We start from the raw sequence: 57,671 nt of genomic DNA, 5'->3' as shown, positions 1-57,671 counted from the left end.
ACGCACCCTATTGTTGATTTTTGTTGTCGGTTTTCTATCTATTGTGGCCATTGCGGTATACCTCTGGCAAAACCGACGTAAGATACATTCGGAAGCAAAACTACAGCGGGATGCTGCTAAACAGGTTTTGCATGCGGAAGAACGTGAACGAAGGCGAATTGCCACCGATTTACACGATGGTGTCGGCCAGATGCTATCTGCCGCATTGCTCAATCTTAACCAATCTATGGACGTCATACCTGCCGATTCGGAAATACGCTTATCGGTCGAAAAGGCACAGACCTTACTCAGTGAAAGTTACGACGAGATGCGCAGTATCTCCCATCAGATGATGCCCAATGCATTATTGAAAACGGGGCTTGCATCGTCTATACGGGAATTTGTCGAGAAGATAAACGGACCGAAAATTAAAATACAATTGGATGTAATCGGTCTTCATCACCGGCTGGATGAACAAACAGAAACCGTATTATACCGTTCGATCCAAGAGGCGGTAAACAATGTAGTGAAGCATGCAGCGGCTTCTCAGCTCTTCCTACAGCTCATTAAGGATGAGGATGGTGTAACCGTCACCATCGAAGACAATGGAAAGGGATTTGATATGAAAAAGCTGAAGGCCCCAGGTATCGGCTTACGCAATATCTATTCCCGCATTGCACTTATTAATGGGACGGTGGACATTGACTCTGCCCCCGGGAGAGGAACCTTATTTGTTATTCATATCCCGGGAAAGGAACTGTAGAAATTTTTGTATTTTTGCCTTTCGTGAAGATACAAGACATTCTACATCGCTATACGGAGCTCGAACAGGTACGGGCATTTGTCAAAACGTTGCAGGCTAAAAATCCAAAAATACAACTTCAAGGTCTGATAGGGTCATCTGATGCGATGATTGCTACAGCTGCCTATCAGTTGCAGGTACGCCCTTATATCTTTATCCTCCCGACTCACGAAGAAGCCTCCTATTTTTTAAGCGATATGGAAAGCTTGTTTGACAAGCAGATCTTGTTTTTTCCGGCATCTTATCGTAAGGCCTTTGAATTTACGCAATTAGATAGTGCCCACGTGTTGCAACGTGCAGAGACGTTGAGTGTTTTAAACCACACGACGGAGCTGCCCAAGATTGTTGTCACCTATCCGGAAGCGATCGCCGAAAAGGTTATTAATCGCTCGGATCTGGAAAAAAACACACTTGAAATTACACAAAACACGCGGGTAGACATCGAATTTATCAACGAGTTCTTGTACGAATATGATTTCGAACGCGTCGACTTCGTCTACGAACCGGGGCAGTTTGCTATCCGTGGCGGTATTGTGGATATCTTTTCTTTTTCCAACGATCTGCCTTACCGTATTGAGTTTTTTGGGGATGAGATAGAAAGTATCCGTACTTTTGATATCGAAAATCAGTTGTCCGTCAACAAGATACACACGGTCACCATTGTCCCGAATGTACAGGCCAAATTTTTGAGCGACAATCCGATTTCATTATTGGAATACATCGACCAAGATGCTGTCGTATGGCTCAAAGATACCCAATACACGCTGGACATCATCCGGGATGGCTATAAGAAAGCTTCTCAGTTTTGGAAAGCGCTATCTGAAAAGGATGTAAAGAATAACCCCGAATGGATAGACCCTCGTCTTGTTTTTTCCGACGATAAAAACTTCAACGCACTGCTTTTTGAATTTCCCATCGTGGAGTTCGGCAAACAGTTTTTTTATCGTGCGGAACAGACATTCGTATTCGACACGCATCCACAACCTTCTTTCAATAAGGATTTCAGCCTCCTGATACATAATTTCAAACAAAATGAAAGCCAGCGGATCACCAATCTGATCTTCTCGGATTCGACCAAGCAAATTGAACGTATCTACGCCATATTGGAAGATCTGGATAAGTCGGTCACCTTCACTCCCGTATATAAACCGTTGCGTGAGGGTTTTCGGGACGATAAGCTGCAACTGGCTTGTTATACCGATCACCAGATTTTTGACCGATATTACAAATATCGGCGTAAGAAAGGTTATGAGCGTTCACAGGCTATTACGCTGAAAGATCTGCGTGAATTAAAACCGGGAGATTATATTACCCATATCGATCATGGTATCGGTAAATACGCGGGGTTAGAGAAAGTGGACGTCAACGGTAAACCTCAGGAGATGATACGGTTGATATATGCCGATAATGATCTGCTATATGTCAACATCAACTCTCTCAACCGTATATCCAAATATTCCGGCAAAGAAGGTGCGATCCCTAAAATGAATAAGCTGGGAACGGATGCCTGGGATAAACTAAAAAAGACGACCAAGAAAAAGGTCAAAGATATTGCACGTGACTTAATCAAGCTTTACGCCCAGCGTAAAACGCAGTCGGGTTTTGCCTTTCATCCGGACACTTACCTGCAAAAGGAGCTGGAAGCTTCCTTTATCTATGAAGATACACCCGATCAGGAAAAAGCGACCAACGATGTGAAACGTGATATGGAGGCCCCTCATCCCATGGACCGGCTCATCTGCGGGGATGTGGGATTTGGAAAGACTGAAGTCGCTATACGGGCTGCCTTCAAGGCTGTTGCAGATAGCAAGCAAGTGGCGGTATTGGTGCCAACGACCATATTGGCCTTACAACATTACCGCACGTTCAAGGAAAGACTGAAGGGACTCCCTGCAAATATCGACTATATCAACCGCTTTAAAACGAGCAAACAGATAAAAGACACCTTAAAAAAGCTTGCGGAAGGTCAGATTGATATTATTATCGGTACCCACCGTCTGGTGAGCAAAGATGTGAAGTTCAAGGATCTCGGTCTGATGATTATCGACGAAGAACAGAAGTTCGGCGTCTCCGTCAAAGAAAAACTGAAGGTCATGCGGGCAAATGTCGATTCATTAACATTGACCGCAACACCCATTCCCCGAACCTTGCATTTTTCTTTAATGGGTGCGCGGGACCTGAGTATTATCTCCACACCTCCTCCTAATAGACAGCCCGTACAGACAGAACTCCATGTCTTCAACGAGACATTAATACAAGAAGCTGTAGCCTTCGAACTGGACCGTAGCGGGCAGGTATTTTTCATCCACAACCGGGTCGCCGACCTTCCACAATTAGGCGCGATGATACAAAAGCTTGTCCCGAGAGCACGCGTGGGCGTAGCACACGGCCAACTGGAAGGTGACGATCTGGAAGATGTGATGCTCAAGTTCATCGATCACAAATACGACGTCCTTATAGCCACGACCATTATCGAAGCAGGTCTGGATATTCCAAATGCAAATACGATTATCATTAACCATGCACATATGTTTGGCTTAAGTGACTTGCACCAGATGCGTGGTCGCGTCGGGCGGTCGAATAAAAAAGCCTTTTGTTATCTATTGAGTCCACCGCTATCGACATTGACCAACGAAGCCTATAAAAGACTGTCGGCCATCGAAGAATTCTCCGAACTGGGATCAGGATTTAATGTAGCGATGCGTGATCTGGATATACGGGGATCGGGCAATCTATTGGGCGCCGAACAATCGGGCTTTATTGCCGAAATCGGTTTTGAGATGTACAATAAAATACTCGAAGAGGCTGTACAAGAATTGAAAGAGGATGAATTCGGTGATCTGTTTGCCGAGGATCAACACCGGCAGTATGTCTCTTTCACCCAGATTGATACGGATCTGGAAGTATTAATTCCAGACGAATATGTGACGAATATCGGGGAGCGCTACAACCTCTATAATGAAATTGCCAAACTGAACAACGAAGAAGAATTGCAGGTCTTTGCGCAGTCGCTTGAAGATCGATTTGGCCCTGTTCCACATGCGGTACTTGAGCTATTCAATACCTTGCGCCTGCAATGGCTGGGAAAACAAATCGGCTTTGAGAAAATTTCATTTAAGAAAAATACACTCAAAGGTTACTTTATCAATAATCCCAAATCCAGCTATTATGAATCGGATCAATTCGGTAAGGTGTTGGCATTTGTACAAACCCATCCGAGCATCAGCAATCTGAAAGAGGTCAAAGGACAGTTACGTTTAGCCATCAGCAACGTCACTACTATCACATATGCGTTGAATCTGTTGCACGAAATGACCTGATATTTTTTCCAAAAAAGCATACCAATTCAATAGACTATTGCTAACTTTGGAAAAACATTGATCATGTCAAAGCTAGAAACCTCGTTAATTCATGAAGGAGAACATTTCAATACGACGAACTCCGTTGTAAGCCCTATTTATCAGACTTCAACGTATTTTGCAGATGAAGATATTGCATCTTTTGCCCATGCGGCGACAGCACCCAAATATCCGGAGTTCTACCACCGGCATGGCAACCCCACCAATAGCCAGGTTGCTGCAGTAATCGCAAAACTGGAAAAAACGGAAGATGCATTGGTCTTAGCCACCGGCATGGCTGCAATCAGCACGGCCATATTGGCTGTGGTACAAGCCGGAGATCATGTGGTGGTGCAAAACGCACATTACTCCGCCGCATTAATATTCATGCGAGACTTTCTGCAACAATATGGTGTCGAAGTGACGCCCGTCGATCAGACGGACAATGCAGCTTTTGAAAAGGCTATACGATCAAACACCAAATTGATCTATATTGAGACCCCTTCCAATCCCAACCTGGATATTACCGACCTCGAATTTATTGGCAAACTGGGGAAAGAAAGAGGGATTACCACCATGATCGACAATACCTTTGCTTCTCCTATTAATCAGGTTCCGGCTACTTATGGCATTGATGTTATCGTGCATAGTGCAACCAAATATCTTGGCGGACATAGTGATCTAACCGCCGGCGCGATTTGCGGAACAAAAGAGTTTATTGATAAAGCGTGGCGTCGTTCGTTAGTGTTAGGTGCTTCCTTAAGCCCTTTTGATTCGTGGTTATTGCTACGAGGGCTGAAAACCTTGTCTTTGCGCGTACGGCAGATTAATGAAAACACGCTGTCACTCGCACAATGGCTGTCCGGACATCCTTTGATACAAAAAGTCATCTATGTAGGGCTACCTTCCCATCCACAGCATACGCTGGCAAAAAAACAAATGCAGGGATTTACCGGTATGCTGTGCATCGAAGTAGCAGGAGCGGATGAGCAGGCACAATTTGCTCGAGCGCAAGCGTTACTTAATGGCCTAAAACTATTCAGCAATGCAGTAAGCCTTGGTGGTGTGGAATCACTTATTGCACACCCCGCCAGTATGTGGGGAGCGAGCCATACAGCTGAACAGCGCAAAAAATCGGGCATTACAGCAGGTTTACTGCGTATATCCGTTGGGATCGAACATATAGACGACCTGATAGCCGATTTTGAGCAGGCTTTATCTTAGAGGTGCAATAGTAATTGCACCTCTACCATTTATTTCAATAGTTCTGCAAGTTTCTCTTCCAATGCTGCCCCGCGAAGGTTGGACGCAATGATACGCCCCTCTTTATCTAATAAATAATTCTGCGGTATACTTCGGATGGCATATAAGGGAACAACCTGGGATTCCCAACCCTTTAGCTCCGAGACATGTGGCCATTGCCCCAGCTGATCGTCTTCGATAGCTTTTAACCAAGCTGCTTTACCATTTGGACGATCCAATGATACACCAAAGATGGTAAACCCTTTGTCTTTAAACTTATTGAACGCGGCCACAACATACGGGTTTTCATGACGACAGGGTCCACACCAAGAGGCCCAAAAGTCAACAAGTACATATTGACCACGGAGGGAAGAAAGCGCTATCTCTTTGCCTTCCGGATCTGGCAAGCTGAAGTCCGGCGCTACAGCTCCTACACCAAGCTTTATACGCGAGGCGATCTGTTCCTGCAAAAACTTCCCTTTTTGAGTATTCTTATACTCCTGAGGAAGTTTGTCGTATGCCTTTGAGAGTGCACTGACATTTTCTGAGCTCAAGAGCTCACCCATTAAATTCAAGGAAATATAGCTTTTTGGATGATCAACTATATATTGCTCGTGAATCGCATGTTGCTGTTCATAAATGCCTGCCATCCGGTTTTGAAGACTCTCTATAAAAGCCGGATCCTTCTTCTTCTCATCGGGCGCTACCTGATATTCTGCATCTAAGGCTCTCATTTGCTCATGAATTCCCACTGTTTTCTCCTTATATGTAGAGAATTCTTGATTCAGTGCTGTACCTCCGACTTTGGCATCTTTTAAATTTGCTCCGTTGATCGTCACCACACCTTTGGAAAGGTAGATGACATTCATATCTTCCGGATTGGTCAACTCCCGAAACGATGTACCGTCTGCCGACAGTACCAAGTAAGCTTGGGACGGTTCCTGAACAATGCCCTGAAACTTAAATTCGCCGTTGACAACAGACGCCGAATCAATCATCCGTTGTCCCTGATCTTCGTACTGCATATACACCTTTGCAGGGGCATTGAGCGAGCCAATTTTCCCTTTTACCGTATATTCTTCTTGTGCTGACAGTATAACTGGGCATACTAATGCACTTACTAATATAATTTTTTTCATCCCTAACATTCTTCTTTGACTACTTATCCCCTATTACGTTTAATTCTTACCATCTTCCACTTGCTCCGCCGCCACCGAAACCACCTCCACCGAAGCCACCAAATCCCCCACCGCCGCCGAAGCCGCCTCCACCACCAAAGCCTCCCGACCTGTCAGAGCGCCCACCGCCACCGAGACCACCAAGCAACATCCACCAAAATAAATCGGAAGATCCCTTACCGCTCATGACCCTTCTTCCCCTATTATTATTTCCTCCGCCTCCTTTGGATATGAGGGAGATGATAACAAAAATAATAATAAGCACAATCAGTCCGCTCAATCTTCCACCCTTTTCGGTTTTTTCTTTCGGATCCGCTTTATATTCACCTTTCGTATATTTTATCAGTGAATTTGTCGCTGCATCGAGGCCGGCGTAATAATTACCCTGCCTAAAAGCGGGTTTAATATCATTTTCGATAATGCGGTATGCAATGACGTCCGGCACAGCACCTTCTATCCCGTAACCTGTCTGTATGGTTACTGCACGATCGCCTATGGCGGCCAATACAACTATTCCATTATTATATTTTGCCTGTCCTACACCCCATTTCTGGGCCAAGCGAACAGCATAATCTGCAACATCATAATCTCCGGTCGTCTGGACTAAAACGACAGCTATCTGCGTCGACGTACTATCATCAAATGCGACCAGCTTACGCTCCAGTGCGTCGATTTCTTGTGGGCGCAATGTGTTTGTAAAATCGCTTACTAACCTGTTTGGTGCCGCCGGGAAATCCTGTGCCAGCGCAGGCAATAAACTTCCTATCCATACGATGGATATTAAGACGTACCGAAACAGTTCTTTTCTATTATTTCTAATGTTTTCCAAAATAAATATCGTTTGGTAGTTCATTCACGTCATCCTCTTCTCGGGGAAAGTATTGGCGAAGCTGTATTCCGGCATTTTTTATCCCTGCAACCAGTCCGCCCGCATAATCGCCCATCTTAAAAAAAGACAGCATTTCATTTTTAGTACTTTCCCAAAAATCTTTTCCTACTTTTCGATCAATACCGACATCGCCAATGATAGCAAACTGATGGTCGGCTATTGCCAGATAGATTAAAACTCCATTTCGTAACGCCGTAGTATGCATTTCTAATTCATCAAAATAGTTTGCCGCCTTTCCCAATACGTCTTCCTGTCCAACCGAATTTTCGACAACAACACGAATCTCACCTGACGTCACATTTTCAGCGAGACTGATCGCGTGGACTACTTTCTCCTGATCTTCCGTACTCAATAAAGCCATAGGAATAAATTAAAAAGATGAATAATGACAGCTGCACTATTCATCTTTGTATATCATGATATTAAATAGTTAAAATGAAACAGTTGGTGCTTTATCAGCTCCTTCCTGCGCCTGGAAAGTTCCCTTTGCTTTGAAACCAAAGATACTTGCCATAATATTATTAGGGAAACTTCTCACGGTGGTATTATAGTCTTGTACAGCTTCGTTATACGCCCTGCGCTCTACTGTAATTCGGTTTTCCGTACCCTCCAGCTGGGCCTGAAGTTCCTGAAAATTAGTATTTGCTTTCAAATCAGGATAAGCTTCTACAGACACCAACAGACGGCCTATCGATTGCGATAATGCATCTTGTGTTTTTTGATACTCCGCAATAGCTTCTTCGGAAAGGTTAGACGGGTCAACGGTTACGGACGTGGCTTTTGCACGTGCCTCTACCACAGCAGTCAGCGTACCCTGTTCGTGTTCTGCAGCTCCTTTCACCGTAGCGACCAAGTTCGGAATAAGGTCTGCACGACGTTGATACGTGTTTTCAACCTGCGCCCATTTTGCCTTTACATTTTCGTCTTTTGACACCATGGTGTTGTATCCACAAGAACTAAAAGAAAGGGCTGTAAACAATCCCACTAAAGCAATTAATACTCTTTTCATATAATTATTTTTGTTTGTTTTATGCTGTAAGCTATAGGCTATATGCTGTAGGCTCATTGCCGATAGCTTATAGCTTATTGCCTAAAGCCTATAGCTTAAAGCCCTAAAAATACAAATAAATTTTTAATTTCTGCATCATATTATAAGTAATCTCAGGGCCATCGGGTCTTATCGCTATACTATCCTTTGTCTTTCTTAAAATGCCGCCTTAGCCAGATGCGGGTTGCAGAATGAAGCACTAACTTTGTAGCATCTGGGTACAGCGGCGAGTTTTTTGCCTATCTTTTTTGCGGAAAAAAAGTAGGGCCATGTCGCGGCGAGCGACAGTAAAATAATATTAGTAATCATTACATTTGTATACTTTTTGGGATAAATACCCAAACACGATCACATATGCAGCACGAAATTGAATTAGCAATCGCTCCGGACTTCATCGACGACGAGGTCTATATCAAAGAGCAGGGGGCAAAAATATTAAAAGCTCCCATCGCACGCATCCAAGGCTATCATATCCAAAAAAGATCCATCGATGCCCGTAGCCGGCAGGTTGTCTACCGCATTAAAGTGCTGTTTTTTATCGATGAAGATCCTATCCCACATACATTCACTTCGGTATTAAAAAAAGTGCACGATGCACCAGCCGTGATTATTATAGGAGCGGGACCGGCAGGACTTTTTGCGGCATACCGCTGCGTGGAATTGGGATTAAAACCTATTGTCGTCGAGCGCGGCAAAGAAGTCCGCGAGCGAAGGCGGGATTTAGCGAAGATCAATAAAGAAGGTGTGGTCAATCCCGAATCCAACTACTGTTTTGGGGAAGGCGGAGCAGGCACTTATTCCGACGGAAAACTGTACACCCGATCCAACAAAAGAGGCGACGTCAATAAAGTACTTTCTATCTTTGTGGAACATGGAGCTGATCCCGATATCCTGGTGGACGCCCGCCCGCATATCGGAACAAATAAGCTTCCTCATGTTATTGAAAGCATCCGGCAACGCATCTTGGAAATGGGCGGTGAAATTCTTTTTGACACGAAGGTTGTCGATATTCATACCGCTTTCGGGCAGGTGACAGGTGTAGAAACGGACACCGGAAATATATTGGAAGCAAAACATATTGTCTTGGCAACAGGGCACTCCGCACGCGACATCTTCGAACTATTCCGTCGCAAGAACTGGCTATTGGAGGCTAAACCCTTTGCTTTGGGTGTACGTGTCGAACATCCACAGCATATCATCGATCAAGCACAATACCATTGCAGTACCCGACATGAAAATTTACCTCCTGCCTATTACAGTCTTGTCGAGCAAGTCGATAACCGGGGTGCTTTTTCCTTTTGCATGTGTCCGGGAGGTATTATTGCGCCCTGCGCCACTGATGCAGACGAAATTGTCGTCAACGGCTGGTCGCCATCTAAACGGAATAATCCCCACGCCAACTCGGGCACTGTAGTTCAAATCAACCTGGAGGACGTACCGCATAGTCTGACAGATGCCTTTGCTATGCTGGATTTTCAGACACAGATCGAGCGGAAGGCTTTTCAGCTCGGCGGAGGACATCTCGTCGCGCCGGCACAACGCATGGTGGACTTCGTCGAACAGCGTGTTTCCAATGATCTTCCGGTCAATTCGTATAAACCTGGAACCCGATCGGTCGACTTGAATGAGGTATTACCTACTTTTATACATCATACCTTGCGTCGTGCACTACCTCTCTTTGGGAAAAAGATGCGAGGCTACTATACTAATGAAGCGATATTAGTAGGTGTCGAATCGAGAACATCATCGCCGATACGTATTCCCCGCCACAAGGATACGCTGCAGCACGTACAAATCGAAGGGTTATATCCTTGTGCGGAGGGAGCCGGATATGCGGGCGGAATTGTATCCGCGGCCATTGATGGAATAAATTGTATAGATGCAATAAGTGGTAGGTTATAAAAAAACACGATTCCTCTTGACAAGAATAGGATTAAGTTATATTTTTGTACCACGCAAAACGCGAAAGTAGCTCAGTTGGTAGAGCACAACCTTGCCAAGGTTGGGGTCGCGAGTTCGAATCTCGTCTTTCGCTCCATAAAAAAACCGCCTCACGATTAAACGTTGAGGCGGTTTTGTGTTAAGTGGATTTTAATATTCTATCGGCACATTAATTTCCAACGTACTTCCTCTTTCCGGCACACCTTTAATCCGCACGATATTTCGTTTTGTATTTGCCAAAGCCGATTCGATATCGTCGACATTATTGACCGGTTTACCATTTACTTCCACAATAACCAGTCCTCTTTCTATACCAAAGTATTCAAATACACCACCACGGTGAACCTGTGTCACGATCACACCGGAATTAATTCCCAATTCTTTTTTACGAGCATCCGTAGCTGGTATAAAGCTGGCCCCTAATTTATTAAAGATTTCGGTTGCACTCGCACTGGTTTCATCATCTTTATACTGCGACTTGGTTTCTTCTTCACCCTTTAAAGTAACTGTCACTTCTTTCTCTTTGCCCTCACGCTCGTAAGTCAATTTCACCTTATCACCTGGACGAAGTCGCGCCACACGCTCTTGCAGATCTGGAGAGGAATATATCGTCCTTCCGTCTATTTTCTTAATAATATCTCCACTCTTGATACCCGCAGCTTCCGCACCACCGTTTTTCATTACTTCCTGCACATACAATCCTCTGATATCATCGATACCTTTTTCTTTACGCAAGGCTTCATTGATCTCTGTAAATGTTATTCCCACAAATCCTCGTTTTACACTTCCGAATTTCTTGAAATCATCTAAAATCTTTTTCGCTAAGTTAATCGGAATAGCAAAACCATATCCGGCATATACGCCTGTGGGCGAAGCGATAGCCGAATTGATACCGATCAATTCACCTCGCGCATTCACCAATGCACCACCACTGTTACCTTTATTAATAACCGCATCGGTTTGAATAAAAGACTCAATAGCGGTATTTACAATAGCTGGAGCCTCATCACCGTAGCCATAGCCTCTTGGTTGTTGCTGTGTCTCTCCCAGAATACCGATCTGACGGCCTTTCGCACTCACGATCCCTGCAGTAACCGTCGACTGTAGACTAAGCGGATACCCTACGGCCAATACCCATTCACCAATCTGAACCGCATCGGAATCGCCCATCTTGACAATAGGCAGATTCGAAGCTGTCACTTTTATCAAAGCCAAATCCGTATTTGGATCCCGACCAATAATCTTCGCTTCAAACGTCCGCTTATCGGTCAATTGGACTTCGATTTTATCGGCATCTTCCACGACGTGGTTATTCGTTACGATATACCCGTCAGGTGTCAAGATAACGCCCGATCCGGAAGCCTGGGCCTGCCGTGGCTGTGCGCGTCGTTGTTGCGGCATACCAAAAAATTCTTCAAACATATCAAACGGCGAACCACCACCACGTTGAGAGCCACGCGTCGTCATGGTAACTTTAATATGTACCACGCCGGGCGAAACCGCTGCCGCCGCCTGTGTAAAATCCGGATTCCCCGTCGAAGACATCACTTCGTTGCCCGGGTTATTTGCATAATATACTTCTTGCCTTTCTTCAAAAGACATATTGTCCAGCTGCTTATCTTCAAATAATTTGTAGCCGCCGACAGCTATTGCTCCACCTAAAACAGCCGTCAATAATGTTATACCTATTTTCTTCATTTTTTATTTTTTGCTATTCTAATATACTACCTTTGTTCCTAATAATCGGTGCTTGTAAGTCAAATGTAATACCATCAGGCAGGTTGTCACAACTTTTGTCAGTTAAAATTTGTTAATTTCTACTACTCGGCGCCTGTTTTTAACATGATTTAACAAAAGGCATGACAATTGTAACAAGAATATTAAATTTCAGCTAATTTTTCAACTCGATGCAGGAAAAAATAAAGTTTTATAAATATCAAGGAGCTGGGAACGATTTTATCTTAATCGACAATAGAACCGGTTTTTTTGACGGGAACAACATCGATTTAATCCATCGGCTGTGTGATCGGCGGTTTGGTATAGGTGCAGACGGACTGATGCTCCTTCAAGATAAGAAAAATTTTGATTTTGAAATGCTTTATTATAATGCAGACGGCCGGGAAGGTTCGATGTGCGGCAACGGCGGGCGATGTATCGTCGCTTTTGCACGCGACCTCGGAATCATCGCACATAAAGCTGACTTTTTGGCAGTAGACGGTACTCACCGGGCGACCATTGCCGACAATCAAGTCAATCTGGGCATGGTTGATGTCCATGAAATCCATAGGGACGGCGATGCTTACGTGTTAAATACAGGTTCGCCACACTATGTGAAAATGGTCGAAGACCTCCGCCATTATCCGGTATACAATGAGGGTTACGCTATACGTAACAACGAAACGTATCAAGAAAAAGGCATCAATGTGAACTTCGTAGAGAAAGAAAACGACGGCTATTTTGTGCGGACCTTCGAGCGAGGTGTAGAGAACGAAACTCTGGCGTGCGGAACAGGTGCTACCGCTGCTGCAATAGCGATGGCTTTGCAAGAAAACCGAACAGGTGCGCTTGAAGTTCCTATCCGTGTGTTGGGTGGACAGCTTTCCATTTCATTCACCCAGGAAGGCGATCATTTTAGGAATGTCTTTCTTAAGGGCCCGGCTGACTTGGTTTTCGAAGGTAAATTTTAACTTCTTACTTATTCAAGGTATCTTAGATGTCTTTTTAAAGACAGTACACACTTTTGATGCAACAAGTAGATAGCAACAGCCCGTTCCAACTCATATATTCTTTAGGTGAACATCCGTATCTCGGTTATCTGATCGAGCCTCATATTGTTCAGCTAAACAGCAACGGTAGCCTATCGCTTTCCTATAAACGGGTATTTTCCAATACGGTCGGCGAGTTTGCGAAGAATCTGGACGACACAGACTTCAAGATCATCAAACTGCTGGACGAAATTGAACAAACCCATGTTATTAAAAAGTATCACAAAAAAGCGATACGGCCTGCGGACTTCTTCAGTAAAATATTCGACAGTAAGATTTTTGATTATATCCGACCCAAATTAGAACAAAAGTTATTAAAAGTATTGGATTTACTGGGGAATAAACCACTATTTCTCATGAGCAAAAAGGACGGCTATCCGGCCGACCGACCCCTTAAGATCGCTGAAGAGCCGGCCTCTATCCTTTTTCATTTTCGCAGAAATGACAGCGAAACGCGTTATTTTCCAACACTTAAATTTAAAGGCAGTCGGTTGGAGTTTATGTACAAAGAGGCAGAAGTCGTCATCAATCAACAAGCCTGGTTGTTGTTAGAAGACACCTTATACCATTTTGGCGAGCCCCTGGAAGGGAAAAAATTAACGCCTTTTCTCCATAAAAGATACATTTCGGTGAGCCGAAATACCGAGCGAAAATATTTTGAAACTTTTGTAAGCGGACTTATCGAAAAACATCATGTCTATGCAGAAGGTTTCGATATCATCACGATACAGGAGCAGGCTACACCACAGTTGACGCTGCGCCCTATTGCCGATGGAGATGCACAGTTTCAACTTTCTTTTACCTATGGCAACTACAACTTCCCCGCTGGGGCAGAACAAAAAATATCGGTCAAACTGCAGTATGATGAGGCAAACGATAAGTACACCTTCTATCGTATCAAACGCTCCAGAATCTGGGAAGAAAAGCAGCACAATTTTCTGACAAATTTAGGGCTCGTTCGGCAGGATACGCTTTATGGCAGTTATACGCCGCAAAACACTTCCGTTGCCAGCCATGTCAGCTGGCTGAACGGGCATCAGGAGCAACTGCTCGAACAGGGTTTTCAAATCGAACAGGCGGTCAAAGACAAGCGGTTTTACATCGGACAGACCTCTTTAGACATCGAAGTAGTCGAAGAAAGTGACTGGTTCGATGTGCGTGCTTTTGCCATTTTTGGGACTTTTAAAGTTCCTTTTATTCAACTTCGCGATCATATCCTCAACCATATTCAGGAATTTGTACTGCCCAACGGCGACATCGCTCTTATCCCCGAGGAATGGTTTGCACAATATGAACACTTGTTCCATTTTTCTATTCGAAAAAATGAACTGCAACTGCACAAAGCACATATAGGTGTACTCCATGAAATCAGCGAACATACGGCGTTGACAATGAGCCGTAAACTGGCGCGCCTGAATGATTTCGAAGGCATAGAAAACATCGATTTACCACAGGACTTTCGGGGTTCTTTACGCCCGTATCAACAAGCGGGATACAACTGGTTTCATTTTCTACAGCAGTATCATTTCGGCGGTGTTCTGGCCGATGATATGGGCTTGGGAAAAACAGTGCAGACCTTAGCGTTATTACAAAAACAAAAAGAAACACTAAAGGGTACGGATCAAAGCAAGACTTCCTTGCTCATACTTCCCACTTCTCTGGTCTACAATTGGATCAAAGAAGCTGAAAAATTTACACCGGCTTTACGTATTTTGCCCCATATTGGCTATAACCGCCCCAAAGATGCCTACGCCTTTACCCATTTTGATCTGGTGATTACTACATATGGTACATTACGAAGTGATACGGCCGTATTGAGTGCTTTCTATTTCAACTATATTATACTGGATGAAAGCCAGCACATTAAAAACCCGGCTTCGAAATCGTTTAAAGCCATCAAACTTTTAAAGAGCAAGCATAAGCTGGCATTGAGTGGTACACCTATAGAAAACTCGGTATCCGACATCTGGTCGCAGATGCACTTTACCAACGCAGGCCTCTTAGGTAGTTATTCTTTTTTCCAGAAGGAATTTGTACACGGTATTGAGAAGAAAAAGGACGAATCGGTTGCCCATCGTCTTCAGGCGATCATTAAACCTTTCGTGCTTCGCCGCACAAAAAATCAGGTCGCTACGGAGCTACCGCCGAAGACCGAGCAAGTGGTTTACTGCGCAATGACCGAAAAACAGGGGGAAACCTATGAGAAGGTGAAATCGGAATACCGTAATGCTTTGTTGGACAATGCGCTGCAACAAAACAGCGGGAAGGGCCAGATCGCTTTACTACAGGGCTTGACAAAACTACGGCAGCTCGCTAACCACCCCCAGATGATCCAGGCCGACTATCAGGATGGCTCCGGCAAATTCGATACCGTTATAGAGATGCTACAATCCGTCTCCGCTGAAGGCAACAAAGTTTTACTGTTTTCACAGTTCGTCAAACATTTGGAGATTTTCAAAACCTACTTCGAGCAGGAAAATATACCTTATGCTTATCTCGATGGGGCAACGAAAAACCGGGCAGAGGCAGTCAATCACTTTAAGGAAAACAAAGATGTGAAGGTTTTTCTGATCTCTATCAAGGCCGGGGGAGTGGGATTGAACCTTACCGAAGCGGACTACGTGTTTCTGCTCGACCCTTGGTGGAACCCTGCCGTAGAGCAACAGGCCATAGACCGGAGCCACCGCATCGGCCAGCAACGTAATGTCTTTATCTACAAATTCATCAGCAAGGACACGGTAGAAGAAAAGATTGTGGCATTACAGAACCGCAAGAAATCTATCGCTAATTCATTAATCACTACCGAAGAAAGTTTTGTCAAATCGCTGTCGTCAGAAGATGTGAAAGAGCTTTTGCGTTAATATTTTTGTCCTTTTGCCGGACGGGCAGGCACTTGGTATCGGCCAAGTGCCCAAGCCTCGTCGCTGTACCCAGATGCTACTAAGCTACTGCTTCCTCTTACAGACCGCATCTGGCTAAGGCGACATTTTTAAGTCTTTGTACGGATCCTGATTTTTTCTCAAATCTCAATACGCATAAGCCTCTAAATTCAGCAATTGCTCTACCGTTACGGACCGCATATCACGCTGCTTCATATACTCCAATACCCGACGGACAACACGCAGTGTTTTGACCGATGTATCATGAAACAGGACAATATCGCCGGACTTCAGCCGTCTCGTGATGCGCTCGACAATTTTATCTTCATTCTTGAGCAACATGACCAGCGACCTGTGGTTCCACCCGATAACCTGATGTTTGGTTTGTTTGACGGCCTTGGCTACGGCAGGGTTCGTTACCCCGAACGGAGGCCGAAAGAAACGGGTTTTATGGGGAATAATATCCTGAATAATGGCATCACAGCTATCAATCTCCTGGACCACCTGGTCTTCATTCAGAAAACCAAAAGCCCGGCTGTGGTTCATGGTATGATTACCGACAACATGCCCCTCTTCGATTATTCTTTTAAAAATATCGGTATGCTTGTTGATCTGCTTGCCGATACAGAAAAAAGTAGCCTTGGCATCGTATTCACGCAACAAATCCAATAAATCATGGGTAACCGGCGTGGGACCATCATCAAATGTCAACGCCAATGTTTGCCCATCGGCATATCGCTTACGATAAAAAATCTCGGTAAAATAGCTTAATCGTATATCTAACGACCCCCATGTCGACAATCCCATCCACACGAGAACAATCACAAAACACCAACTCCAGGATATCACGGAGAAGAGCGCCAGAATGGCACACAGGATACCCAAAGACAAAAGTACCGGTACGATATTTTTATGTTTCCACACGACGATTACTCCTTGTTAGATTAATACATATACTAAGATAACGAATTTCCGCTTTCTTTGTTTGGAATAGTTTATTTTGAGCGTATGTCAAATTTCCACTATTTTGGAAAACTTCATCTTAAACTATACCGTCATCTCGACGAGGAGCGAGGAGAGATCTATGGTTAGGGAGGAGATATATCCTTAGATTTCTCCTCCTGAGCGTCGTCGAAATGACGAAAGCGTGCACCAGTTATTTCAGCAACGGCAAAGCTTTGCTGATACGTGCAATCACCTCTTCCTTACCCAGCAGTTCTGTAATCAGAAACACATCAGGCCCAAATTTGCCACCAACGAGCATAATCCGATAGGGAAGCATCAGCTCACCTATTTTCATACCCGATTGCACAATTTTGTCTTTAAAAAGCGGTTCTATGGCCGATGCGCTCCATGTCGCCTGTTGCTCAAATTCGCCTGCTAACTCTTGGAAGAAAGCAGTTTTCTGCTCATTCCATTTCACCTTAACCGCTTCAATATCGTATTCCTCGGGCCGAACAAAGAAGAAGGAAGCTTGTGGCCAAAAATCCGACACAAAGGTCATCCTTTCTTTTACTGTCGATAAAACGGTATCCAATAAAACCGTATCTATCGCCGACACTCCATGAGTCCGGATGATTTCTTCGATCTGCGGCAGTAAAAGGCTATTGTCCATTCCTTTTATCCACTCGTGGTTGAACCACTTTGCTTTCTCATAATCAAACTTCGCTCCGCTCTTACTGATACGCTCCACCGAAAACTTAGCCACCAATTCTGCCAGTCCGAACAACTCTTGATCCGTACCGTCGTTCCACCCCAACAGAGCCAACATATTGACAAAGGCTTCCGGCAGGAATCCCAGTTCTCTAAATCCTTCGGTCAATACGCCCGATTTGGGATCCATCCAATTCATCGCATAGACGGGGAACCCAAGCCGATCGCCATCCCGCTTGCTCAGTTTGCCATTACCATCCGGCTTCAATATCAACGGTAAATGTGCCCATGCCGGCATTTCGTTTTTCCAACCCAAATATTCCCATAAAAGCAGGTGTACCGGAGCAGAAGGAAGCCATTCTTCACCTCGGAAAATATGCGATATCTGCATCGCATGGTCATCCACGACGACTGCCAAGTGATAGGTAGGCATCCCATCCGCTTTCAGCAAAACCTTATCGTCCACCAACTTGGTTTCAAAAGACACACGGCCCCGGATCATATCTTCAAAACCGATCGTTTCGTCTTCCGGCATCTTGATCCGAATGGTATGCGGATGGTCTTTGGATAAAAGCGCTTGCGTCTCTTCTTCCGAGAGACTTAACGAATTTCGAAGGCTCAACCTATTCTCGTGGCTATATCGAAAGTTAGGATGTATCTTCCGTTGCTCATCCAACTCCTCGGCCGTGTCAAAGGCATAGTAGGCATAGCCCGCGTTAACGAGCTGTTCGGCATATTGGCGATACGTCGCTTTCCGTTCGCTTTGACGGTACGGCCCATAGGCCCCCGGTTTATCCGGGCTTTCGTCCGGTATGATTCCGCACCATGCCAGACATTCATTGATATATTCTTCCGCTCCGGCGACAAACCGGGTTTGATCGGTATCTTCAATCCGTAAAATAAAGTCACCTCCGTGCTGCTTCGCAAAAAGGTAATTGAACAAAGCTGTCCGTACCCCACCCAAATGTAATCCACCCGTGGGGCTCGGGGCGAATCTTACGCGTACTTTTTTCTGAGAACTCATACGACAAAATTACATATTACAAACGATTTCTTATTAAATTCGTTATTTTGCAGGTATAAAAAGACACACATGGATCCCTATAAATATAACAAGCAGCTCTGGAAGGTACTTTTGCTCGTGCTGGCCGCCGTGCTTGCTGCGGGATCCCTATTTTACACCAACTATCTGGTAAAGAGCCTTTCCCAATCGGAACGGACCAAAGCCGAAGTCTGGGCGATGAGTACTCGGAGTATCGTCACCATGCCCGATATCGATGACGAATTTATCAGTTTTATCTATGCTGTACGCGATAGTCTATCCCTTCCGGCCATCATTACGGACGAAAAAGGAAATATTATCTTCTGGCGGGACCTCGATCCGACGAAAACCAATATTGCCGAGGAAGACAGTACGCATAATAACCTGACATACGATCCAGTGTATTTTCAACGGCAGCTGGACGATATGGAACGTCGCCATGAACCTATCGTCATCCGGCTGGACACCGGCGAAAAATGGCATGTCTACTACCAGGAATCGGCTGCGCTGCGCCAACTTCGGATATTTCCCTATATCCAATGGTTGACTATTGCCATTTTCCTTATTATCGCCTACAGTATATTCAATGCCATAAAGCGCTCCGAGCAGAACCTCGTATGGGTCGGTATGGCGAAAGAGGCGGCGCATCAGCTCGGCACACCGATTTCGTCTCTTATGGGCTGGATTGAAATCATCCGTCTTAAACACGACGAAGCGGAGAAAGCAAGCATTCTGGATGAAATGGAAAAGGATGTACAGCGCTTAGAGATCGTTGCCGACCGCTTCTCCAAAATAGGCTCTACACCGTCTTTAACCAACCACAACATCTACAATACGGTGGAATATTTTGTAAACTATTTTAAGAAACGAACGAGCGATAAAATCCAATTTGAACTACGGGGCGATAAACATGTAGAAGCTAAGATTAACATCCCCTTGTTTGACTGGATTATCGAAAACCTCTTAAAAAATGCCGTCAATGCCATCGAAAAAGAGGGCAAGATACAGGTGAACATTTCCGAAAACATTGCAAAAGAGGAAATTTTTATTGACATTAGCGATACGGGCAAGGGGATACACCGTGCGAATTTTGATCGTATCTTCCAGCCTGGGTTTACTACGCGTAAAAGAGGCTGGGGATTGGGCTTAAGCCTGACAAAACGTATCGTACGTTATCACCAGGGCCAGATTTTTGTTAAAGATTCGGAAATCGGCAAAGGCACGACTTTTAGGATTATATTAAAAAGTAATTTACATTATGAACCCACTCAAGTCTGATGAATATCCATCTATTTTTAGCGATTATGTCGATACGGTAACGCGGGATATCCGCGAAGAGTTAATCGATCAGCTGACATCATTTCCCGAGTTTATCCGATCTATACCGCCCGAGAAGGGGAACTACCAATATGCAGAAGATAAATGGACGGTCAAAGAAACACTGTGCCATATTCTGGATGCGGAACGTATTTTTGCATATAGGGCCTTGCGGTTTGCCCGCAATGATATGACCGCCCTGTCACCTTTCGAACAAGATGAGTTCGTAATTTATGGGCGGCATAACGAACGTTCGTTTGACAGCATTACGGAGGAGTTTATCCATCTTCGAAAAGCCAATCTGATTTTGTTTGACACGTTTAATGAAGTCGAGCTTAATAGAAAAGGGATGGCTTCGGAGCGTCTTATCAGTGTGCGTGCCTTAATATACATCATTGCGGGGCATTTAAACCACCATCGGTCCATTTTAAAGGAAAGGTATCTTGTCACATCATGATCTGGTTCAGAACATTTACTTTAGCGGAAGTCAATGCGGTATTTGCCCGCTATATGACGCAATTTCTCGGTATCGAAGCGGTAGAAATACAGGAGAATGCCATCGTGGCAACCATGCCCATTACAGATAAGGTCAGGCAGCCCTTCGGCATCCTGCATGGCGGAGCATCCGTCGTCCTTGCCGAATCAGTGGGCAGTGTTGCTTCCAATCTTATTATCGATAGCACAACACATGTGGGGGTCGGATTGGAAATCAACGCCAATCACGTACGGTCCGCCCGTGATGGAATGGTCAAGGCCATCTGTACGGCTGTACATATTGGCCGGACGACCCATGTCTGGGACATCAAAATCTTCGATGATCAGAAACGCCTGCTTTGTATATCAAGACATACCGTGGCGATTGTGGAGAAGAAAGTCTTTGGAGGAAAAGACTAGGAAATAAACAATAGCAAGGCACAATATATACTGAAGTCCTTCTCCTTGAAAATAACACGTAAGGCTGAAATGGCCTTTGAGCGTGCAAAGTATACGCTGCTTGCCGTAGTCCCTAAAGTTTCGCATATTTCCTGCGTATCCATACCCTCCAGATACGATAAGCGAAATACCTCTGCTTGTTGTTTCGGAAGTTTCTCTAATTCTGCAACAATCTGACCAATCAGTTCCGTATATATGATATGGGTGAGTATGTCTTTTCCTCCTTCGACCGTATCCCATAACAACTCATCTCCTAGATCTACCGTTTTATGATAAGAAGAACCGATATGATCATAACAGGCATTGCGGGTTATCAAGTAAAGAAATGATTTTACGGCTCCGACAGACTTTGCCTTTTCCCGTCCCTGCCATAGCTTATAGAAAGATTCGGAAACAATTTCTTCAGATACCTCTTTATTTTTAGTGATTTTGTATGCAAAAAACCGTAGATGCTCACCATGCCAAGACATAAAGTACCGGAGCCCTATCTCGTCTCCAGCATGTAACATCTGAAGGTATTTTATCGCGTCTACTGACTGCATTTTAGACTTTTTAATAGCGTAATAAAAAACAATTAAAAATAGACAAAGTATCAGAATATACAGGCGATATCATATTATGTTTTTGTTAAAACATAACGTCGAGTGTCCATCATAACTTAATCCTCTAAATCGGCGAATTCAATATACGAAATATTTTACAAAGTCTTTATAAGATTTTTTAATCTATTATTTTACCATCTCTCCAGATCAACCTCTCTCCCCAAAACGGAAGAATGGTATGGTCACATTTTACATTCGGAAGATGTTCTAAGGTCTTCGTAATAGAAGCTTGACCATGCGGGTAAGGTTTATGTCTCAATTCAATCAGGTGAGACAACACGACATACTTCGGCTGTATCTTTCCCTCACCAACACCCAATACATCATTTTCTCGAGGAGCCCCCCACCGGAATACAGCCATGTCTACCGGGCCTTGCACTTTTTTAAATCTGTCCGGTAGGAACCCCGAATCACCACAATGTAATATCGAAAAGTTGCCTGCAGCCTCGCCACAATCAATCCGAAATAAGGTTACAAAGTTAGGAAGCTTGGGACTTCTCAGGTGATCAGAAATATCCGTGTCGATTGTAAAATCGCCTATTTTATAATGTGCGGGTGATGTAGAGTAATAATTTTCACTGGCTTTGTAAAAGTTGGAGAGTACAGGTTTACCTTTCTTATGCATTGCTTCTATAAGTTTGACATTGGCATGGTCGCCGTGATTGTGTGTGACGATAAGAAAATCCAAATAAGGCTCCAGCTTTTCAGCGTAACGATGGTCAACATCGATCCCAAAGGTTCCCGAAGGGGTTTTCACGACAAAGCCCATATTATACAGTAGCCACACCACTGTGCTTCCTTTTTTTACTTTTGTATTTTTCACCTCACGGAGCACTTTGTCAAAAGCTTCTCTGTACGCATACAGGATAGGCACGGTATGCTCCAGCTCCGCCGCGATCTCGTCTGTTTTAGTCAGGTACTCTTTAAATGGCGTACTCGAATAAGGATCGGAATAGGTTTCGAAAGTTTTCAGTAGCGACAATCGCTCTTCATTTAAAAGAAGAGGAGTCGTTTTCCTAAACTTATTTACCGTTGCTATAGCTTCATTGGAGAATTTATTTTGATCGCTGATTTGACCACAACTTGGTTGAAAAAAAAAGACTATCAGCAAGAATGGCGTTAAAATGTTTAAAATCGTATTTTTCATCTGTTTTTTTTGCTAATTGGATTTCACCGTAAATACCGTGGCCACACTTCTTTCACCTTGATGGTCAAATATACCATTATCCGTCGGATGGTTGACAATACCTTCGCTTTTGACCCAAGCCGTAGACGATCCTCCGCCATCCATATTCACCGCTGATCTGCACCCCAGGGCAAGCATCAATTCTAATAATTCGGTTGTTGTCATGCCTAATGATTCGGAAGAGCGCCCATCGATGACCGCCACAATAAGCCGATTGTCTCCCGTGATTCCCATGACGGTGCGTGGATGCCGAGTCGTATTAAACTCATTATTTAACTGAGACACCTTTTGTCCACCCTCGAGTAACAAAGGTCCCCCTGCTAGTACGTTCTCCGCAGCGACAGCACTCCATCCACCCAATGGCTTCTGAACAATCGCAGCCTTACCGGTACTAGTCAGGGTAAAAGCTCCGTTTTCACGATAAGAATCAAAGCCCGCCACAGTCGGTGCGATTAGTGTACTATTCGATTTAAAATATACCGTCGATTTGCCTGTATTCGTATTAAAATAACTGCCATTAAAAGCAATGTCAGCATTTCCCTGCACCGCAGTTGTACTTGTACTGATAAAACCTGATGTAGCGTACGGAATATCGATTTGAATATTCTCATTATTCAGATCCACATCAAATACGGTCACATACTGTTTTGAATCGAAGATATCTGGAAAATGATAATATTTCCAGGTTACCCCCGGTGCAACTTGTGTAGTTACCCAATTTGTACTCTCCAGCAAATCTTGCAATAAAGGATCGATATCATCATCTTCGATTACCGTTTCTAAGTATGCGGTGGTCTCCAGCGTATCAATATCTGTCTCCGTCATCAGATACAGGGTCTTACTCCGTATTATTCCACCAACTTTTGCATCCACCAAAGGATAGTAGTCTTCATTGACAATAATATCGGGTGTAAACTGTCCATTATTCTGCTCATAGCTGATGAGGTGACCAACCACACCTATACGATTTTCAAAAAGGACATCCCCCGCATCAGAAAAGTGCACGGGTAAATTCATCAAGGTCGAAACATAGCTCGAACCATACACAAACGCTCCCTCACTATGAATGAGAGATCGATTGCCAAATACATCTACATTTTGAGATTCGATAAGCAGATTGCCTTCAATAGCGGGCAGCGATATAAATGTATAATAACATTCCAGTTCCTCATCATAATTATCTGCTGTATATTCGACCTTGACAGAATCCCGTACACCACCGCTTACCTGCCAACTCAACACACAATGCGAGCGGTTTACATCTTCAGCGGGATACATATTGACCCTGAGCCTATGGTACCCCGACTGTATATCAAGTTCTTCTATTTTACCGGCGTAGACAATAGGACCATCCTTGATGTATTGATCCAATAACTCGTTCGCATCATCACAGCTGATAGAAAGAAAAGCCAGCAGAACCGTTACTATATATTTATATGTATTCATCAGTCACTTCGATTTAAAGATTAATAATATTGCTCCACATTCCCGAACATTTTAAATTCATTGATGGTATAGAATGATTCATTTGGATTATAGGACTCCATCAGTTGAAGCCGCATATACCGAAAACTTGCGGAAGGATCTGCTTCAGGATTCACATTGTCTTCCAAAATTGAATATTCCTGGTTATTGTTGAACCAATCTATTTCTTCACCCGTCAGATTAAGGATATCCACCGGATCGCGTCCTACATATTCACCGACTAATGTCCATCCTTCTGGGAATTTTGCCCATCTTTCATTATTAGCATCATTTGTACCCCATATCCGAAAGCGTCTCGGGCTACTTCTATTGTACGTATACGCTGAGCCGGTACGAGGATATACGATAATACGGCTTAACCGCAAATCCATATTCAGGTCAAAAGTAGTATATACATCCTGTACAGTAATCTGCTTTGCAGGATCCGGATCTGAAAGGTTTTTTACAAACTTGTATATCAAGGTTTCAGAACCGGTTCTCACGCCGTTAAACATTTTTTGCCCATTAAAAGTAGCCGAATGTGCATTTCCATCGTTTTGGATACCGGTGGTCGCATTAACACCCCAAATATCCCAGTCCCGCCGTCCATTAAATAAAGTAGGATTAAAAAAAGAAACTTCTTTTACAAGTGCGTAATCAATCTCGTCTTCCTTATAGGGTGTCAGCGAAGTTTTCAATGTGTCTGTCCGGTTTCCCCATTTGTCCGATATCACGAAACCAAATATTTGTTCCTCCGATGGATACTGACGCACATAGGCAAATGTATTGACCGAGTCACGATTATAAATTGTTTTCGTCGGATCTTCCACCAGCGACTCCACCCCTACCTGTAGGATATCCTCTGTCAGGACATGGATCGCAAAAGATTGTGCATCTTTATTTTCCCATTCGATTCTGACACCACCAAATGCAGGCTCTACAATCATCGTATGGATAGCCCGTTCGACAGGTGAGAGTAACGGTGCAGCTTTTACTTGTGTGACTTCGGAAGCATTCCCACTCGCATCTATACATACCAGATCCACGATCTTTTCATCCGTTCCGGTAAATCCTTCGACCAAAATGGATGAACTATAACGCGAAACCTTAAATTCGACAAGCTCTCCCCTGCTATTGGTATAGGTTCCTACTACCTGAGCAACATCCGTATGACCGGAAGGCAGATTAAAGTGGATTTCCAAGGCACCGGATTTTGGGACAACCTCTTTTATGGTTACCTTATCGGGTGGTGTAGAATCGGTGACAACCTGCTCTATGCCCAAATAAGGAGAGGTACAAGATACGACGAGCAGCGAACTCATCATAACGGACAGAAGGGATTTTATATATTTTTTCATCGATTTATTTCTTTTTTCTGAAAAATCATTTACAACAAATTACCATCCTGGATTTTGAACCAGATTTCTATTCTGTAGTAATGTATTGGTACGGATCGGCATCAGGTAATCTTTCATCGAAAACCTCGGTTGCAGTAATACCCGTATGTTATAAAAATCCTGTTTATTTTCTCCATCCTTATTCCAGCCCAAAATAGGCTTGTTAAACATATTTTCCGCAATTAACCACCGCCGCACATCGTAATAAAAATGCCCTTCAAAAGCCAATTCATTCATGCGCTCACGACGGATGATATCCCGCAGTCCGTTGATGTCATTGGGCTTGGATTTATAGGCCGGTAGTGCATATTTGTTCCAACTGTCCACGACACCTTCCATTCCTACTCTTGCCCGGATCTGATCAAGGTAAAAATAAGCATCATGCCCTTGCGAATCTGTCTTCCCGGGGCCACCAACCTCATTTAGACATTCAGCCAATAAAAGGTGTATATCGGCCAGCCGGATAATCGGAAAAGAATAAGGTTGTGTCACTAAGGTAATACGGGTGTCCGTGTAGGTTGCGCCGAGAGGACTTAGCTTTTTGGTCAGATAACCCGAGTAGGGGTATCCCGTATAATCTTCCGAAAGCTTGAATCCACTTCCAAAATTCTTCATCATATTGGGAAATGAGGCTTCTGACAGCGCCTTTTGCCTTCCTTCCCAGATCCCACCGTCAAAGCCTACCGAGGCGTAAAAACGCAAGGAACGATTAAAATGAAGAATCGCCGTTTCCTCACCGGTTTTAATAAAGTACTCCGTATGTCCAGCATCCGGCAACTGCGTTTTATATCGGTTTTGATACCATCCGTTGCTTTCCCAGTCCATATCTTCTTCAATAGGCACGCCATGCGATGAATAAAACATTTCAACCACGTTAATGGTAGGCGATTGACGCTGTCCTAAATGTGTGGGAACGACGGCACCAAAATTGAACCACTCTGCGTTACTCAGCATCGAACTCCATTGTTGAAGCGTGGTAGTACTTTCGTTGGTCGCCCATATGACTTCCGGATTCCATGATTCGGTTACAGCTTGCCGAAGGCTGACCATAGCTTTGGTGATATCGCTGATATTGGTACTATTAACCCCCTGGATAGCCCCATTTCCTCCGTCAGTACTAATCAATATATGTGCCCCATCCAGTTCTGCCGAGCGAACAGCCTCATCACATGCAGTCAGAGCGCGCTCCCATCGGGCTTGGCTGTCCCCTACAGGAAAGAGGTCTACCCCTCTTTTATCCTTATACCCGTTATAATAATTGTTATTATTAAAGATTGGACTGGCAGCCAATACCAATGTTTTGGCTTTGATACACCGAGCAATAGTTTTCGTAAATCGCCCCCATTCACTGACGACATCCAATTGGTTTAAATCTGGAAGACCTTCAATAGCTTCATCTAATGTATGAACAATATAATCGACCACCTGATCCACAGGTTCGCGATAGACATCAATCTCTTCGTCCTTGGCGGAAATTGGTATAACCTTGTCGACAATCGGAATAGGACCATAAAGTTGCAGCAAACAAAAGTGAAGATACGCTTTTATTGCCGTGACCTCGGCAATCCATTGTGTCCTAAGCATTTCATCCAAATCTCGCGGTCCACCATCTTCTAACCGGATATGTTCCAAAAACACATTACAATGACGGATTCCTTGCCAATAATTCCGAATCGCACCGTTCGTTCCATCCCAAAAATTAGCATAAGGATTGACCGCATTGTTACCTTTTAGAAAAATCATCATCGGAGCAGGAGGCCCTGCTGAGAGGCCGGCTCCCCTATTTCGCTCATTGTAAATAATATCTCCTCCTCCACTCAGTCCCAATGTATAATGGGGATTCGCAAACACCGGAAGGAACCGGTAACAGGTAAACAGGTACTTCTCTGCATTATACTTGTCTTTGAATGCATCCTCCAAGACAGGCTTATCATCGGGCAGGATATCTAGAAATTTATTACAACCTGAGAGTGATAATAGAAAGATGCAGGTCAATAGATACTGTATATTTTTCATTGTCATCTAATTTTACTGTTAAAAATTGATCTGAACCCCTATATTGAATACCTTTTGCAAAGGGTAAGCTAATCCATTACCGCGCATCTCCGGATCCCATAACTTGAAATCCGACAGGGTAAGTAAATTCGTCCCACTCGCATAGACCCGGGCCGACACGCCCCTGATATCCGGGATTTTATAACCGGCTTCCACGGATTTGAGTCGTATATAACCAGCTGTTCGCATCCAATAGTTACTTTGGACAAAATTATTATTGTTTCCTTCCGCAGCGGCACCGACATCAGGTGACAAGCGAGGCCATTTGGCATAAACATCTCGATTGGTTTCTGTCCACAGGCTTTCCGCAATAAAATTTAACATCGCTCTATTACCTTTTCGACCACCCGATGTGACTTCAACGAAGGGTGCCATCCTAGCGGCGTCCAGAAAAAACGAATAGCGGGATTCGCCTTGTACAAAGGCAGAGATATCAAAGTTCTTATAACCGAAAGAACCTCCCACCCCATACTGGATTTCGGGATTGGTCGGATAGCCCATAGGAACGATATCAAACTCATTGACCAGTCCGTCACCGTTGATATCCCGATATTTGATGTCACCCGCCTGATAATTTCCTCCGTCGGAATCGACTTGTTGCAGGGGAGAGTTGCTCACTTCATTGTCGTCAATAAACAGGCGCTCAGCCACATATCCCCGTGACTGACCGACTTTTTGTCCAATGACAGACTTCCATGGTGCGATACCCGAATAATCCAACTCATCATAGACGGTGATTTTGGAGGTACCGTACGTGAAATTTCCCCGCAGGATATACCACATCGAGTTGGCCAATGCTTTATTATAGTTCAATGTCAGATCCACTCCTTTCCCAATAGCTTCGCCATAATTCGTTCGAATGTCTGTGGTCAATCCTACTATCGAAGAAATATCTTGGCGCACTTGTACAATATTTGTACGGTTTTCATGATAGACCTCCGCGATAAAAGAAAGTGCATTATTCAAAAGTCCTAATTCCAAAGCTAAGTTTGTTTTATAGGAAACCTCCCAGGTAATAAGCGGATTTGCATACCTGTCTACGACTATTGTAGGAAGAGTAGTCACTTGCGTGGGATCATTCCCAAATCGACCTGCTTCCGGTCCATCTAAATTAATATTGGAAGTAAAAAAGAAACGATCCTGATTTGATACAATGACATCATTACCCACCAAACCATACGTTCCCCGTAGTTTTAATTTAGGAATAACCTGTTTCAATCCCTCCCAAAATGGCTCTTCGGAAACCTGCCATCCAGCTCCGATCGAAGGGAAAAATCCCCAACGGTAACGCGAGTCAAAACGCTCCGAGCCATTCACACCGAAATTGAATTCCACAAAGTATTTCTGAGAAAGTCCGTAGGTGAAACGCCCGGCGAGCGCCACATTCCGGGAAGGTAAGGAAGAATCCAGATTGCTGGCGCTGCCGTCCAACGTTTCTTTAACCGAGCCGACCAATAATCCTCCTACATCATGTTTGAGACCAAATTTTCGGTTGTATAAAACGGCTCCTTCCGCATAGAAACGGGCTTGTACAAACTTCCCCCCGCCCGTATAGTCAATGTGATCCGAGCCATCTTCGGGATTCAATGCCGCTAATTCATACGGAAAACTAGCATCATCCGGATTGTACGTACCTTTAATATACTGATAGAAATAAGGCTTATAGCTCCGTGTCAGGTTGAAGCCAGAATAACGTGTTATACTACCGATAAAGCGTGCCTTGAGCCCTTCCGTCAGCGAGCCCAGATCTTGATGCAATTCCAGTTGAGACAAGAATGTACTATTCCGCACATCTTCATAACCCCGCATAATATCTGCATACGGATTGATGTATTGTGAAGTTCCTTCTCCGTAAGGATCATCTGAGTAATTCCCGAAAAGAATACGATCCACATATTGCGTCGCGCGATCTGGTTCGTAATAAGCAGGAAAAAGCACCGGATTGGCCATCAAAGCCTTTCCATACGTATTTGCACCGCCGCTCCCTGATTCACCGATCGGGCCGTTATAATCGTCAAAATTAGCACTTAACCGTACCTTGGCTTCCAATGTTTTGGTCAGATTGAGGTTGACATTGGAACGGACGGTATATTTTTTCAAATCGATATTGGTATTAAACGGATTCGTGTTGTCCACTTTCAGAATACCGTTGTCCTGTGAAAATGACCCCGCTAAGTAATAGGTTGCCGCATTACCTCCGCCTGTCAGATTAATATTAGCCCTGTGATTCATCGAATGGTCCCGGGTCAGCATATCTTTCCAATCGACGGCGGGGTATACATAGGGATTGCGGTTGGGATCCTTGGTCGCATTGATCTTGCCCTGATCATACGTCAAGATATCGTGCCGGGTCAGGCTGGCAATATTGGAATACTCCATAAATGCGATGGGGTCTGCCAGATCCACCTTTGTGGTCGGCGTAGACATCGACGTTTCTGCACGAAACGATACTTTGACCGTACCCTTTTCCCCCTCTTTGGTGGTGACCAACACCACTCCATTTGCTCCTCTCGCCCCATATAATGCCGTTGCTGACGCATCTTTCAAAATCGAAAAACTCGCGATATCATCCGGATTAAGACGGGCCAGGTCTCTCGATGTGACTTCAATGTTATCGATCAATATAAGCGGAGAAGTCAACCCACTACCAAAAGATGTCACACTACGCACAAAGAACTGCGCATCTTCTTCGCCGGGCGCACCTGTAGATTGGTAGGCGACCAAACCAGCCATCCGTCCTGCCAAAGCCGTTGTCAAATTACTCGACGGTGTCCTCAAGTCTTTGACGTTGACGGTTGTGATCGACGAGACCACACTTTCTTTCTTCTGCGTGCCAAAAGCAACAACAACAGCCTCATCCAAGGACTCTGTATCTTTCGAAAGTCTTATATTAATTATTTTAACTTTACCTACTGCTACTTTCTGAGTTGCATATCCGACGAAAGAGAACGCCAGTGAATCTCCTTCATTTGCTTGCAGCTCATACACACCATCACCGTCTGTCTTTGTGCCGAGATGTGTGCCCGCTATCACGACGCTTACACCAGGAACAGGGCTGTCATCAAATGCATCCGTAACAGTCCCTGTAATCGTTATTTGTTGGATAAGCGGCAAGGTCACACGCGCCGCATTTTCAGGAATACGGATATTGGGTTTAATAGCTTTAATAGGTTGCGGCTTGATGACAATAGTTTCGTTTTCTATCATCCATTCTGCTGGACTTCCGCTCAGCAGTTTATCCATAGCTTTATCTATTTGCAAATTCCGTATATCTGCATTCACCTTGATGTTTGCCAATTGCTTCCCTTTCAAAAAGAATCGGTATCCACTCTGTTTCTGAATGCTTTTCAAGGCCTGTACTAACGATATATTTGTTGCATGAAGTGTTATGTTTTGCGCAAAACCATTGGCAAAAACACCTGTTATATTAAGCAGAATAAGAACAATACCTAGTTTCATAATCCGGAATAAGCAGTGTGTTGAAAACCCTTTGAGGTTATCAGGTTTTGTTATTAAAGTCATATATTTGTACTGTTTAGGTCATATTATAATTTATCAGATATTAAGTTAATTTCTTCTCTACCCCTTAGAGATTTTAAGTTATAATGGACATCAAAACAATATCGGGCAGTGTTGCAACACTGTCCGTTTTTGTTGTCCCATGATGCTATGTTTTCCCTTTTTCCGGCATAATAATTTGATTTATGTTAACGTAATACTTTCAGTATATTTCTATTTTCAAAACGTTCTATCTTAAACTTCAGCCCACTGCTCTCCATGATTTCTAATACTTCTGCCAGATTTTTGCTTCGGCTTATGCTTCCATAAAGATGGGTTGTCGGAAGATGGCCTTCGGCACTTATATCAAAATCATACCAACGGCTGAGCATCTTCAATGCTTCGCCGAGTTCTGTTTCGTCAAAAATAAATTCATTATTTTTCCAGGCGATATATGGACTGACATCAACTTTCTTTTTGTCGAGCCCCTGTTTATTACACACGCCTTGCTCTCCGGGCTGCAAGAGTAGCATCCTCTCCGCCATGCGTAGCCGTACTGAGCCTTCGACCAAAGTAGTTCGGGTGTCTGCACTGTCATCAGCATAAGCATTGACATTAAATTGCGTACCAAGCACCTCTACTTCCTGTTGTGCTGTCTTGACAATAAAAGGGATTCGATGTCCATGTGCGCTGTTAGACGCTACGTCAAAATAGGCCTCTCCATCCAGTTCCACGACCCTTGCTTTCCCGGTAAACCGTGAAGGATAGGTTAATTTCGTTTCTGCATTCAACCATACTTTTGTACCATCAGACAGCGTAATCTGATATTGCCCTCCTCTCGGAGTTGCTATTGTTGAATACACAGGCTCTTTATTGTCTAAGTCTGTAATGAGAGTACCATCTTCATAGGCCAGGTCCTCTCCCAAAATAACCCCTGTTTGATCCTCGCGCAATTCAATGACACGTCCGTCCGAAAGTGTAATCAGAGCTTTGTTGGTGCCCGGCACAAGATCCTGAACCTCCATAATATGTTCACTGGATGTGTAGTTTTGGTAGATGATAAATGTTATGGTAGAAATGAGGAATAATACCGCAGCATACAATAATATACGACGAATACCGCGTCTCCTTGGCAAAGAAGACTGCGCATCGCCTGTGTGTATTTTGCTGAGCGTATTGGATTGCAATCGTTTAGTCCAAGCGTCCTCATGCTCATGACTACGGAGTTCGAGCCAAGTATTGACATCTTCCCAAACCGGATCCTCCGCTTCTGTATATTTCAGAAGATCCGAATGTAAAGAGTTTTCCTCCGCCCATTTTTTAAGAAAAAGTAATTCGTGTTCGGTAATCGTGCCGTCTATTTTTTTTCTTATCAATGCGGCTATGTCAAAGCTTTTATTCATTGATTAGTGTTGTTCTCTACACACTAATACGATCGCCTTTGATGAATCTTAGTAAAAAAATGAAAATTATATTTTATGCAATATTACACGGAACGTATTTGATTTTTTAGATGGTATTTAATACTTTATTTTCTTCCCATCAATATGGACGTACATGACATTCTTTCTTTTATATGTGTAAGTAATATGTATATCCCCTTTCCTATCGACAATTACGGATGGATAGGAAAATTCTCCTCTTTGTGGCTCCTCCAAGATTAATATATCTTTCCATGACTTTCCATCTTTACTCACTGCGACATTCAAAGGAGATCTGGGGCCACTCCAACGTTCCGCCGGTTTACCAATATTATTGTACACCAAAACATGACCTTTATTTGGCACCGTAACAGCATCCGTACCCGAATTCGGATTCAGGAGTCCTGTTGACTTCAATGGAGTCCAACTCTTTCCATTATCATAGGACCAGCTCTCTACGATACCATCATCTAAACTTCTAGCTAGAAGCTGTAGCCCTTCTTTATGAATCAAGATGCTCGGCTGAATAGCATTGATAGAAGATGACGAGTCCACCACATCATATAGCTCCCAGGTATCGCCATAATCTTTTGTAGCTTCAAAATGAATTTTCCACCCGGCATCATGCTTTACTTCCGTACTAACAGGCGATAATAAAACACCATTGCTCAATAAAACAGGTTTGTTTTTAATGGGCCCTAAAATGTCTTCAGGTAGCCGGCGGGGTTTTGACCAGGTCTCTCCTCCATCCGCCGATTCGATCAATTCCCCCCACCATGTTTGTGGTGAAGGACCAACCTTATAATACAATTGCAATTTCCCATGTGGGATCTGGTATAGTACTGGATTCCATGTTGGATAGCGTTTCTTACTGTGTTGAATACCGTTGGCTACAGATTTCGGAGGAGTCCATTTGCCCTTAATCAACTTACTAACCATAATTTCTACATCGGGGTTGGCTTCTTTAGTACCCGCAAAAAACGCTACGATGATATCTCCTGTGGTTGTCTCCGTCAAAGTGGAGGCATGTGCTTCTTTAAAGTATGGATCAGATACAACAAGTTCCTTGACTTTGACCAGTTTATCTTGGGCAAGACACATATAAGGTATACACACGGTACAAACCGCAATAATAAATTTTCTCATCATCGATGCATTAATTTTGTTATAAGATCTGTGATTTCGTTTACAGACTTCTTTAATTTAAAATAATAATGGTTTCCGTTAGTACTATCTCGCCACTTGTTGTATCCGGTCTTTTCATCCAACACAAAAGTACCTTGCACTAACTCAAAGTATTCTTCATATTTGTCCACGGCGGCAACGACAGTGACTTGATCCCAACTCATGCGACCATGTTTATCTATTTCACTTTGATGAATGCCGATAGCATAAACATCTTTTATCGGACTATTTTTGATCGCATAATCATGAACTAATTCAAAACCTGTTAAAATTGGGTTACCCAATTCCCAACCCGAGAAATATATGGATGTAGGCCATTGATTGACGACTGTATGAGCCGATGTCGCATCTTTATATATATTATATTCTCGTCCTTCCGGAAACTTACCGCCCATGACGACTAACTTATTTACCTTTCTCAGCACTAATTCTTTGCCTGTCAACGGAGAGATCTGGTCTGCGGGGCTTTCCAACAACTGAGCTAAATTTGTTAGGAAACCGATCGTGATAATTGTAATACTTTTATCATCCGCACTACTTAATAGCTGTCGATACAATTTTATTGCGTCCCTATAGTTTTGTTTCCTGAACGGATATTTACTCACCAGATATTCACTCCATTTATAAGGCGAACCCATATTCAGCGCCATACCTTTAGGAACCCCAATAGGAATTTTGGGTCTTTTAAAATATTCATTTATAATCTGAATGGTAGGCCCCGTCAGATCAAAACTATTGCAGGAAATTACACCTTTGATATCCAACAGGTTTTGATCAGCCAAACTGTGCAATACAGCCATAGCACCGACATCATCATAATCAGGTGCAATATCTGTATCTAAAATAACAGGCATATTTTTTTGTGCAAAGCTGTTAGCACAAAAAAAGAAAAGAATACTTAGACAATAATATTTCATTATCTTCTATTATTATGGAGCATAGGCACCAGACTCGTCCACCGTAATATAATCTATATAGATCTCTGTCGCCGAATTCACATTCCCTTTGGCAAATAACAACGACGGTGTCGATCTTCTTTTAACCAATTCTACTGTTTTTGCAAATTTTCCGTCCACATAGATATGCATCAGACTATTGGAGCGCTCCACAGCAACACGTACAACCCTGGGGACAGTTCTACTCTGCACATTTATAATCGGTTCTTTCTCCCCGTTAAAATAAATTCTGTTATGGTGAACCACGAGAAGTTTTGACATGTTTAGACCATCTTTGATCATAAAATCAAAACCTCTACCTGTATTTTTGGGAACTTGTACTTTAAACTCGATCGTATAGTCCCCCTGTGGGTTAAACTTGATATCTGTCTCAGGGGTCAGACCCATTCGATAACTTTCACCTGCCTTACAATCTATAAACAATCTGCTATCCTTTATAGATGCACGGCCTAAAGGCGTTTGATCTACTATTATCATAAATCCCGCTTCGGATGGCAGCTTCGTAGCATCATAGGAATGTGTCTTAAAACTTCTACTTTTTAATACAGGCTGTTCCTGACTTTTGGCTGCACTCACAATAAAGAGTACCATGAGTGTGGGCAATACATAATTTTTAAACTTAATCATAACAATATACTTTAATATAAAATTTACCAATTATCTGTCCTAAAGGGATGAGCAGCAAGACCATAGTTGTTATATAACGTACCCTGGAAATAGTTTTTAAAGCAGTATCGTACCGCAACCGGATTCTGTACCTGATCCGCAGTCAGTTTGATACATATCGGATCCCGGTGGATAGTGGCTTGTGCCGGATAGAAAACTTTATCAGCCCCGGCAATCTCAAAACCCTTGACCTCACCTCTACTATCATGCAGGCCATACCTTGCATGGTCAAAATAAACCGTTACCGTATTTTTCACAATTTCCATACGATTATACACTGGTCCATTGTACTCAAAACTCTTGTAGTTATAATTAGTCGCCAATACCTGATATAGCAAGCGCTTAGCGACTGTCTCTTTATCCGGCGGATGGATAGTTTGCTCATCACCGATATCCGATGTCGATACGATATATGAATTTGGAATATCTTTTAGGGCATTAAATTGCACCTCTCTAAATCTGGCCACCTCCTGACCATTGGACTGCCATTTCATATTATGATAGCCAAAAGGAGCTAACTGTACATAGTAAAATGGGAAATTATCTTTCCAACGTTCGCGCCAATCCTCTACCATCAAAGGGAATAAAGTCGCATACGACGAAGGATTTGTCGTATTACCCTCACCTTGATAAAACAATGCCCCTTTTATCTTATACTTGACCAGCGGATTAATCATCGCGTTGAACAGCAAGTTGGGGGATCTATTTGCATTTCTGTTTGTTATTTCTGGAGCATATTTTATTTCCGTATAGGGAGCCAGTTTCGCTTTGCTCATCCAAGCCTCGACCTTAGAACCTCCCCAAGCACTCAGAATAATACCGACCGGAACATTGAGCTGCTTGTGCAGCTCCCGTCCGAAAATAAAACCTATAGCACTAAAAATTTCTGCGGTATTGGGGTTAGAAACTCGCCAATCCCCTTTTATGTCTTCCGCGACATCAAAACTAAACGTTCGCGGCACACGATAAATCCGCAAATTGGGATAATTTGAATCCATGATATGTTCCAAAGCATCGGCAACAGGCTGGTTTGCCAAGCCTCTGAATGATATATCCATATTGGACTGTCCCCCACACAACCAAACCTCGCCAAGCATCACATTTTTCAGCAGCTTCTCCTCTTTACTATTTTTAAACAGGATGGTGTATGGCCCCCCAGCTTCAATTGTCTCCACCTGAACTTCAAATTCACCCGAACCGTTCGAGCTCGTCTCGTAAGTCTTATTGTTCCAGGACGTGGTAATTGTAATTCGTTCGTTCGCTTCTTGTTTGCCCCACAACAACACCTTTGTTCGCTGCTGCAAAACCATATTATTCATGATCAAATTTGGCAGTTTGATGTTTGAAACACCATGTACCGCATACAAACCTAACGACAGGAGCAATAATATTCTGATTTTCATTTCAGTTGTTCTAAATCTATTTTAATCAATTCCAGTTTCTCTTTTTCTCGGGTAACAACGACATACAAAGAGCTGTCTACGATAATGCTGTATGGGTAACCAAACTGCCCGTTTTTCCATTTACCCTTATGCCGAATCGGATAATAATCTTTTGCAATTATATATGTTTTATCAAACAAAAAACCATCATCTGATAACGCCAAGACTAACGGCACTCTATTGGTCAAAGAGTCCGGTGTCCCGATGTAATAATATTTCCCGTTGGGAAGTCTTCCCAGGTACGATTTTGAGTTCGCATCGGTAAAATTTGTTTGTTGCGGAATCGACCAGGACTCGCCGTTATCCCCACTGGCAATTTGCCACAAAAAACCATTATAGGTTTTTCCAGTACTCCTAAACAGCACACTCAAACTGTCGGCACCATACTCGAGAATAGCTCCCTCACATAAGGAAGGTTTTATTTTATTAAAAGACAAAGACATATCACGAGCGTCAAAATCATCGGCACCCTTTTTCCATCCCGTGACACCACTTGGATCATCTGTGTAGTACACGGCCCGGTTACCTGTCAACAGTATACGTCCGGACATCGTAATAGTCGGCCTGTGACAAGGAAAAACCGACAACTTCAAATCATAGGGGGCTGTCCAGTGCAGACCGTCGGCACTCTTCACCATATACAATTTAGGTTGATGCCGTTTGTAAGTCTCTCCATCCATATCATTATCCGTATACAATACACAAAGACTATCCTGCAACACAAAAATTCCACCGGGAGTCAACACTTTTTCAAGCCCCCACTTACCTTGTTGGGGTTCGGCCAATACCTGTGGTCTGGTCCAACGATTTCCGTCTGTAGACTGCACAATCATTACCCGTTGCCCCGGATCATCTTCTCCTGATCTACCATTAGAAAATATAGCATAGAAATTTTTATTAAAATACGCTATGGAAGGATGATGAACATAGTGCCAATCCTCCCCAGGCTGAAATATCATCCTTCTTTCAATCTTTAAATGAGGTATTTTTTTTTCACTATGGTATGTATTAGTAAATATTTGACAAAAAACACCTACAAAAGGAGAAACAACCATCCATATGGCTATACATATTCTCAATCCCATTATTCTTCGATTACAAGATCAACATTGGCTACTTTCTCGTAAATCTTTCCGTCGCTAAAATCTCGTGCTATGAATACCACACGATAGGTACCGGGGGTTCTGTAACGATGTGTAAATGAAGTAAGCTTTTCCCTAACATCCTTAATGGGAACAACTTTATTTTGAACCGAGCTTACTAAATTAATCGGCTTACTGATCAAATAATCATCCTCATTACCTGTATCCGTCGAGGCCGTCTGAAACTTTAATTCGATATTGGGAACACGCAAATTCCACCTGCTGTTGATAGCCGTTCCGGATGGCGGTATACTTAGATAAGGATCATTATCTTTGTTCAATAGATCAATAGCCGCAAATCCCAGATCACTTCCTTGTAAAATATTATGTAACACACCATATTTTTCTACCAACACATTGATGTTAAAAAAAATCCAGGTTGGCTTAAGTGCATTATTCGAATGTTTCGCATGAAAAACTAATGAAAAAGGTTCATCCATATCCACATAGGCCGAGAGATCTATGGGCTCCATGCTAACCACATTGTTCCTTACGACGGGATCAGGAATAACGATGTGACTTGAAAGATCAATTAATTTTGCATTTGCTATGGCCCCTGATATCGCTAATTGATCCGTATCGAAGTCCATCGTTAGTTCGTCAAAATCTTGAATGATATACATCTTCATCAGATCCTTATTAGTAGCAGTCATACGTTGCCATTCGATCTTATCAAAAGTCAACGTTGCCTTATATCCTTCCTTATCCAATTCCATTTCATCAGCGTAATAGTTGTTTCCCAACTCTCCCGAATAAAAGTTGATATAATCCGGATTACCGATAAAATCAAATGTAATATCTTCCCCTACCTTATACACATTTTGAGGATTCAACTTGACATCAAAATCTATATATGATGCTGAATCTTTTGCACAGCCCGTCAAAAAAGAGCCGATAACAACCAATAAAAGTATTCTTACCATAACCTGTGTTGTTTTATTTCGTTATTTACTGACATCTCCGAGCTCGGTATAGGATATACCGTATGTCTTTGCGAAGTATAATTTGCGATATTCACGGCATAATTCTTTGCTGCTGCCCATCTGGAATCCGTAATGGCCATTCGACGTCCCAAAGTCATTTCCGATACGTAAGTCCCCCATCGCAATAAATCCTGTTTCCGAATCCCTTCAAAACAGAGCTCACGCGCCCTTTCATCTTGAATAAGCTCTTTAAACTGGCTATACGGTAAATGTCCCACAGTAGCCACGCCCGGTATCGACCGCATTCTGACCTCATCCACACACGCTATAGCTAATTCATTAGGCTCTCCATCCCTTTCATTGATTGCCTCAGCAATCATTAAAAGCACATCTGCATATCTTATTATCGGAAAATTGATGGGTGTATAGTCTTTATGTTTTGGAAGAACACGTTCATATTCCCGACGAAATTTTCCGGCATTACGATAGACTAATTGCGTACTCGTATTCCAATCTACTTTTGTGCGAACCTTCGTCGTCGCGTTAAAATTATACCGGTATCCGGCAATATTCCAACTTTTTCGAACATCACCAGCTTGGTATAGATCTTCCATCTTTAACGTGGTCGAAGCATAACCATAGCAATACCCCGGCGTATCACTGTTAACAGCGTCTGCGCATAAAATACCCATATAGCTTCCCAGCGTTCCTCCTGTCTGATGCCCTTCCAAATTATTTCCCTTAAATTCAACTTCCCAAATCATTTCCCGATAGGTGGTATTATAACCATCCTGCGCCAAATCAATAAAAAGCTGTTGATATCCCTCGCTACTAGTATTGAGTTTGTGTATTTCCGAACTTCTTACCTCGGAAGCCCAAAACAGTGCTTTCTCATACGCCGGCTTCCCCATATTTAACGGGTACCCTGCCATCTTCATGTATACCCTTGCCAAAATCGACCGGATGACACTTTTGTTAATGCGACCTGCATTTTCATAGACTGTGGCATCGGCCACCTGATCTACAACAGCCTCCATCTCATTCACTACAAAATCATATATCTCAGCCATAGGTGAGGACTTGATATGAGGGGTAATAGACAAATCGTCCGAAGCCGTGATCCGCAACGGTACATCTTCCCAAAGCGAGGTCAATATAAAATAGTAATATGCCCTTAAAAAACGTGCCTCCCCAATATACATCTCCCGAACATGCTCATCATTGAAAGTCACGTCACCGATATTCTCCAACAAAATATTAGCACGATTAATGCCTTGATACAGATTAATCCATAAATTATTCAACCTCGAGTTCGTGTAGGAGAAATTGTTGATAAAGATTTCCTCTGTCGTATAATTTCGATCATAATAAGTCAGATCATCTTGCAGATTAAAAGCATAAAACCAATCACGTCCATAGAAAGAAGAATGTGCAAGCGGTGTATAAACACCGACTAAAGCGGCGAACACCTTTCCCTCATCGGAGAAGTACTTATCTTTTTCAATAAAGCCCTGCGGTTCAATATCCAAATAATCACAACTTTGGGTAAGCAGCAAAACCCCGGTCATTAAAAACAATATCTTTTTCATTTTTTAAAAAATAATATTTCCACCAATTGTTATTGTCCTCGCTCTTGGGTATGCCGAAGCATCATACCCGGGGGTCAAAGCCGAGTTTCGCGTCGACACCTCCGGGTCATAACCCGTATATTTTGTCCATGTAATCAAGTTGTTTACAGAACCGTATAATCTCAAACGACGCAGCGAAAACTTCTTGACCAGATTATTCGGCAGATTGTACCCAAATGAGATCGATTTCAGCCGCAAAAATGAAGCATCTTCCACTTCGTAAGAAGAGTAAACACCGGTAGCCCATCCTCCCACACGCGGTATATCTGAATAAGGGTTATCAGGTGTCCACCTATCACTATACATGGCCCATCGATTGTATTCCCGATCCGGTTTCCCCCGACCAAAAGCCAGTTTATTTGCATTCAGCACATCATTGCCATAAGACCATTGCAAAAAGATATTCGCATCGAAATTTTTGTATTTAAACGTATTTGAAAAACCTCCGATGTGACGAGGCACAGCATTTCCGGTCACCACTCCATCCATATTGTTGACAACACCATCCCCATTTACATCTAGGAATTTAGCATCACCAGGCTGAATGCCTGCACGGTCCGTACCGTTATTTGGAATCCCTTCTTTAAGTACATACGTATCTCCTATTAAGTCGAAATCATCGTATTTATATGTACCCATATATTGATAACCATAGATTTGTCCCAAAGGGTTTCCTATCTTGGCGATATAAGAGTTACTATAAGAAATAACACTGACGATACTTTCTTGGTTCTCCGCCAAGGCTAACACCTTATTACGATTAAAAGCAATATTAAAGTTAGACGACCAGGAGAAATTTTTTCTTTTTATATTGAATGTTTCCAACGAGAACTCAAATCCACTATTCTGAATCTTACCAATATTCCTTATCGCTGTGGTAAATCCATAGGACGGAGGAAGACTAGCATTTAACAATAATCCATCGGTTCTCTTATCGTAATAATCGACTGTTAATTTAATTTTATCATTCAAAAAGCCCATGTCTATCCCAATATCCCACTGTGAACTAGTTTCCCATTTTAATCGCTCATTTTTAGGCGATGTAATGATAACGCCCGAAACATAATTATCATCAAATGGATATTCTGTGGATGCATAAATACCCTCACTTGTGATAAGTGACCTCATTTTAGCATAATAACTATAATCTCCTATTCTATTATTTCCTGTCTGACCCCAGCTATTCCGTATTTTTAGTGTAGAAATTTCATTTACGTTATATAAAAATGATTCTTCCTTCAAATTCCACATCACCGAAAATGAGGGGAAATAACCCCAACGATTGTTTTTTGGAAATTTAGTAGATCCATCTGCACGAAAAGAGGCAGTTAAATAATACTTACTATTATAATTATAATTGATACGACCCAAATAAGACATCAATCGCCACTCCGACAGATCTGCATTAACAATTTGTGGAGTTCCCGCTCCCATACCAGTCATCCCTAATTCTTCATTTGGAATAGCAATAACCTTCGTATAATCATATCGATATTTACCTTCTTGAATAGTCAAACCCAATAAAGCGTCAAATGCGTGTTTACGATCTGGATCGAAAAAGGTATTATATGTTAATGTGTTTTCGTTTAGAAAGTTGGTTCTTTCTACACTCGTAACATTTGCATTTATTCCCTCTGCACGAAATCTATTTCCCTGCCTTGAATTTGCTCCGTTAAATTGGTCACGCAACCACGCATTTGTACTCCATCCTGCTGAAACCTTAAGTTTAAGATCTTTTAAGATATCATACTCTAAATAAGCATTCGCACGCAAATCATTGGTATTCTTACGGGTATATTCCTGCGTAATGAACAGCGGGTTTATCCTAAAATCTGTTGACGAATTGACGGCCTCATCATCGAACAACATATCCATTAAATCGATATCACCAAACTTCAGAAATGGGCGGTAACTCCATACATTAGGCAGTAAATTGGCACTTCCTGTATAGAGTGTCTGTGAAGGAGAATCTCCATGCTGAAAAATCCGTGAATAGTTCAGATTTCCGTTAAATCTAAGTTTACTGCTGACATTATGGTCAACATTCAACCGCGCTTGATAACGCGTATAATTGGAGTTTTTAATTATTCCATCTTGATCAAAAATGGATAATGTACTATTATATTTAGTTCTATTCGAACCCCCGGAAAGATTTAAGGTACCGCTCTTTACAGGAGCCGTCTGGAATACAACGTCCTGCCAGTCTAAAGTCGGAACATTGTGATAATCCTCAAGCGTCATTCCATCCCTCAGATACCGTGCGGCAAAATCTGTCTCTGTATAGATTTCAGACTGCAGTTTGACGAACTCATAGGCGTTCATCAAAGGTATCGTTTTTGTAATGTCTGCAATACCATAATTCGAATCAAAAAACACCCGTGATGTTCCGGCTACGCCCTTTTTAGAAGTGATAATAACAACACCGTTGGCTCCTCTCGCCCCATATATGGCTGTAGCTGATGCATCTTTCAGTACAGAAATGGATTCAATATCATTCGGATTAAGACTAGCCAGTGAAAAGTCTTCCATAGGAAAGCCATCTACTACATACAGCGGAGAATTAGATTGTGTCACAGAGTTTGTTCCCCGTATTATAATATTAGCCTGTTCTCCTGGCATCCCTTCATTGGAGGAAACCTGTACACCAGCAATACGGCCAGCCAGCGCCTCATCGATGTTCCCAACATTGGTTCGCAAAGCGTCTTCCATGCGTACTACGCCCACGCTACCTGTCAAATCCTTCTGCTTCACGGTACTATATCCGATCACCACCGTCTCCTGAAGTTCGTTACTCACTGCTTTAAGGACAACCTCAATATCACGGCTATTGCCTACTTTTAATTCATAAGGTGCATAACCAACATAACTAAACCAAAGTGTCTGACCAACCGTTGCCTTTATCGAAAACCCTCCATTTTTGTTCGTTTTTGAAATTGTTTTGCTTGCTTCAATAACACTTATTGTCACTCCTTCTAATGGTTCATCCTGTTCGTTTTTTACGATACCACGATAATCCGCCTGTGCATAGACATTGAAGCAACAGAAAAACAGAATAGGCAACACAAGTCCCCGGTGTATATATTTAATTCTTTTCATATCATTTAGAATTTAAATTTTAACTACTGACCCGCATAAATAATCAACCCCAACCCCACCACAAACAATACAAACATCATCGCCAGTTTGCCATTCACATTCACTGCCGATCCCCTAAACTCCTTCCAGATAAACACACCCCACAGTGCAGCCACCAAAGTTGCTCCCTGCCCCAATCCATAAGAAATTGCCGGACCGGCCTTACCTGCGGCGATCAGGTTGAGCGAATTGCCCAAACCCCAAATCATCCCCCCTAGTATACCGGTAAGATGTGTACGGAACCCACCTTTGAAATAAGCCGCATAGCTTGTCGGTTCGCCGACAAAAGGTCGTTTGATAACAATGCTATTGAACACGAAGTTGCTGAGGAGTATCCCTACCGAAAAGACAAATACCGCTGTATAGGGTGTCATTTTGCCGACTTCTGGTGCAACAAAATTGTCCAGGTCCATCGCAGCTGCGATGAAGCGATAAAAGAAAGCCATCAGCACGCCCGCTATGACAGCCAGCACGATCCCTTTGGTATTTGCTTTGTCGACCTTACCCGTATTTTTAAGCTTATAAGCCCAGGCATTCACTAAAATGGCTACAGTCACCAGTGCTACGCCGGTAAACAATAATGTGGCATCTCCCTTGGGTGCAGTCACGTAGTTAATGACTACGCCCAATACCAAGGCCAAACCCACGCCAACCGGAAAAGCCACCGACATACCTGCAATCGCTATAGCGGCCGACAGGAGGATATTCCCGGCATTAAAAACAATCCCCCCAAACAATGCACTTCCGATATTGCCCCATTCGGCCTGCTGCAGATCCGTCACAAAACTTCGTCCCTCCTGGCCGATGCTTCCTAAAGTAAAAGCACTCAGCAAAGAAAAAATTAAAATGCCCAGGACATAATCCCAATAAAACAGTTCAAAACGCCAGGTTTTACTGGCTAACTTCTGCGTATTGGCCCATGATCCCCAACAGATCATCGTAACGATGCAGAAAAAAACGGCCTGATAATAATCGTGTACAATAAACATAGCTATAATTGATTTTGTGTAGTTTGATGATAAATATCGAGCTCTTCCCGGTATGGCGACGACGATTGCGCACCTAAGCGTGTAACAGCAATCCCTGCTGCTTTCGTCGCAAATTCCAACGCTTCACGAATAGATCGTCCCTCGTTTAGAGCGACAACTAACGCGCCGTTAAACACGTCTCCTGCAGCCGTTGTATCTACAGCGATGACTTTCTGCGCCTTTACATAAACATATCCTCCCTCGAATAAGGCGATTGCACCTCTGGCACCTAACGTAATGACTACATTTTGTACGCCACTTTCGATCAAACTTTCTGCTGCTTTGCGGGCAGACTGTTCATCGCTTATACGAATTCCTGTTAGTAAAGATGCCTCCTCTTCATTGGGTGTTAACAGATATACCTTAGAAAGCACATCGCGCGACAACGATTGCGCTGGTGCTGGATTTAAAATAACCTTTGCGCCTTTCTTCTCAGCTTTGGATATGATATATTCAACGGTCTGCATAGGAATTTCTAACTGTATCAAGATATACTCACCCTTTTCCATCAGATCTTCAACGTGCTGTACTTCTTCAGGTAACAAGGTTCCATTGGCTCCAGGCGCAACCACGATATTGTTTTCTCCGCTCCGGTCAACCGTAATGACCGCAACGCCCGAAGGCGCATCTTTATCTATACGTATATAGCTCACATCAATACCTTCGTCCCATAAAGATTGCAGGGCTGCTTTCCCAAAAACGTCATCGCCTACACTGGCTACCAAGACAACTTCACCGCCCAACCTGGCCGCAGCTACGGCTTGATTGGCGCCTTTTCCACCTTGGTTCATAAAAAATTCGTTCCCCAAAATAGTCTCTCCCGGTTTTGGAAAACGATCCGTCCGCACAACCATATCCGTGTTTGAGCTACCAACAACAATAATTCGTGATCTTGACATATATTTCTTAAGGTAATTTTTTTGTTTATAATCGGCGCTTATTGCGCAATCGTTATCGCAATTGTACAGACTTTTTTTTATATTCCAAAATATTTTTAGATTTTTTGAGAAAAAGGGGCTGTTGGAGCTGCGAATGGTTCGCTACGTTGCTCGGTTACCACTTCCATTGTAACAAACGTAAGTAGGTGAGTTAGCTTAAGTTTGCTCCTATCAATACACGTAACTGCTTATAATATCACTATAGAACAGTTTTGCCGTCTTGCCAATGTAGGAAACCCTAAACTCATATTCCTGAAATCTTTCGAGATTGGTAATCCTACAGCGCGAATTGCTCGACAACTGAATATGCCAAGTATCCTCACCATCCTTCTTCCGGTATTCAAATTGGTACATCCTTGCCGGCCGCCCCGGGTTGACAAGCAGGTCAATACTGTTGCTATCAATCTCTGGTTTTGCCCGAAAATTATCCGGTTTCGGATTATCGCCTGTAGATCCTGGCGTACGCGAAGGCGCATATCCGGACAACAGAATCAGGCGTTCGTCTCCATCTGCAACCCGCGCAACATAAAAGGACAATATGCGTAATACCCGGAACAGCTCTTTCCGCTTTTGATTACGCAACAGGATGGCTCGTTGATCGCGGTACTTTGCATTCATCACCGCATGTCGAAACTCCAGGAGTATCGTTTCCAGTTCTTCCAGACTCGGGGTCGGATCGACAAATACATCCGAGTTCTTTTTCATTTGTTTCAGAATGCCGGAGGCATAGATATCCAACGATGTATTGCTTATATTGTGAGATCGTAAAGTAGGTCTTTTCATAACAAATTATAGAAGGTATTAATTAACATATGCTAATATACATATAAATAATTAAATCAACAAAATAACCTATAATACCATATTTTATTTATTACATATAATGTATATCAATTAAAGTATAAAACAATATCTATATGCATGTATTTTAATACAATATCTTGTAATCTTTATATAACTGTAATTAATATTAAAATGATATAATACATGTCTTCAAAAATACTGATATATACAATATATTATGCTATTGCTTTCATATTTATATGAAATATAAATTTACTAAAATAGTATAACATATATATTTTATAAAGACATGTATATACTATTTAGTTAAATATATTACAAATATCAATTGATATAAAGTTTATCTAAGATTATATTAATAATGAATCATGTTATAAAAATAAAATATAACATTATAATCAACAGAAAAGCACTTTTAATAGTACTATATCCTTTCAGAGGAGAATTAGAAGCAGGTTATTCAAGGACCCGAATGGAGTCTCTTTTAATCAGATGAGGTGCAAAAAGAGCGGAGTCTTGGACAGAAACACCGTGCACCATGCGCTCGAGTAAAAGCTCTACCGCTCGTTCGGCTATCTTTTCAACCGGGTGGGCGATACTGGTAATAGGACACGCTAAAAAATCTAAATATTGAGAGTTGTCGAAACTGACTAACGAGAAGTCTTCGGGAATATGGTATCCTTGTTCCTGCAAGGCTTTTAATACCCCCAAAGATATGGTATCGCTCAATGCAAAAATGGCGGTGGGCTTATCTTCCAGATCGAGTATTCGTTTCATCTCATTGTAGCCGGTTTCTTGTGTAAACTCCTGCCCGCCTACATATTGAAAACACAGATCATATTTTTCTATTCCTGCCTGATATCCTTTCACACGTTCCACGCTAGAGACAACTTCAGGGTTACCCTGTATACAGGCAATTTTTCGATGTCCGTTTTCGACCAGCAGCTCAATCGCCGACAAAGCACCCTGGAAGTGGTCGGTGGAGACAAAGGGTACCGGCAGAGCATCAAAATACCTATCGATAAAGATAACCGGCAACTTAATGTCAATTATCCGCTGGAGATGGTCATATTCATTTCCAGATGGGATAACAATCAAACCGTCTAAATTCTGTGCTGAAATCTTATTGATTGTTTCTTTCTCAATACGCTGATTTTCATCACAGTCTATCATATAGACCGAGTAATCTCTGTTGTAAAAGGCTTTACTGATAATGCTGGCTATGGTGGAGAAGAACGGATTGGCCAGACTAGGGACGATCAAGCCAATGGATTGATTTTTTTTCAACCGCAGATTTACTGCGGCTTGGTTGGGAATATAACGGAGTTTCTTGGCTTCTGCATGAATTATGGCTGCGGTTTTTTCACTGACCCGGTACTTTCTATATGTTCCGTTCAGCACGCGAGACACCGTCGTTGTAGAAAACCCCGTAATAGTCGCCAATGTCTTTATGGTCACATTTTCGAAATCCATAGGCCTAAAATAGGAACAAATAATAATCTTTGGACAAAGAAAGAATAAATAAAACGGATTTATTTTTTCCTCTTTCTAAAACGAAATAATTTTAGTAGTCTTGTGGATAGAATAAATATAAACGATTAAAATATATATACCTTCAATGGATTCACAAAACCTAAACTCCAAAAACGGCCAGTCGACCGTAGGCCCTATGATTATTATTGGCGCCTTATTCTTTATCTTTGGCTTCGTTACCTGGCTCAATTCCTTACTCATTCCTTATCTTAAGATTGCTTGCGAGCTGACAGACGTACAATCCTACCTTGTCACTTTCGCTTTCTATATTGCGTATTTGGTCATGGCTCCAGTTTCTACCTGGGTGTTGAATAGATTTGGATTCAAGAATGGTATGTCCATATCGTTAGGGATTATGGCAGTGGGTGCTTTACTGTTTATCCCTGCAGCTTTTTCCAGAACATACGGTTTGTTCCTCCTCGGGCTGTTTACCATGGGTGGTGGTCTCGCCATCCTCCAGACGGCTTCAAACCCTTATATAACGATTATCGGGCCTGTAGAAACGGCTGCCCGCCGGATCAGTATCATGGGGATCTGCAACAAGTTCGCCGGAGCTGCAGCTCCGATTATCCTTGGCTTGTTTTTAAATTTAGGCGAAGCCGATAAAATTGCAAAACAGGTCGAATCGATGTCTGCTACCGAGTATGCAGCTGCTTTGGACCAGGTTGCCTTGCAGGTGGTCAATCCTTATATTGGCATTGTCGTGGTTTTGGTTATACTGGCTATATGGATTTCGCGTGCGAACCTACCGGAAGTCAAAGGAGACGAAGAGGAAACGGCAGATCACCATACAATCTCCGAGGAGAAAAAAACAATCTGGAATTTCCCCCATGTCGTCCTTGGATTCGTCTGCTTATTCCTCTACGTAGGTGTTGAAGTACTGGCAGGAGATACGATCATAGCTTATGGTGTATCGCAGGGTATCAGCTTGGAAGATGCCAAATTCTTCACCGGCTTTACCATGGTGGCCATGGTGATAGGTTATATCATAGGTATTATTGCTATCCCCAAGTTCTTTACGCAGGAAACGGCTTTGAAGGTCTGCGCGATATTAGGCATTGCTTTTACCATAGGTATTGTCTATACCAGCGGTATGACTTCGCTTTATTTTGTGGCGCTGTTAGGGCTCGCCAACTCGCTAATATGGCCGGCTATATGGCCGTTGGCATTAAAAGGAGTGGGTAAATTCACAAGTGCCGCGTCAGGGTTACTCGTAATGGGTATAGCGGGTGGTGCAGTTATCCCATTACTCTATGGACAGCTCTCTCATTCAATAGGTCCACATTCGTCCTATTGGATCGCATTACCATGTTACCTGTTCATCCTTTATTATGCCATCGCAGGTCATAAGGTAGGGAAAAAGAATGTGGTACATATTGAAGAATAACGCATTATATACTTAAATGAGAGAGGGGCGATTTAAAAAGCCCCGCTCTTGTTTAAAAACGATATATCCCTCCCGGATAAATACAATATTTTAACGGCATATCCCAAACCCCGACGTCTTCGATCCTTTCTACCGGTTCAAAATAACTCAAACCTATTGTCCGAACGTCAGAACGGCACCGTGCCAGAAACCGATCGTAAAACCCTTTTCCGTATCCAACGCGATGACCTTGTGTATCCGCAACAAGCAGAGGGACAAGTACGGCATCAATCAACTGTTCGTCTACGAGCTCGCCTGCAACAGGCTCGGGTATGCCCCAACGATTAACTTGGAACTGTGTATTTTGATCCCATAGAAAATTGGCCATCACGCTACTTTCCGGATCAGCTTTGGAAACGACAATGTGGATATTCGGATAGTTCTCCCGAAGCCAATTGACTAAGTGCATCGTGTCAGGCTCGTTAAACTTCGCAATGGAAAGATAGACGTGCAGGTACTGACAGGTACTCCAGTCCAATGTTATCAAGTGGCTTAACAGCATACGATCTAAGGTTTGACACTCTGCTGCTGATAAATCAATCCGTTTCTGTTTGTATAGCTTACGAAGGTTTTCCTTGGTCATATACAATAAAGTAATAAAAAATTCCAATACCTTGTTGGTAATAGTCCTTTATTCGCTGATTCTACTTTTTAAGTCCATTCGCTCATGCAAAATTCTCGTTATTTCAATTAGATCAGCACTTAATTTCCTATAAAATATAATGTGTCGATTTGCTCTTAACCCCAAGAGTTCCTCCTTTACTCCTTCATAGTTTTTCCCCATGTTTGGGTCATTCGCAATGTGCTGGCAGTTGTTAAGTAACATATCATAATACTTGTCTGCTTGTTTCTCAGACCATGTGTCAAATGTGTAATTCCAAATTTTAGCTAAATCTTCAACGGCTTTATTAGTCAATTTATATTTAGCCATTGCATTTTCTTTTTGCTTTTAATTCTTGAAGATGTTTGTCCCGGTCAAAATCGTGAGCAATTCCACTGTCAATCCCTTCTTGTATAGCATTCCTCAACGCGGTAATTTTACTTTCTTCGTCTTCTAAAAGCCGAAGTCCGGCCCGAATAACTTCGCTTGCATTTTTGTATCGTCCAGCTGCTATCTGGCTACTTACGAACTGGTGAAAATAGTCTCCAAGTGAAATGGATGTATTCTTCATTTTCCTATACTTTTTATCAATCTACCAAAAATTGGTAACTATTCAAATTTTTTCGTGAGAAAATTCAGATTCATCACTCAAGTTTTTTGGTGACACGTGGTGAAGAAAATTGCCGCCAAAAAAAAACGGCCTTGCAGCAGAGCGCTTACAAGACCGAATAATCAACCTAAACCTATTTCTTTATTTTACCCGTTCGACATAATTGCCGGTACGGGTGTCCACTTTAACTTTATCGCCCTGATTGATAAACAGAGGTACTTTAATTTCTACACCTGTCTCTACGGTCGCATTCTTCAAAGCACTCGTAGAAGTATCCCCTTTTACCGCAGGTTCTGTATATGTTATTTCCAATTCTACCGTTGTCGGAGCATGTGCCATGATAGGCTCATCACTCTCAAAAGCAACGATAACGTTCATACCTTCTTTCAAGAATCGTGCCGTATCACCGAACAAAAATTTTGGAATGTTAAATTGTTCGTAGGTGTTATTATCCATGACCACGAAAAAATCACCGTCTTCATACAGGTATTGGTAATCATTCGTTTCCACCCGTGCAATTTCCACAGCTTCATCCACACGAAAGCGATATTCTGCCAATTTCCCGGTCTTTACATTCCGCATTTTCGCTTGGTAAAATGCCCGTAAATTGCCCGGTGTCCGATGAATAAATTCTTCTACCGTTACTAACTCACCATTAAAACGAAGTACGTTTCCTGTTTTTACTTCTGAAGCTTTAGCCATTTTCTGTTTTGTTTCTTCTTTGCACAAAAATATGAAAACTCGATTGAATTAAAAAGTACTATGGTCCCTCAGGCCGGGAGGACCCTTCTTTATTCCTTGATGAATAAAGAAGCAAACAAATCAAGGCTTGGACGGTACGACGCTAAAAACAGTCCTTTTGCCCTAAACAGATCGGAGCCATTGCGCTTTGCTCCATTTTTTCGATCTGTTTTATACGGGCACTCGGATGTTTTCTTAACGCTGTACAGTCCTAGGCCGTCTTTCTACCGGCGTAGGATAATTGAGATTTGAGACACGAGATTTGAGAAAAAAAGCAGAATCCGCACAGAGACCTAAAAATGTCGCCTCAGCGGGTCGCGGATGGCAGGAAGGAAGAGACGATGTAGCGAGCCGGTACAGCGACGCGTTTTTGGGTACCTTTTGGCAAGACAAAAGTACCTGCCCGTCCGGCACGAGGACAATAATTACTTATAATCCATCACACGAATAAACTCATCACAAAAATCATACTCCTTCTCCTGGTTTGAACCAATGATAAGCAGGCGATTTGCGCAGGTACGATCGATCAGATCCCGATACCATTTCTCACCTTCGACGTCCAGATTGCTGGTCGGTTCGTCCAGCAGCAAAATAGCAGAAGCGGAAAAGCAAGCCAAAGCGAGTTTTAGCCTTTGCTTCATTCCGGAGGAGAAGTACTTAATTTGCTTGTGGGACGCATCTTCCATGGCCAGATGGGCGATAATTGCCGGCTTATCAAACCCTTCTAACATAGATTTGAATTTAAAATGAAAGTCTATCATTTCTGTCAGGGTAAACTCTTCGATCAACTCCATATAGGGTGCAGCAAAAACAAGATACGGATAGATATCGTCCACATGGATTTCACGATCAGCAGAGCGGAGGTACGCAACACGCCCCTCACTGGCCGACAACTGCCCCGCGATCGTCTTGAGTAAAGTCGATTTGCCGGATCCATTGGGTCCGAGAATAGCATATTTTTTTGAAGAAGAGAAGGTATAGTTTATATTTCTGAAGATCCATTGTTGATCAAACCTTCTACCTAAATTGTGTAAAGTTATAGTCAATAAGCAGTCGCTATTAGTATTAAACACTTATTTTACCTTGATTAAACCCTCGTACTACGCCTCGATCCGAGCTGCGCACAAACATTAAGATCTCATCCCGCAGCTCGGTAGCCGCAAATTCCGCTTCAACGAGATCTAAAGCCTTGCTTAGATTTCTATTCTGCACAAAGAGCACACGATAGATATTCTGGATCTCCGCGATCTGCTCGGGAGAAAAGCCTCTTCGCCGTAGACCTACCGAATTCACACCGGCGTAGGAAATCGGTTCACGAGCAGCCTTGATAAAAGGAGGAACATCCTTTCGCACCAGCGTACCTCCGGTCACAAAAGCATGCGAACCGATTTTACAGAACTGATGCACGGCAACCAGACCGGCCAATACGACATAATCACCGACGGTAATATGTCCGGCCAAGGTGCTGGAGTTCGAAAAAATACAGTTATCACCTATCAAACAATCATGTGCGATATGACTGTAGGCCTGTATTAAGCAATTTTTTCCCACTACTGTTTTATAGCGGTCTTTGGTCCCTCTGTTAATGGTCACGCACTCCCGTATCGTGGTGTTATCACCAATCTCTACGGTAGTCACTTCTCCTTCGAACTTCAAGTCCTGCGGTTCGCCGGAAATAACAGCCCCCGGAAAGATCTTGCAATTCTTGCCGATCCGGGCGCCATCCATGATGGTGACGTTAGGGCCTACCCAGGTACCTTCTCCTATGACCACATCGCGATGTATGGTACTGAATGGTTCGATGACCACGTTAGGAGCTATTGAGGCTTCCGGGTGGATGTATGACAACGGTTGTATCATTTATTATTTATTTTACTTTCACAATTTGAGCCATGAGTTCTGCCTCACTGACGATCTTCTCCCCGACCATACCAACTCCTTTCATCCGGGCAATTCCCCGACGTATAGGCTCCAGTAGCTCACAGCTGAAGATGACCGTATCTCCCGGATGAACCTGGTTTTTGAACCGAGCATTTTCGATTTTCAAAAACAACGTCAACCAGTTTTCAGGGTCGGGAACGGTATTTAATACCAAAATACCTCCTGTCTGCGCCATCGCTTCAATCTGAAGCACACCCGGAAAAACCGGAGCACCGGGAAAATGTCCCATAAACAAGTCTTCATTTATCGTCACATTTTTCAACCCCACAACGTGAGTCTCCGAAAGCTCCAATATTTTGTCGACCATTAAAAAAGGTTGCCGGTGCGGGAGAATATTCATAATCTCTACCGTGTCATAGACCGGTTTCGCGTGGATATCGTACATATTTATTTTCTTCTTGCTCTTATCCCGCTTGATTTGATTTTTAATGCGTTTCGCAAAAGCCACATTCGCCGCATGTCCCGGCCGGGCAGCCATAATATGGCCTTTTAAAGGGCGGCCTACTAAGGCAAGATCGCCGATCATATCCAGCAGCTTATGCCGTGCGGGTTCATTTTGATACCGCAACTGAATATTATCCAAAATACCTTCGTCTGCCACTGTCACCTCTTTATTAAACAAGCTTTTTAACTTATCAAGTTCACCCTTACTCACTTCCTTGTCCACTATAACGATAGCATTCGACAAATCGCCACCTTTGATCAGATTATTATTTACCAAGGCCTCCAACTCATGCAGAAAACAAAAGGTTCGTGAAGACGAGATATCTTTCTTAAATTCGTCGATCTTGCTGATCGACGCATGTTGGCTGCCCAATACGGGAGAGTTGAAATCGATCATACAGGTCAGCCTATAGCCATCCAGTGGCATGGCTACAATTTCGACCTTGCGCTCAGCTTCCACATAGTGGATGTTCTCCTTGATTTCATAAAAATCCCGATCCGCTTCCTGCTCTGCGAACCCTGCTTCCAACAATTTTTCTATGAAGGGGGCCGAACTACCATCCAGAATAGGCACTTCGGGTCCATCAATATCAATCAGTACATTGTCTACCTCCAACCCCACCAAAGCAGCCATAAGATGTTCTATCGTGCTTACAGAAGCTCCATTTTCGGAAATGGTAGTCCCCCGGGAAGTATCCGATACATTGTCGGCATCTACAGCTACTGTCGGTTGCCCGTCCAAATCAACGCGCCGAAATTTAAACCAGTGATTTTCAGGGGCAGGTTTAATGGTCAAGGTTACCGACCTCCCCGTATGTAACCCTATTCCTGAAATTGAAATTTCCGACTTTATGGTCCGTTGTTTGGCATTCATTTCTTCCATACGTGATGTTAAATTTTATTACAGTTATTTCTGATTTTTTAACTTTTTTTCTAAGGCCAAAATCCTTCTTTCCAAATCCGGAAGCTTCGTATATATCACCTGCGACCGCATTTCACTGATATAAGGGGCAAATGGCGCCCCACCCCATTTTGCATTTTTAATAAGAATGCTTCGATTTACACCCGATTGCGCCTGTATCTGGCTACCATCGGCGATATTGACATGCCCTACAATCCCAACCTGCCCACCTAATACCACATGCTTTCCAATTTTTGTACTGCCCGATACACCTGTCTGTGCGGCGATCACACTATTTTCACCTACCTCTACATTATGGGCAATCTGGATAAGGTTGTCGAGCTTCACGCCCTGTCGGATTACGGTAGAACCCATTGTCGCCCGATCGATCACGGTGTTGGCGCCGATCTCCACACGGTCTTCTATAACGACATTACCGATTTGGGGTATTTTATCGTAAGTCTCATCTTTTTGGGGGGCGAACCCAAATCCATCACTCCCTATTACCGCACCGGCATGTATAATTACATCTTGTCCCACGACGGTATCGTAATACAAGGTCACATTGGGGTATAACGTCGTATTATCTCCTACAACAACATTGTCGCCAATATATACATGCGGATAAATCTTGACATTATTTCCAACCTTAGCCTCTTTACCCACATAGGCAAAAGCACCGATATATCCACCCGCTCCGATCTGTGCTGTTTCATGGATAAAGTGATTGTCTTCTCTACCTTCACGCTCGGTTTTGAAACCATAATAGGCTTTCAATAACTGCGTGAATGCCAAATATGAATTATCTACCCGGATTAATGTAGCCTGTACCGGCTTCTGTAAGTGCAACGTCTTGTCTACAATAACGATAGTCGAACGTGTAGAATAGAGATAGTGCTCATATTTTGGATTGGACACAAAAGAAAGGCTACCTGCTGCACCTTCCTCAATTTTTGACAATTGGGTTACAACAGCGTGAGGATCGCCCTCAATCTTACCATGTATTAAAGCTGCTATTTGTTCTGCTGAAAATTGCATCAATTTACAAATGTATCTTTTTCTAAAGAAAAAATTATTTTTTAATACCTCTTTTTAAATTATACCTATTTCTTTTGGATACGTCACCGCGTATTTTTCTACACTCTTTGCCAAGGCTTCGAGATTAGAAAGATCGGAGGCCTCTGCAATATCCATCAGTTCGCCTTTATTGTTGACGACTCTGATCGGATCCTGTTCCGCATCGTAAGCATTATTCCGGATAACCTGATGATACACAAAATAATCGACTTCATGCGCTGTTATTCCGAAATAATCTTTGACCCGTGATCGTATATTTCTCATTTCATCGGCGTCGAAATCATTGCTCCGCATCGCCGTCCGAAACAATTCACGGTCCAGCAGTTTCCGACATAACGTGGACAAGACAAAATCCTCATGATCTACCCAAACCTTCAATGCGGATAAGATATCGTTGTCATCCAGCTTGGTAAACCAGTGTAAGTGTACCGCCTGTTGCTTGAAATTTTCGGCCGTGATCTTATTGACCATAAAATGATGTAAAGCCGGCGTAGCAAAAAGCACCATACCCGCATTGCTCAATTCTTTTGCCCGCGCCAAAGCTTTTATCAGCATTTGCTCGGCCGTAATAACGGTCTTATGCAGGTAGACCTGCCAGTACATCAGCCTACGCGCAATCAGAAATTTTTCGACAGAATATATCCCTTTCAATTCCACGACCAGTTCACCATCCTGGACATGTAGCATCTTGATGATACGATCAAACGAAATCACGCCTTCCGAGACACCTGTAAAAAAACTGTCCCGGTTCAGATAATCCATGCGATCGGTATCGAGTTGGCTGGATACCAGCTGGTGTAAAAACTTACGGGGATACTGATTATTGAATATGGTAATGGCTAAATCCAGTTGACCACCAAATGCCGCATTGAGCTGATCCATCAACAAATGCGAGATCGTCTCATGCGATACGCCTTCAATAATGGTATGTTCTAAGGAATGAGAAAACGGCCCGTGGCCGATATCGTGCAACAGAATGGCTGCCAGCGCGGCTTCTTCCTCTTCCTTACTGATAAAAACATCCTTCGTGCGGAGCGTATCGATAGCCAGCTGCATCAGATGCATTGCGCCGATCACATGCTGAAAACGGGTATGTAATGCTCCGGGATAAACCAGATGGGTCATACTGACCTGCTTAATATTCCTCAGCCGCTGCAAATAAGGGTGCTGAATCAAATCAAAGATAAAACCCGACGGTATTGACACAAAACCGTATACTGGATCATTGATTATTTTCTTTTTGTTCAAGAGGCGAATATTTAAGCTAACTAGTCTATACCATGTGATAGATTCTAAAATAAAAATGGACGTACTAAGATAGCCGCAAAGATACATACATTGCAGTTAATTTATGTTAAAAATCGGCTGCATTCTTTATATCAAACATGTATTTGGTCTAAAAACAGTATTTTTATGTGAATGAAATATAAAAATTCCTCACTTTACTATTAATTCAATATATTAAAAAATCAACTAAAATAATTACCATGGCTAAAATGCACGTTCTTTGGGCAGATGATGAAATTGAATTCCTGAAACCACATATTCTGTTGCTGGAAGAAAGGAATTACAAAGTAACGACGGTAAACAACGGGAACGATGCTGTGGAAGCTTTTAAAAGTGAACCTTTTGATATCGTGTTTCTGGATGAAAATATGCCCGGACTTACGGGACTCGAAACATTAAATATTTTAAAATCGATCAATCCCTCTATTCCAACAGTCTTAGTGACCAAAAATGAAGAGGAACATCTTATGGAAGATGCTATCGGCGCTAAGATTGATGATTATCTTATCAAACCGGTCAATCCCAAGCAAATCCTGCTGACGATCAAGAAGTTTACGGAAAACAAGCGCCTGGTCAGTGAAAAAACATCTATGGCGTACCAGCAGGAATTTCGGAATCTAGGCATGATTATGAA

The 57,671-nt window shown here is 42.9% G+C and carries 46 protein-coding genes and 1 tRNA gene (2 of these 47 cut by a window edge); 12 read left to right on the top strand and 35 right to left on the bottom strand.

Annotated features, from left to right (window positions below):
- The 3 genes from G5B30_RS10840 to G5B30_RS10830 all read left to right on the top strand — a co-directional run.
- Positions 1-742, top strand: the end of a protein-coding gene (locus tag G5B30_RS10840) for a sensor histidine kinase (protein ID WP_165320017.1). The gene continues 1,157 nt to the left of window position 1, outside the view; the window shows 742 of its 1,899 coding nt (coding positions 1,158-1,899); its start codon lies off the left edge, out of view; its stop codon occupies positions 740-742.
- Positions 743-765: 23 nt separating this feature from the next.
- Complete coding sequence (mfd, locus tag G5B30_RS10835) at positions 766-4,101, top strand: transcription-repair coupling factor (RefSeq protein WP_165320016.1); 3,336 nt, start codon at positions 766-768, stop codon at positions 4,099-4,101.
- 63 nt (positions 4,102-4,164) lie between these two features.
- Entirely contained in the window at positions 4,165-5,343 is a 1,179-nt protein-coding gene (locus G5B30_RS10830) for a trans-sulfuration enzyme family protein (protein WP_165320015.1), read from the top strand.
- A gap of 29 nt (positions 5,344-5,372) precedes the next feature.
- On the opposite strand, the gene G5B30_RS10825 is transcribed toward G5B30_RS10830, so the two are convergent.
- The 4 genes from G5B30_RS10825 to G5B30_RS10810 all read right to left on the bottom strand — a co-directional run bounded on the left by G5B30_RS10825 (position 5,373) and on the right by G5B30_RS10810 (position 8,437).
- Positions 5,373-6,500 (bottom strand): TlpA disulfide reductase family protein, encoded by a 1,128-nt coding sequence (locus tag G5B30_RS10825; protein WP_165320014.1) that lies wholly within the window; start codon positions 6,498-6,500, stop codon positions 5,373-5,375.
- 46 nt (positions 6,501-6,546) lie between these two features.
- Positions 6,547-7,338 carry a TPM domain-containing protein gene (locus G5B30_RS10820; protein ID WP_240903194.1) on the bottom strand — a complete coding sequence of 264 codons (792 nt, stop codon included), beginning with the start codon at positions 7,336-7,338 and terminating at the stop codon, positions 6,547-6,549.
- Positions 7,339-7,354: 16 nt separating this feature from the next.
- The gene (locus G5B30_RS10815; protein ID WP_165320012.1) at positions 7,355-7,789 is read right to left on the bottom strand and encodes a TPM domain-containing protein; all 435 of its coding nucleotides are present in this window, start codon (positions 7,787-7,789) and stop codon (positions 7,355-7,357) included.
- 69 nt (positions 7,790-7,858) lie between these two features.
- Positions 7,859-8,437 (bottom strand): LemA family protein, encoded by a 579-nt coding sequence (locus tag G5B30_RS10810; RefSeq protein WP_165320011.1) that lies wholly within the window; start codon positions 8,435-8,437, stop codon positions 7,859-7,861.
- A 393-nt stretch (positions 8,438-8,830) separates the two neighbouring features.
- Here G5B30_RS10810 and G5B30_RS10805 point away from each other — a divergent pair, with 393 nt between their 5' ends.
- Complete coding sequence (locus tag G5B30_RS10805; protein WP_165320010.1) at positions 8,831-10,378, top strand: NAD(P)/FAD-dependent oxidoreductase; 1,548 nt, start codon at positions 8,831-8,833, stop codon at positions 10,376-10,378.
- Between the two features lie 60 nt (positions 10,379-10,438).
- Positions 10,439-10,514 (top strand) — tRNA-Gly (locus G5B30_RS10800).
- 53 nt (positions 10,515-10,567) lie between these two features.
- Here the strand turns inward: G5B30_RS10800 and G5B30_RS10795 are convergent.
- Positions 10,568-12,115 carry a Do family serine endopeptidase gene (locus G5B30_RS10795; protein ID WP_165320009.1) on the bottom strand — a complete coding sequence of 516 codons (1,548 nt, stop codon included), beginning with the start codon at positions 12,113-12,115 and terminating at the stop codon, positions 10,568-10,570.
- Between the two features lie 209 nt (positions 12,116-12,324).
- Between G5B30_RS10795 and dapF the strand changes: the two genes are divergently transcribed.
- A complete protein-coding gene (gene dapF / locus G5B30_RS10790) occupies positions 12,325-13,104 on the top strand; it encodes a diaminopimelate epimerase (RefSeq protein ID WP_165320008.1) in 780 nt (259 codons plus the stop codon).
- A gap of 56 nt (positions 13,105-13,160) precedes the next feature.
- Positions 13,161-16,043, top strand: coding sequence for a DEAD/DEAH box helicase (locus tag G5B30_RS10785; RefSeq protein WP_165320007.1), 2,883 nt, complete (start codon positions 13,161-13,163; stop codon positions 16,041-16,043).
- Between the two features lie 165 nt (positions 16,044-16,208).
- On the opposite strand, the gene G5B30_RS10780 is transcribed toward G5B30_RS10785, so the two are convergent.
- Positions 16,209-16,985 (bottom strand): polysaccharide deacetylase family protein, encoded by a 777-nt coding sequence (locus G5B30_RS10780; RefSeq protein WP_165320006.1) that lies wholly within the window; start codon positions 16,983-16,985, stop codon positions 16,209-16,211.
- A 232-nt stretch (positions 16,986-17,217) separates the two neighbouring features.
- Entirely contained in the window at positions 17,218-18,738 is a 1,521-nt protein-coding gene (gltX, locus tag G5B30_RS10775; protein WP_165320005.1) for a glutamate--tRNA ligase, read from the bottom strand.
- Between the two features lie 69 nt (positions 18,739-18,807).
- On the opposite strand from gltX, the gene G5B30_RS10770 reads away from it, so the two are divergent.
- The 3 genes from G5B30_RS10770 to G5B30_RS10760 are packed head-to-tail and all read left to right on the top strand — an operon-like array spanning position 18,808 to position 20,967.
- A complete protein-coding gene (locus G5B30_RS10770; protein WP_165320004.1) occupies positions 18,808-20,034 on the top strand; it encodes a sensor histidine kinase in 1,227 nt (408 codons plus the stop codon).
- Positions 20,015-20,530 carry a DinB family protein gene (locus G5B30_RS10765; RefSeq protein ID WP_165320003.1) on the top strand — a complete coding sequence of 172 codons (516 nt, stop codon included), beginning with the start codon at positions 20,015-20,017 and terminating at the stop codon, positions 20,528-20,530. Before G5B30_RS10770 ends, G5B30_RS10765 begins: the two co-directional genes overlap by 20 nt.
- The gene (locus G5B30_RS10760) at positions 20,527-20,967 is read left to right on the top strand and encodes a hotdog fold thioesterase (protein ID WP_165320002.1); all 441 of its coding nucleotides are present in this window, start codon (positions 20,527-20,529) and stop codon (positions 20,965-20,967) included. The genes G5B30_RS10765 and G5B30_RS10760 overlap by 4 nt, the downstream gene beginning before the upstream one ends.
- Here the strand turns inward: G5B30_RS10760 and G5B30_RS10755 are convergent.
- The 19 genes from G5B30_RS10755 to G5B30_RS10665 form a co-directional block, all read right to left on the bottom strand.
- Positions 20,964-21,548 carry an RNA polymerase sigma factor gene (locus G5B30_RS10755; RefSeq protein WP_165320001.1) on the bottom strand — a complete coding sequence of 195 codons (585 nt, stop codon included), beginning with the start codon at positions 21,546-21,548 and terminating at the stop codon, positions 20,964-20,966. The two genes, G5B30_RS10760 and G5B30_RS10755, sit on opposite strands and share 4 nt — an antisense overlap.
- Positions 21,549-21,726: 178 nt before the next feature.
- Positions 21,727-22,755: an MBL fold metallo-hydrolase gene (locus tag G5B30_RS10750; RefSeq protein ID WP_165320000.1), complete on the bottom strand. Its 1,029-nt coding sequence runs from the start codon at positions 22,753-22,755 to the stop codon at positions 21,727-21,729.
- A gap of 12 nt (positions 22,756-22,767) precedes the next feature.
- Positions 22,768-24,240 (bottom strand): phosphodiester glycosidase family protein, encoded by a 1,473-nt coding sequence (locus G5B30_RS10745; protein ID WP_165319999.1) that lies wholly within the window; start codon positions 24,238-24,240, stop codon positions 22,768-22,770.
- A gap of 20 nt (positions 24,241-24,260) precedes the next feature.
- Positions 24,261-25,616 carry a DUF5126 domain-containing protein gene (locus G5B30_RS10740; RefSeq protein ID WP_165319998.1) on the bottom strand — a complete coding sequence of 452 codons (1,356 nt, stop codon included), beginning with the start codon at positions 25,614-25,616 and terminating at the stop codon, positions 24,261-24,263.
- 39 nt (positions 25,617-25,655) lie between these two features.
- Positions 25,656-27,671: a RagB/SusD family nutrient uptake outer membrane protein gene (locus G5B30_RS10735; protein WP_165319997.1), complete on the bottom strand. Its 2,016-nt coding sequence runs from the start codon at positions 27,669-27,671 to the stop codon at positions 25,656-25,658.
- Between the two features lie 18 nt (positions 27,672-27,689).
- Positions 27,690-31,232, bottom strand: a complete 3,543-nt coding sequence (locus G5B30_RS10730; RefSeq protein WP_206367087.1) for a SusC/RagA family TonB-linked outer membrane protein — start codon at positions 31,230-31,232, stop codon at positions 27,690-27,692.
- A gap of 185 nt (positions 31,233-31,417) precedes the next feature.
- Positions 31,418-32,611, bottom strand: a complete 1,194-nt coding sequence (locus G5B30_RS10725) for a FecR family protein (protein ID WP_165319995.1) — start codon at positions 32,609-32,611, stop codon at positions 31,418-31,420.
- A 117-nt stretch (positions 32,612-32,728) separates the two neighbouring features.
- Positions 32,729-33,778, bottom strand: a complete 1,050-nt coding sequence (locus G5B30_RS10720) for a sialidase family protein (RefSeq protein WP_206367086.1) — start codon at positions 33,776-33,778, stop codon at positions 32,729-32,731.
- A complete protein-coding gene (locus tag G5B30_RS10715) occupies positions 33,775-34,668 on the bottom strand; it encodes a nucleoside hydrolase (RefSeq protein ID WP_165319994.1) in 894 nt (297 codons plus the stop codon). The genes G5B30_RS10720 and G5B30_RS10715 overlap by 4 nt, the downstream gene beginning before the upstream one ends.
- A 75-nt stretch (positions 34,669-34,743) precedes the next feature.
- Positions 34,744-35,397, bottom strand: coding sequence for a hypothetical protein (locus G5B30_RS10710; RefSeq protein WP_165319993.1), 654 nt, complete (start codon positions 35,395-35,397; stop codon positions 34,744-34,746).
- A 23-nt stretch (positions 35,398-35,420) separates the two neighbouring features.
- Positions 35,421-36,839 (bottom strand): sialate O-acetylesterase, encoded by a 1,419-nt coding sequence (locus tag G5B30_RS10705; protein ID WP_165319992.1) that lies wholly within the window; start codon positions 36,837-36,839, stop codon positions 35,421-35,423.
- Positions 36,836-37,837: an exo-alpha-sialidase gene (locus G5B30_RS10700; protein ID WP_165319991.1), complete on the bottom strand. Its 1,002-nt coding sequence runs from the start codon at positions 37,835-37,837 to the stop codon at positions 36,836-36,838. The genes G5B30_RS10705 and G5B30_RS10700 overlap by 4 nt, the downstream gene beginning before the upstream one ends.
- 125 nt (positions 37,838-37,962) lie before the next feature.
- Positions 37,963-38,943, bottom strand: coding sequence for a DUF5017 domain-containing protein (locus G5B30_RS10695; protein WP_165319990.1), 981 nt, complete (start codon positions 38,941-38,943; stop codon positions 37,963-37,965).
- Positions 38,937-40,532 (bottom strand): RagB/SusD family nutrient uptake outer membrane protein, encoded by a 1,596-nt coding sequence (locus tag G5B30_RS10690; RefSeq protein ID WP_165319989.1) that lies wholly within the window; start codon positions 40,530-40,532, stop codon positions 38,937-38,939. Before G5B30_RS10690 ends, G5B30_RS10695 begins: the two co-directional genes overlap by 7 nt.
- Positions 40,533-40,535: 3 nt before the next feature.
- Positions 40,536-43,667 (bottom strand): SusC/RagA family TonB-linked outer membrane protein, encoded by a 3,132-nt coding sequence (locus tag G5B30_RS10685; RefSeq protein WP_165319988.1) that lies wholly within the window; start codon positions 43,665-43,667, stop codon positions 40,536-40,538.
- A gap of 23 nt (positions 43,668-43,690) precedes the next feature.
- Positions 43,691-44,695, bottom strand: coding sequence for a GRP family sugar transporter (locus tag G5B30_RS10680; RefSeq protein ID WP_165319987.1), 1,005 nt, complete (start codon positions 44,693-44,695; stop codon positions 43,691-43,693).
- Between the two features lie 2 nt (positions 44,696-44,697).
- Positions 44,698-45,633 carry a ribokinase gene (gene rbsK / locus G5B30_RS10675; protein ID WP_165319986.1) on the bottom strand — a complete coding sequence of 312 codons (936 nt, stop codon included), beginning with the start codon at positions 45,631-45,633 and terminating at the stop codon, positions 44,698-44,700.
- Between the two features lie 210 nt (positions 45,634-45,843).
- Positions 45,844-46,455 (bottom strand): fibronectin type III domain-containing protein, encoded by a 612-nt coding sequence (locus tag G5B30_RS10670; protein WP_165319985.1) that lies wholly within the window; start codon positions 46,453-46,455, stop codon positions 45,844-45,846.
- 477 nt (positions 46,456-46,932) lie between these two features.
- Complete coding sequence (locus G5B30_RS10665) at positions 46,933-47,949, bottom strand: LacI family DNA-binding transcriptional regulator (RefSeq protein ID WP_165319984.1); 1,017 nt, start codon at positions 47,947-47,949, stop codon at positions 46,933-46,935.
- A gap of 145 nt (positions 47,950-48,094) precedes the next feature.
- Here G5B30_RS10665 and G5B30_RS10660 point away from each other — a divergent pair, with 145 nt between their 5' ends.
- Positions 48,095-49,396, top strand: a complete 1,302-nt coding sequence (locus G5B30_RS10660) for a sugar MFS transporter (protein ID WP_165319983.1) — start codon at positions 48,095-48,097, stop codon at positions 49,394-49,396.
- A gap of 52 nt (positions 49,397-49,448) precedes the next feature.
- Here G5B30_RS10660 and G5B30_RS10655 read toward each other — a convergent pair whose 3' ends face one another.
- From G5B30_RS10655 to G5B30_RS10615, 9 genes are all read right to left on the bottom strand, one after another.
- A complete protein-coding gene (locus tag G5B30_RS10655; RefSeq protein WP_165319982.1) occupies positions 49,449-50,018 on the bottom strand; it encodes a 5-formyltetrahydrofolate cyclo-ligase in 570 nt (189 codons plus the stop codon).
- Between the two features lie 48 nt (positions 50,019-50,066).
- The gene (locus G5B30_RS10650) at positions 50,067-50,366 is read right to left on the bottom strand and encodes a type II toxin-antitoxin system RelE/ParE family toxin (RefSeq protein ID WP_165319981.1); all 300 of its coding nucleotides are present in this window, start codon (positions 50,364-50,366) and stop codon (positions 50,067-50,069) included.
- Positions 50,359-50,607: a type II toxin-antitoxin system ParD family antitoxin gene (locus tag G5B30_RS10645; protein WP_165319980.1), complete on the bottom strand. Its 249-nt coding sequence runs from the start codon at positions 50,605-50,607 to the stop codon at positions 50,359-50,361. The genes G5B30_RS10650 and G5B30_RS10645 overlap by 8 nt, the downstream gene beginning before the upstream one ends.
- A 180-nt stretch (positions 50,608-50,787) precedes the next feature.
- Complete coding sequence (efp, locus tag G5B30_RS10640) at positions 50,788-51,348, bottom strand: elongation factor P (protein WP_165319979.1); 561 nt, start codon at positions 51,346-51,348, stop codon at positions 50,788-50,790.
- A gap of 464 nt (positions 51,349-51,812) precedes the next feature.
- Complete coding sequence (locus G5B30_RS10635) at positions 51,813-52,433, bottom strand: ATP-binding cassette domain-containing protein (protein ID WP_165319978.1); 621 nt, start codon at positions 52,431-52,433, stop codon at positions 51,813-51,815.
- A gap of 19 nt (positions 52,434-52,452) precedes the next feature.
- A complete protein-coding gene (lpxA, locus tag G5B30_RS10630) occupies positions 52,453-53,247 on the bottom strand; it encodes an acyl-ACP--UDP-N-acetylglucosamine O-acyltransferase (RefSeq protein ID WP_165319977.1) in 795 nt (264 codons plus the stop codon).
- A 7-nt stretch (positions 53,248-53,254) separates the two neighbouring features.
- The gene (locus G5B30_RS10625; protein ID WP_206367097.1) at positions 53,255-54,646 is read right to left on the bottom strand and encodes a bifunctional UDP-3-O-[3-hydroxymyristoyl] N-acetylglucosamine deacetylase/3-hydroxyacyl-ACP dehydratase; all 1,392 of its coding nucleotides are present in this window, start codon (positions 54,644-54,646) and stop codon (positions 53,255-53,257) included.
- Positions 54,647-54,679: 33 nt separating this feature from the next.
- On the bottom strand, positions 54,680-55,711 hold the full coding sequence (gene lpxD, locus G5B30_RS10620; protein WP_165319975.1) for a UDP-3-O-(3-hydroxymyristoyl)glucosamine N-acyltransferase: 1,032 nt from the start codon (positions 55,709-55,711) through the stop codon (positions 54,680-54,682).
- Positions 55,712-55,765: 54 nt separating this feature from the next.
- Positions 55,766-56,998, bottom strand: a complete 1,233-nt coding sequence (locus tag G5B30_RS10615; protein WP_240903184.1) for an HD domain-containing protein — start codon at positions 56,996-56,998, stop codon at positions 55,766-55,768.
- 239 nt (positions 56,999-57,237) lie between these two features.
- On the opposite strand from G5B30_RS10615, the gene G5B30_RS10610 reads away from it, so the two are divergent.
- Positions 57,238-57,671: the start of a bifunctional response regulator/alkaline phosphatase family protein gene (locus G5B30_RS10610; protein WP_165319973.1), read on the top strand. It continues 1,120 nt past the right edge of the window; the window shows 434 of its 1,554 coding nt (coding positions 1-434); it begins with the start codon at positions 57,238-57,240; its stop codon lies off the right edge, out of view.

Origin of the sequence: Sphingobacterium sp. SGG-5 (assembly GCF_011043525.1) — a bacterium.
In the GTDB taxonomy this organism is placed as follows: domain Bacteria; phylum Bacteroidota; class Bacteroidia; order Sphingobacteriales; family Sphingobacteriaceae; genus Sphingobacterium.
This window is presented reverse-complemented; position numbering and strand designations above follow the sequence as displayed.

Coding starts and splice junctions, on each gene's coding strand:
- G5B30_RS10830 (WP_165320015.1), top strand. CDS start 4,165: ATGTCAAAGCTAGAAACCTCGTTAATTCATGAAGGAGAACATTTCAAT.
- G5B30_RS10825 (WP_165320014.1), bottom strand. CDS start 6,500: ATGAAAAAAATTATATTAGTAAGTGCATTAGTATGCCCAGTTATACTG.
- G5B30_RS10815 (WP_165320012.1), bottom strand. CDS start 7,789: ATGGCTTTATTGAGTACGGAAGATCAGGAGAAAGTAGTCCACGCGATC.
- G5B30_RS10810 (WP_165320011.1), bottom strand. CDS start 8,437: ATGAAAAGAGTATTAATTGCTTTAGTGGGATTGTTTACAGCCCTTTCT.
- G5B30_RS10805 (WP_165320010.1), top strand. CDS start 8,831: ATGCAGCACGAAATTGAATTAGCAATCGCTCCGGACTTCATCGACGAC.
- G5B30_RS10795 (WP_165320009.1), bottom strand. CDS start 12,115: ATGAAGAAAATAGGTATAACATTATTGACGGCTGTTTTAGGTGGAGCA.
- dapF (WP_165320008.1), top strand. CDS start 12,325: ATGCAGGAAAAAATAAAGTTTTATAAATATCAAGGAGCTGGGAACGAT.
- G5B30_RS10785 (WP_165320007.1), top strand. CDS start 13,161: ATGCAACAAGTAGATAGCAACAGCCCGTTCCAACTCATATATTCTTTA.
- gltX (WP_165320005.1), bottom strand. CDS start 18,738: ATGAGTTCTCAGAAAAAAGTACGCGTAAGATTCGCCCCGAGCCCCACG.
- G5B30_RS10770 (WP_165320004.1), top strand. CDS start 18,808: ATGGATCCCTATAAATATAACAAGCAGCTCTGGAAGGTACTTTTGCTC.
- G5B30_RS10765 (WP_165320003.1), top strand. CDS start 20,015: ATGAACCCACTCAAGTCTGATGAATATCCATCTATTTTTAGCGATTAT.
- G5B30_RS10760 (WP_165320002.1), top strand. CDS start 20,527: ATGATCTGGTTCAGAACATTTACTTTAGCGGAAGTCAATGCGGTATTT.
- G5B30_RS10755 (WP_165320001.1), bottom strand. CDS start 21,548: ATGCAGTCAGTAGACGCGATAAAATACCTTCAGATGTTACATGCTGGA.
- G5B30_RS10750 (WP_165320000.1), bottom strand. CDS start 22,755: ATGAAAAATACGATTTTAAACATTTTAACGCCATTCTTGCTGATAGTC.
- G5B30_RS10745 (WP_165319999.1), bottom strand. CDS start 24,240: ATGAATACATATAAATATATAGTAACGGTTCTGCTGGCTTTTCTTTCT.
- G5B30_RS10740 (WP_165319998.1), bottom strand. CDS start 25,616: ATGAAAAAATATATAAAATCCCTTCTGTCCGTTATGATGAGTTCGCTG.
- G5B30_RS10735 (WP_165319997.1), bottom strand. CDS start 27,671: ATGAAAAATATACAGTATCTATTGACCTGCATCTTTCTATTATCACTC.
- G5B30_RS10730 (WP_206367087.1), bottom strand. CDS start 31,232: ATGACTTTAATAACAAAACCTGATAACCTCAAAGGGTTTTCAACACAC.
- G5B30_RS10725 (WP_165319995.1), bottom strand. CDS start 32,611: ATGAATAAAAGCTTTGACATAGCCGCATTGATAAGAAAAAAAATAGAC.
- G5B30_RS10720 (WP_206367086.1), bottom strand. CDS start 33,778: ATGATGAGAAAATTTATTATTGCGGTTTGTACCGTGTGTATACCTTAT.
- G5B30_RS10715 (WP_165319994.1), bottom strand. CDS start 34,668: ATGCCTGTTATTTTAGATACAGATATTGCACCTGATTATGATGATGTC.
- G5B30_RS10710 (WP_165319993.1), bottom strand. CDS start 35,397: ATGATTAAGTTTAAAAATTATGTATTGCCCACACTCATGGTACTCTTT.
- G5B30_RS10705 (WP_165319992.1), bottom strand. CDS start 36,839: ATGAAAATCAGAATATTATTGCTCCTGTCGTTAGGTTTGTATGCGGTA.
- G5B30_RS10700 (WP_165319991.1), bottom strand. CDS start 37,837: ATGATATTTCAGCCTGGGGAGGATTGGCACTATGTTCATCATCCTTCC.
- G5B30_RS10695 (WP_165319990.1), bottom strand. CDS start 38,943: ATGGTAAGAATACTTTTATTGGTTGTTATCGGCTCTTTTTTGACGGGC.
- G5B30_RS10690 (WP_165319989.1), bottom strand. CDS start 40,532: ATGAAAAAGATATTGTTTTTAATGACCGGGGTTTTGCTGCTTACCCAA.
- G5B30_RS10685 (WP_165319988.1), bottom strand. CDS start 43,667: ATGAAAAGAATTAAATATATACACCGGGGACTTGTGTTGCCTATTCTG.
- G5B30_RS10680 (WP_165319987.1), bottom strand. CDS start 44,695: ATGTTTATTGTACACGATTATTATCAGGCCGTTTTTTTCTGCATCGTT.
- rbsK (WP_165319986.1), bottom strand. CDS start 45,633: ATGTCAAGATCACGAATTATTGTTGTTGGTAGCTCAAACACGGATATG.
- G5B30_RS10670 (WP_165319985.1), bottom strand. CDS start 46,455: ATGAAAAGACCTACTTTACGATCTCACAATATAAGCAATACATCGTTG.
- G5B30_RS10665 (WP_165319984.1), bottom strand. CDS start 47,949: ATGGATTTCGAAAATGTGACCATAAAGACATTGGCGACTATTACGGGG.
- G5B30_RS10660 (WP_165319983.1), top strand. CDS start 48,095: ATGGATTCACAAAACCTAAACTCCAAAAACGGCCAGTCGACCGTAGGC.
- G5B30_RS10655 (WP_165319982.1), bottom strand. CDS start 50,018: ATGACCAAGGAAAACCTTCGTAAGCTATACAAACAGAAACGGATTGAT.
- G5B30_RS10650 (WP_165319981.1), bottom strand. CDS start 50,366: ATGGCTAAATATAAATTGACTAATAAAGCCGTTGAAGATTTAGCTAAA.
- G5B30_RS10645 (WP_165319980.1), bottom strand. CDS start 50,607: ATGAAGAATACATCCATTTCACTTGGAGACTATTTTCACCAGTTCGTA.
- efp (WP_165319979.1), bottom strand. CDS start 51,348: ATGGCTAAAGCTTCAGAAGTAAAAACAGGAAACGTACTTCGTTTTAAT.
- lpxA (WP_165319977.1), bottom strand. CDS start 53,247: ATGATACAACCGTTGTCATACATCCACCCGGAAGCCTCAATAGCTCCT.
- G5B30_RS10625 (WP_206367097.1), bottom strand. CDS start 54,646: ATGAATGCCAAACAACGGACCATAAAGTCGGAAATTTCAATTTCAGGA.
- lpxD (WP_165319975.1), bottom strand. CDS start 55,711: ATGCAATTTTCAGCAGAACAAATAGCAGCTTTAATACATGGTAAGATT.